This is a genomic window from Flavonifractor sp. AGMB03687 (assembly GCF_017811815.1).
GTDB lineage: Bacteria > Bacillota > Clostridia > Oscillospirales > Oscillospiraceae > Flavonifractor.
Map to the genome: position 1 here is coordinate 111052 of NZ_JADKZI010000008.1, position 55740 is coordinate 166791.

Annotated in this window: 56 protein-coding genes and 3 tRNA genes (1 of these 59 only partly in view); 20 read left to right on the forward strand and 39 right to left on the reverse strand. The window is 62.2% G+C overall.

What is annotated here, in order from left to right; translation table 11 throughout:
* The 6 genes from J9789_RS14645 to J9789_RS14670 form a co-directional block, all read right to left on the reverse strand.
* On the reverse strand, positions 1-682 hold the 5' portion of the coding sequence (locus J9789_RS14645; protein WP_209346423.1) for a putative glycoside hydrolase. 341 nt of this gene lie to the left of the window's left edge; 682 of the gene's 1023 nt are visible here — the first part of the coding sequence; its start codon is at positions 680-682; its stop codon lies beyond the left edge, outside the window.
* A 31-nt stretch (positions 683-713) separates the two neighbouring features.
* Positions 714-1154 (reverse strand): MarR family transcriptional regulator, encoded by a 441-nt coding sequence (locus J9789_RS14650; RefSeq protein WP_209346424.1) that lies wholly within the window; start codon positions 1152-1154, stop codon positions 714-716.
* A gap of 44 nt (positions 1155-1198) precedes the next feature.
* Positions 1199-1813, reverse strand: a complete 615-nt coding sequence (locus J9789_RS14655) for an S-layer homology domain-containing protein (protein WP_209346425.1) — start codon at positions 1811-1813, stop codon at positions 1199-1201.
* Between the two features lie 464 nt (positions 1814-2277).
* Positions 2278-2547: a pro-sigmaK processing inhibitor BofA family protein gene (locus J9789_RS14660; RefSeq protein ID WP_209346426.1), complete on the reverse strand. Its 270-nt coding sequence runs from the start codon at positions 2545-2547 to the stop codon at positions 2278-2280.
* 55 nt (positions 2548-2602) lie between these two features.
* On the reverse strand, positions 2603-2857 hold the full coding sequence (locus J9789_RS14665; RefSeq protein ID WP_209346427.1) for a DUF2508 family protein: 255 nt from the start codon (positions 2855-2857) through the stop codon (positions 2603-2605).
* Between the two features lie 310 nt (positions 2858-3167).
* Entirely contained in the window at positions 3168-5798 is a 2631-nt protein-coding gene (locus J9789_RS14670; protein ID WP_209346428.1) for a cation-translocating P-type ATPase, read from the reverse strand.
* 332 nt (positions 5799-6130) lie between these two features.
* Here J9789_RS14670 and J9789_RS14675 point away from each other — a divergent pair, with 332 nt between their 5' ends.
* The gene (locus tag J9789_RS14675) at positions 6131-6574 is read left to right on the forward strand and encodes a hypothetical protein (RefSeq protein ID WP_209346429.1); all 444 of its coding nucleotides are present in this window, start codon (positions 6131-6133) and stop codon (positions 6572-6574) included.
* A complete protein-coding gene (locus J9789_RS14680) occupies positions 6567-7319 on the forward strand; it encodes a 4Fe-4S binding protein (RefSeq protein ID WP_209346430.1) in 753 nt (250 codons plus the stop codon). Before J9789_RS14675 ends, J9789_RS14680 begins: the two co-directional genes overlap by 8 nt.
* A 63-nt stretch (positions 7320-7382) precedes the next feature.
* Here J9789_RS14680 and J9789_RS14685 read toward each other — a convergent pair whose 3' ends face one another.
* The 5 genes from J9789_RS14685 to J9789_RS14705 form a co-directional block, all read right to left on the reverse strand.
* Positions 7383-8135: an exodeoxyribonuclease III gene (locus J9789_RS14685; protein ID WP_209346431.1), complete on the reverse strand. Its 753-nt coding sequence runs from the start codon at positions 8133-8135 to the stop codon at positions 7383-7385.
* Positions 8132-8371: a permease of phosphate ABC transporter gene (locus J9789_RS14690; protein WP_209346432.1), complete on the reverse strand. Its 240-nt coding sequence runs from the start codon at positions 8369-8371 to the stop codon at positions 8132-8134. The genes J9789_RS14685 and J9789_RS14690 overlap by 4 nt, the downstream gene beginning before the upstream one ends.
* Positions 8368-8823 (reverse strand): methylated-DNA--[protein]-cysteine S-methyltransferase, encoded by a 456-nt coding sequence (locus J9789_RS14695; protein WP_209346433.1) that lies wholly within the window; start codon positions 8821-8823, stop codon positions 8368-8370. Before J9789_RS14695 ends, J9789_RS14690 begins: the two co-directional genes overlap by 4 nt.
* 1 nt (position 8824) lies before the next feature.
* Entirely contained in the window at positions 8825-9424 is a 600-nt protein-coding gene (lexA, locus tag J9789_RS14700; RefSeq protein ID WP_209346434.1) for a transcriptional repressor LexA, read from the reverse strand.
* Between the two features lie 82 nt (positions 9425-9506).
* Positions 9507-10337 (reverse strand): MerR family transcriptional regulator, encoded by an 831-nt coding sequence (locus J9789_RS14705; RefSeq protein WP_209346435.1) that lies wholly within the window; start codon positions 10335-10337, stop codon positions 9507-9509.
* Positions 10338-10430: 93 nt separating this feature from the next.
* Here J9789_RS14705 and J9789_RS14710 point away from each other — a divergent pair, with 93 nt between their 5' ends.
* Entirely contained in the window at positions 10431-11756 is a 1326-nt protein-coding gene (locus tag J9789_RS14710; RefSeq protein ID WP_209346436.1) for an MATE family efflux transporter, read from the forward strand.
* Positions 11757-11962: 206 nt separating this feature from the next.
* Positions 11963-12736: an SDR family oxidoreductase gene (locus tag J9789_RS14715; RefSeq protein WP_209346437.1), complete on the forward strand. Its 774-nt coding sequence runs from the start codon at positions 11963-11965 to the stop codon at positions 12734-12736.
* A gap of 71 nt (positions 12737-12807) precedes the next feature.
* On the opposite strand, the gene J9789_RS14720 is transcribed toward J9789_RS14715, so the two are convergent.
* Both J9789_RS14720 and J9789_RS14725 read right to left on the reverse strand, forming a co-directional pair.
* Complete coding sequence (locus tag J9789_RS14720; protein WP_209346438.1) at positions 12808-14403, reverse strand: MBL fold metallo-hydrolase; 1596 nt, start codon at positions 14401-14403, stop codon at positions 12808-12810.
* Between the two features lie 77 nt (positions 14404-14480).
* Positions 14481-14906: a helix-turn-helix transcriptional regulator gene (locus J9789_RS14725; RefSeq protein ID WP_209346439.1), complete on the reverse strand. Its 426-nt coding sequence runs from the start codon at positions 14904-14906 to the stop codon at positions 14481-14483.
* 100 nt (positions 14907-15006) lie between these two features.
* Between J9789_RS14725 and J9789_RS14730 the strand changes: the two genes are divergently transcribed.
* Genes J9789_RS14730 through J9789_RS14745 form a run of 4 tightly spaced genes read left to right on the forward strand, consistent with a single transcriptional unit; the run spans position 15007 to position 19158 of the window.
* Complete coding sequence (locus J9789_RS14730; protein ID WP_245185301.1) at positions 15007-15720, forward strand: serine/threonine-protein kinase; 714 nt, start codon at positions 15007-15009, stop codon at positions 15718-15720.
* 1 nt (position 15721) lies between these two features.
* Complete coding sequence (locus J9789_RS14735; protein ID WP_209346441.1) at positions 15722-16981, forward strand: zinc ribbon domain-containing protein; 1260 nt, start codon at positions 15722-15724, stop codon at positions 16979-16981.
* A 14-nt stretch (positions 16982-16995) separates the two neighbouring features.
* Positions 16996-17886: a zinc ribbon domain-containing protein gene (locus tag J9789_RS14740; RefSeq protein WP_209346442.1), complete on the forward strand. Its 891-nt coding sequence runs from the start codon at positions 16996-16998 to the stop codon at positions 17884-17886.
* 3 nt (positions 17887-17889) lie between these two features.
* On the forward strand, positions 17890-19158 hold the full coding sequence (locus tag J9789_RS14745; RefSeq protein WP_209346443.1) for a zinc ribbon domain-containing protein: 1269 nt from the start codon (positions 17890-17892) through the stop codon (positions 19156-19158).
* A 93-nt stretch (positions 19159-19251) separates the two neighbouring features.
* Here the strand turns inward: J9789_RS14745 and J9789_RS14750 are convergent.
* From J9789_RS14750 to vanR, 4 genes are all read right to left on the reverse strand, one after another.
* Positions 19252-19327, reverse strand: a tRNA-Val gene (locus J9789_RS14750).
* 4 nt (positions 19328-19331) lie between these two features.
* Positions 19332-19406: transfer RNA gene (locus J9789_RS14755), tRNA-Glu, on the reverse strand.
* Positions 19407-19475: 69 nt separating this feature from the next.
* Positions 19476-19552: transfer RNA gene (locus tag J9789_RS14760), tRNA-Met, on the reverse strand.
* Positions 19553-19654: 102 nt separating this feature from the next.
* A complete protein-coding gene (gene vanR, locus J9789_RS14765; protein WP_209346444.1) occupies positions 19655-20347 on the reverse strand; it encodes a VanR-ABDEGLN family response regulator transcription factor in 693 nt (230 codons plus the stop codon).
* 179 nt (positions 20348-20526) lie between these two features.
* On the opposite strand from vanR, the gene J9789_RS14770 reads away from it, so the two are divergent.
* Genes J9789_RS14770 through J9789_RS14785 form a run of 4 tightly spaced genes read left to right on the forward strand, consistent with a single transcriptional unit; the run spans position 20527 to position 23920 of the window.
* On the forward strand, positions 20527-21012 hold the full coding sequence (locus J9789_RS14770) for a SprT-like domain-containing protein (RefSeq protein ID WP_209346445.1): 486 nt from the start codon (positions 20527-20529) through the stop codon (positions 21010-21012).
* Between the two features lie 6 nt (positions 21013-21018).
* Positions 21019-22083, forward strand: a complete 1065-nt coding sequence (locus J9789_RS14775; RefSeq protein ID WP_209346446.1) for a lysylphosphatidylglycerol synthase transmembrane domain-containing protein — start codon at positions 21019-21021, stop codon at positions 22081-22083.
* On the forward strand, positions 22080-23219 hold the full coding sequence (locus J9789_RS14780; RefSeq protein WP_348633702.1) for a HAMP domain-containing sensor histidine kinase: 1140 nt from the start codon (positions 22080-22082) through the stop codon (positions 23217-23219). The genes J9789_RS14775 and J9789_RS14780 overlap by 4 nt, the downstream gene beginning before the upstream one ends.
* Positions 23216-23920 carry a GNAT family N-acetyltransferase gene (locus J9789_RS14785; protein ID WP_209346447.1) on the forward strand — a complete coding sequence of 235 codons (705 nt, stop codon included), beginning with the start codon at positions 23216-23218 and terminating at the stop codon, positions 23918-23920. Before J9789_RS14780 ends, J9789_RS14785 begins: the two co-directional genes overlap by 4 nt.
* A gap of 57 nt (positions 23921-23977) precedes the next feature.
* On the opposite strand, the gene lepB (J9789_RS14790) is transcribed toward J9789_RS14785, so the two are convergent.
* The 6 genes from lepB (J9789_RS14790) to J9789_RS14815 form a co-directional block, all read right to left on the reverse strand.
* Positions 23978-24541, reverse strand: coding sequence for a signal peptidase I (gene lepB / locus J9789_RS14790; protein ID WP_245185302.1), 564 nt, complete (start codon positions 24539-24541; stop codon positions 23978-23980).
* 115 nt (positions 24542-24656) lie between these two features.
* Entirely contained in the window at positions 24657-25250 is a 594-nt protein-coding gene (gene lepB, locus J9789_RS14795) for a signal peptidase I (protein ID WP_245185303.1), read from the reverse strand.
* 68 nt (positions 25251-25318) lie between these two features.
* Entirely contained in the window at positions 25319-27523 is a 2205-nt protein-coding gene (locus J9789_RS14800) for an AAA family ATPase (protein WP_209346449.1), read from the reverse strand.
* On the reverse strand, positions 27520-28602 hold the full coding sequence (locus J9789_RS14805) for a DNA repair exonuclease (RefSeq protein ID WP_209346450.1): 1083 nt from the start codon (positions 28600-28602) through the stop codon (positions 27520-27522). The genes J9789_RS14800 and J9789_RS14805 overlap by 4 nt, the downstream gene beginning before the upstream one ends.
* Before the next feature lie 44 nt (positions 28603-28646).
* Positions 28647-29429 carry a TIGR00282 family metallophosphoesterase gene (locus J9789_RS14810; protein WP_209346451.1) on the reverse strand — a complete coding sequence of 261 codons (783 nt, stop codon included), beginning with the start codon at positions 29427-29429 and terminating at the stop codon, positions 28647-28649.
* Positions 29430-29550: 121 nt separating this feature from the next.
* The gene (locus tag J9789_RS14815) at positions 29551-30708 is read right to left on the reverse strand and encodes a stage II sporulation protein P (protein WP_209346452.1); all 1158 of its coding nucleotides are present in this window, start codon (positions 30706-30708) and stop codon (positions 29551-29553) included.
* Positions 30709-30904: 196 nt separating this feature from the next.
* Here J9789_RS14815 and J9789_RS14820 point away from each other — a divergent pair, with 196 nt between their 5' ends.
* The 3 genes from J9789_RS14820 to J9789_RS14830 all read left to right on the forward strand — a co-directional run bounded on the left by J9789_RS14820 (position 30905) and on the right by J9789_RS14830 (position 33798).
* Positions 30905-31387: a MarR family winged helix-turn-helix transcriptional regulator gene (locus tag J9789_RS14820; protein ID WP_209346453.1), complete on the forward strand. Its 483-nt coding sequence runs from the start codon at positions 30905-30907 to the stop codon at positions 31385-31387.
* 8 nt (positions 31388-31395) lie between these two features.
* Positions 31396-32265 carry a DegV family protein gene (locus J9789_RS14825; RefSeq protein ID WP_209346454.1) on the forward strand — a complete coding sequence of 290 codons (870 nt, stop codon included), beginning with the start codon at positions 31396-31398 and terminating at the stop codon, positions 32263-32265.
* 204 nt (positions 32266-32469) lie between these two features.
* Positions 32470-33798, forward strand: coding sequence for a trypsin-like peptidase domain-containing protein (locus J9789_RS14830; protein WP_209346455.1), 1329 nt, complete (start codon positions 32470-32472; stop codon positions 33796-33798).
* Between the two features lie 108 nt (positions 33799-33906).
* On the opposite strand, the gene J9789_RS14835 is transcribed toward J9789_RS14830, so the two are convergent.
* The 11 genes from J9789_RS14835 to J9789_RS14885 all read right to left on the reverse strand — a co-directional run bounded on the left by J9789_RS14835 (position 33907) and on the right by J9789_RS14885 (position 46444).
* Positions 33907-35631 (reverse strand): peptide ABC transporter substrate-binding protein, encoded by a 1725-nt coding sequence (locus tag J9789_RS14835; protein WP_209346456.1) that lies wholly within the window; start codon positions 35629-35631, stop codon positions 33907-33909.
* Between the two features lie 254 nt (positions 35632-35885).
* Positions 35886-36920, reverse strand: a complete 1035-nt coding sequence (locus tag J9789_RS14840; RefSeq protein ID WP_209346457.1) for an ABC transporter ATP-binding protein — start codon at positions 36918-36920, stop codon at positions 35886-35888.
* Positions 36913-37986 carry an ABC transporter ATP-binding protein gene (locus J9789_RS14845; protein ID WP_209346458.1) on the reverse strand — a complete coding sequence of 358 codons (1074 nt, stop codon included), beginning with the start codon at positions 37984-37986 and terminating at the stop codon, positions 36913-36915. Before J9789_RS14845 ends, J9789_RS14840 begins: the two co-directional genes overlap by 8 nt.
* A gap of 16 nt (positions 37987-38002) precedes the next feature.
* Positions 38003-39265, reverse strand: coding sequence for an ABC transporter permease (locus tag J9789_RS14850; RefSeq protein ID WP_209346459.1), 1263 nt, complete (start codon positions 39263-39265; stop codon positions 38003-38005).
* A 1-nt stretch (position 39266) separates the two neighbouring features.
* On the reverse strand, positions 39267-40208 hold the full coding sequence (locus J9789_RS14855; RefSeq protein ID WP_209346460.1) for an ABC transporter permease: 942 nt from the start codon (positions 40206-40208) through the stop codon (positions 39267-39269).
* Between the two features lie 430 nt (positions 40209-40638).
* Positions 40639-41517, reverse strand: a complete 879-nt coding sequence (locus J9789_RS14860; protein WP_209346461.1) for a GNAT family N-acetyltransferase — start codon at positions 41515-41517, stop codon at positions 40639-40641.
* A 30-nt stretch (positions 41518-41547) separates the two neighbouring features.
* Positions 41548-42462, reverse strand: coding sequence for a phosphatidylglycerol lysyltransferase domain-containing protein (locus tag J9789_RS14865; RefSeq protein WP_209346462.1), 915 nt, complete (start codon positions 42460-42462; stop codon positions 41548-41550).
* Positions 42463-42595: 133 nt separating this feature from the next.
* A complete protein-coding gene (locus tag J9789_RS14870) occupies positions 42596-43777 on the reverse strand; it encodes a DEAD/DEAH box helicase (protein ID WP_209346463.1) in 1182 nt (393 codons plus the stop codon).
* A gap of 210 nt (positions 43778-43987) precedes the next feature.
* Complete coding sequence (locus J9789_RS14875; protein WP_209346464.1) at positions 43988-44710, reverse strand: amino acid ABC transporter ATP-binding protein; 723 nt, start codon at positions 44708-44710, stop codon at positions 43988-43990.
* Positions 44697-45413 carry an amino acid ABC transporter permease gene (locus J9789_RS14880; protein ID WP_245185318.1) on the reverse strand — a complete coding sequence of 239 codons (717 nt, stop codon included), beginning with the start codon at positions 45411-45413 and terminating at the stop codon, positions 44697-44699. The genes J9789_RS14875 and J9789_RS14880 overlap by 14 nt, the downstream gene beginning before the upstream one ends.
* Before the next feature lie 152 nt (positions 45414-45565).
* Positions 45566-46444, reverse strand: coding sequence for an ABC transporter substrate-binding protein (locus J9789_RS14885; protein ID WP_209346465.1), 879 nt, complete (start codon positions 46442-46444; stop codon positions 45566-45568).
* A gap of 313 nt (positions 46445-46757) precedes the next feature.
* Here J9789_RS14885 and J9789_RS14890 point away from each other — a divergent pair, with 313 nt between their 5' ends.
* Genes J9789_RS14890 through prmA form a run of 3 tightly spaced genes read left to right on the forward strand, consistent with a single transcriptional unit; the run spans position 46758 to position 49152 of the window.
* Complete coding sequence (locus tag J9789_RS14890) at positions 46758-47294, forward strand: DUF1836 domain-containing protein (protein ID WP_209346466.1); 537 nt, start codon at positions 46758-46760, stop codon at positions 47292-47294.
* A 41-nt stretch (positions 47295-47335) separates the two neighbouring features.
* Positions 47336-48208 carry a DegV family protein gene (locus J9789_RS14895; protein WP_209346467.1) on the forward strand — a complete coding sequence of 291 codons (873 nt, stop codon included), beginning with the start codon at positions 47336-47338 and terminating at the stop codon, positions 48206-48208.
* Positions 48208-49152, forward strand: a complete 945-nt coding sequence (gene prmA / locus J9789_RS14900) for a 50S ribosomal protein L11 methyltransferase (RefSeq protein ID WP_209346468.1) — start codon at positions 48208-48210, stop codon at positions 49150-49152. Before J9789_RS14895 ends, prmA begins: the two co-directional genes overlap by 1 nt.
* A gap of 450 nt (positions 49153-49602) precedes the next feature.
* Here the strand turns inward: prmA and J9789_RS14905 are convergent, their stop codons facing one another.
* The gene (locus tag J9789_RS14905; RefSeq protein ID WP_209346469.1) at positions 49603-49782 is read right to left on the reverse strand and encodes a YlcI/YnfO family protein; all 180 of its coding nucleotides are present in this window, start codon (positions 49780-49782) and stop codon (positions 49603-49605) included.
* A 95-nt stretch (positions 49783-49877) separates the two neighbouring features.
* Here J9789_RS14905 and J9789_RS14910 point away from each other — a divergent pair, with 95 nt between their 5' ends.
* Positions 49878-50165 (forward strand): hypothetical protein, encoded by a 288-nt coding sequence (locus J9789_RS14910; protein WP_209346470.1) that lies wholly within the window; start codon positions 49878-49880, stop codon positions 50163-50165.
* A gap of 77 nt (positions 50166-50242) precedes the next feature.
* Here J9789_RS14910 and J9789_RS14915 read toward each other — a convergent pair whose 3' ends face one another.
* Together J9789_RS14915 and J9789_RS14920 are read right to left on the reverse strand one after the other, a co-directional pair.
* Positions 50243-51919, reverse strand: a complete 1677-nt coding sequence (locus J9789_RS14915) for a DAK2 domain-containing protein (RefSeq protein ID WP_209346471.1) — start codon at positions 51917-51919, stop codon at positions 50243-50245.
* A gap of 35 nt (positions 51920-51954) precedes the next feature.
* Positions 51955-52305 (reverse strand): Asp23/Gls24 family envelope stress response protein, encoded by a 351-nt coding sequence (locus tag J9789_RS14920; RefSeq protein ID WP_209346472.1) that lies wholly within the window; start codon positions 52303-52305, stop codon positions 51955-51957.
* Positions 52306-52525: 220 nt separating this feature from the next.
* Between J9789_RS14920 and J9789_RS14925 the strand changes: the two genes are divergently transcribed.
* Positions 52526-52714: a hypothetical protein gene (locus J9789_RS14925; protein ID WP_209346473.1), complete on the forward strand. Its 189-nt coding sequence runs from the start codon at positions 52526-52528 to the stop codon at positions 52712-52714.
* A gap of 42 nt (positions 52715-52756) precedes the next feature.
* On the opposite strand, the gene J9789_RS14930 is transcribed toward J9789_RS14925, so the two are convergent.
* Positions 52757-53869 (reverse strand): metallophosphoesterase, encoded by a 1113-nt coding sequence (locus tag J9789_RS14930; RefSeq protein ID WP_209346474.1) that lies wholly within the window; start codon positions 53867-53869, stop codon positions 52757-52759.
* A 15-nt stretch (positions 53870-53884) separates the two neighbouring features.
* Positions 53885-55642: an ABC transporter ATP-binding protein gene (locus J9789_RS14935; protein ID WP_209346475.1), complete on the reverse strand. Its 1758-nt coding sequence runs from the start codon at positions 55640-55642 to the stop codon at positions 53885-53887.
* Between the last annotated feature and the right edge of the window lie 98 nt (positions 55643-55740).

Below are 55740 nucleotides of genomic sequence, written 5' to 3' on the forward strand. Positions count from 1 at the left end.
CCAGCAGGATCTCGTCAAAGCCCAGTCCGGCCAGCTCGCCGCACACCTGGGCCACATAGGAGCGCACCGACTCCACCGCCGGGCTGCTCCAGCGGATGCTCTCGTCGTCCCGCCAGTTGCCCGAATTGCTGTGGATGCCCAGGGCCCGGTCATTCCAGGGCAGGGCGTTGTCCCGGAAGCAGGAGATCCAGGCCACGGTGTACAGCTCGCCCCCGTTGAGGGTCTGGATGGCCTCGTTGATGCCCGCCTGCTCCGAGGAGGTGCCCAGAGTGGTCTGGGACTGATAGCCCAGAGTGCCGTCGGTCTCCTTCATGGAAAAGATGGCGGCGGTGCCGCCAGCGGCATCCACCTGGCTCTGGGCGGTGCCGTCGGTAATGGCAGTAGCAGCCAGCAGCACGCCCCGGAAGTCGGTCTCCGGCTCAGGGGTGCTGGTGGGGGTGGGAGAGGGGGTGGTGAGCTGGAGGGGCGTGGAGTTCTCCGGCGGAGCGGGCTCCCCATCCTTGTTCTGGAAGAAGGGCAGATCCAGCCGCACGCCGTCGGATGTGTAGTGGATGTAGGGTTCCAGGAACAACAGGGCCGCCACAGACAGCACCAGCAGGCACAGCAGTATCCCGATCAGAATTTTCAGCGCGGTTCGGCCGCGGCTGCGCCCATGATAGGGGTCGTAACCATACCTCCTCACGATCGGACACCTCTTCCCTTCCTTACTAAAATCAGTTTGCCTTCTCTTCCTCTACCTTGCTCAGGGCCTCGTCCAGCTTCTGCAGGGCGGTGGCCACCAGGGTGCGGTCCTCTTCCGTCATATGCTCCATCAGGGTGGAGAAGTAGCTGCGCACATCGGTGGCGGCCTTGTCCCGCAGGGCGGTATACTTCTCGGTGGCGCTGACGTAGATCACCCGCCGGTCGGTCTCGCTGCGCTGGCGCTTGGCCAGGCCCAGCTTCTCCAGCCGGTCCACGATGCCGGACACCGTGCTGTTGGCGCTGCCGGTGCGCTCGGCCAGGGTGCTGATGGGCACCGGTCCGTCCTCCCCCAGCACCGTGAGCACCATAGCCTGGGGGAAGGTCAGATCCATCCGCCCGTAGTGGCTGCGGAACTGCTGGGACACGTGCTGGGTGACCCGGAGGTAGGATACGAAGAGGTTGCCTTTTTCCATGTGGGGGTTTCTCCTTTCTATAGCCCGCGCCGGAAACGGCCCGGTCAACCCATGGCCTGGGTGTTCATCCGCTGTAAAATCACGGCCAGCTGGGCACGGGTGGTGGTGCCCTTGGGGGAGAGCTTGCCGTCGGAGCCCTCCAGCCAGCCCATGCCGATGGCGTGGGCCACGCCCTCCTTGGCCCAGGAGGCCACCTGGTTGGCGTCGCTGTACAGATTCAGGGACCCCTCCGCCATGGACTGGCCCTTGTACTCGTCATAGCGGCTGAGCATCACCGCCAGCTCCTGCCGGGTGACCACGCCGTCGCTGAAGGTACCCTTGTCGGTGCCGTTGATGATCTTGGCCTCGCAGGCCCAGTCGGCGGCAATGCCGTACCAGCTGTCGATGGGCACGTCGGGGAAGTGGCCCCGCCACACCGGGGTGGGCTCCCCCTCCATCCGCCACAGCACCACGGCCACGGTGGAACGGGTGACGGTGGCATTGGGGGAAAACAGGGTGTCGCTGACGCCGTTCATCAGGCCCAGGTCCACCACTTCATTCACCGCCGACTCATACCAGGATCCCTTGGCCACGTCGGCAAACTCCGCCGCGGAGGCGGGCAGCGCCAGTCCGGCGCATAAAGTCAGGGCGCAGATCAGCGCCGCGCATTTGCGTTTCAAATCAGGTCCACTCCTTACTGTTTCTCTATGGGCCGCTGCCGAACCTACACAGCCGGCAGATATTTTTAGCAGGGATTATTATAATGCGTACTGAACAAAGCAGAATACCTTGAAAGCACCTGCTTTCAAGGTCTGTTGGCTTTGTTCAAGTGCAAGGTTTTTGGACGATATCGTCAAAAACCTTGCACCTTTCGTTGGTGCGTTGAGACGCACCAACGGAAATACGCATTGTAACAATGGCTGAATTTCATAAAAACGGCCACTTCAAGCCGTTTTTATAAAATTGCGCGGCTACCGCCGCGCGAATAAACCGCATGGCGGTTAATTCAGCAGACATTATTTTACGATACGTATTTTAAAAAATTGTGAACACAAATGGACCCAATTATAAATTATTCCCCGTTGACCCTCTTTTCTCCATAAAAAAGGAGCGCCGCCCCCCGGGGACGGCGCTCCTCGGCGCTCTATACGGCCAGCATCCACTCCAGGGCCACCAGCAGGCCGAAGCCCGGCGCGCCCAGCACCCCCAGCACCAGGGCGTTGGTCAGGTTGACCCCCAGATGGAGCCCCAGGGCGCCCCCCGCCCAGCTCAGGACGTAGAGCACCCCCAGCCCCACGCCGGTCCGGGCCGCCAGCCGGCCCAGCCAGCTCAGGGGCCTGCGCAGTACCGCCAGAAGCAGCACCAGAAATAATCCCCCCGCCACCCAGGGCAGGGCATTGAGCAGTGGTTCCACCGCCGCCACCTCCTTGTTCCTGTGCCAGAACCTTGGCGGCAGGGCCCATGCCCCCTTATCCGGTGCGGGCGGTCTCCTCCCCGTCCAGCTCCTTCACCTGCCGCAACAGGTAGGTGTAGCGGGACTGAAGGGCGTTGATCTCAAAGACAAAGGATTCAATGAGATCCGGGTCACAGGCATCGTTGAATCCCTGATAGGCCTGGGCGATGAGGGCGCGGGTCTGGGACAGTCCCTCCAGCAGCACGCTGCGGGTCCTATCCCGTTCCCGATCCCGCCGGCGCAGGCTGAAGCGCTTGACGGCTTCCGGCATATGCTTTCCTCCTTGCTCCGGACTCTTACCGGTTTTATCCTATGTCCAGTTTGGGCAGGTATGCCTGTTTTTATACCGGTTTTTTCCTGACATAGCGCACTGGAGGCGGGACATACTAAAAGCGGACCGGATGTCCGATTGGTTCCGCATCTCCTTTTAAGCCGGTGCCGGGTGAGCTCACCCTCTGGCGAAAGGCGAAAGGAGCTTCAACCATTCGATCCCCGATCCTGCAAGGGGCGCGGTGGAAACACCGCGCCCCGGTTTTTCTGCATGAAAAAGGCGCGCCTTGCGGGCGCGCCTTTTTTTGCGATTAGTCCTTGCCCTTTTTCAGGTCGGCGATGATCTTCACGATCTGGATCACCAGGGTGGGCAGGAAGGCCAGACCCACGATCTGCCCCAGATTGGCCAGTCCGAAGGCGGGGGAGACCATGAACAGGCTCTTGAGGCCGGGGGTGAAGAGCACCAGCATCAGCAGCACCACACCGGCGAAGAAGGCGCCGATGGAGGCCTTGTTGGCGGAGAGCTTCAGCTTGAAGATGGACGCGTCGCCCCGGCAGTTGAAGCCGTGGAACAGACGGGCCAGGGTCAGGGTAGCAAAGGCCATGGTGGAGGCCAGCATGGCGTCGCCTCCCTGGTAGCCCAGGTAGAAGGCGATCATGGTGACGATGGCGATGAGCAGGCCCTGGCCGCCGATGCGGGAGAGCAGGGACTTGTTGAGGATGGGCTCCTTGGGATCTCTGGGCTTCTGGTCCAGCAGGCCCTTGCGGGCGGGCTCCACGCCGATGGCAATGGCGGGCAGAGAGTCGGTGAGCAGGTTGATGAACAGCAGGTGCACCGGCTGGAAGGGCACCGGCAGGGCCAGCAGGGAGGCATACAGCACGCAGAAGATGCCGGCGGTATTGCCGGAGAGCAGGAATTGGATGGCGTTTCGGATGTTGGCGTACACGCTGCGGCCGTTGACCACCGCCCGGACGATGGTGGCGAAGTTGTCGTCGGCCAGGATCATGGAGGCGGCGTCCTTAGACACCTCGGTGCCGGTGATGCCCATGGCCACACCGATGTCCGCCTTCTTCAGGGCGGGGGCGTCATTGACGCCGTCGCCGGTCATGGACACGATGTTGCCCTTTCGCTGCCAGGCGTTGACGATGCGGATCTTGTGCTCGGGGGACACCCGGGCGTACACGGAGATTCTGGCCAGGCGTTCATCCAGGTCGGCGTCGGTCATCTGGTCCAGCTCCAGGCCGGACACCGCCTCATCCCCGTCCTGGAAGATGCCCAGCTGGCGGGCGATGGCGGAGGCGGTGACCTTGTGGTCGCCGGTGATCATGATGGTGCGGATGCCGCCCCGCTTGGCGTCGGCCACCGCCTGAATGGCCTCGGGCCGGGGCGGGTCGATCATGGAAATGAGGCCGATGAAGGTGAAGTCGTTCTCGTCCTCCAGGGTGAGGGGCCGGACAGCATCCATCTCCCGGTAGGCAAAGGCCAGCACACGCAGGCCCTCCATGGACAGCTCCATGTTGACCCGGGCGATCTCCTCCTTGCGCTCGGGGGTCATTTCCACCTTGCCCTGCCGGGTGAGCAGCCACTTGGACCGGTCCAGCAGTACGTCGATGGCGCCCTTGGTGAAGAGGGTGGGCACCCCGTCGATGTCGTGGAGAGTGCTCATCAGCTTGCGGTCGGAATCAAAGGCCAGCTCGCCCAGGCGGGGATGCTGAGCCCGGTAGGCCTCCTCGTCCACGCCGAACTTCTCGCCCAGCATGACCAGGGCCACCTCGGTGGGGTCACCGATGGAGGCGCCGGTCTCCTCGTTGTTGGTGGCGTCGCTGGCCAGCAGGGCGGCCTTCAGCAGCAGCCGCTGCACATCGTTGACCAGCTCCAGGTCGTCGCCCTCCAGCAGGGAGCCGTCGGCGTACACCTTCTGGGGGGTCATCTTGTTCTGGGTCAGGGTGCCCGTCTTATCCGAGCAGATGACGGAGACGGAGCCCAGGCTCTCCACCGCCTTCAGGTCCTTGATGATGGCGTTCTGTTTGGCCATCTTCTGGGTGCCCATGGCCAGCACGATGGTGACGATGGAGCTGAGGGCCTCGGGGATGGCGGCCACCGCCAGGGCCACGGCGAACATGAGGGAGTCCAGCACGTCCATGCCGGTGCGGAAGACAGACAGGGCGAACACCACGGCGCAGATGGCCATGATGACGATGGCCAGCTTGGCGGAGAAGCTGTCCAGGCTCTGCTGCAAGGGGGTCTTGCGCTGCTGGGTCTGGTTCATGAGGGCGGCGATCTTGCCCAGCTCGGTGTTCATGCCGGTACCGGTAACCAGCACGGTGGCGCGGCCGTAGGTCACCAGGGAGCCGGAGAACACCATGTTCTTCTGGTCGCCCAGGGCCACCTGGTCGGCGTCAATGACATCGGCGGTCTTATCCACGCCCTCGCTCTCGCCGGTGAGGGAGGACTCATTGACCTTGAGGGAGAAGTTCTCCAGCACACGGCCGTCGGCCACCACCATGTCGCCGGCCTCCAGCAGCACGATGTCGCCGGGGACCACGTCGGCGGAGGGGATCTCCAGCCGCACGCCGCCCCGCAGCACCTTGGCGGAGGGGGAGGACATGGCCTTCAAACTCTCCAGCGATTTTTCCGCCTTCAGGTACTGAACGGTACCCAGGATGGCGTTGAGGATGAGCACGGCGAAGATGACGATGGTGCTCTCCACGTTCTCCGACAGAGCGGAGATGACGGCGGCCACGATGAGGATGATCACCAACAGATCCTTGAACTGCTCGGCAAACACCTGGGCCACCGACTTCTTCTTGCCCTCGGACAGCTTGTTGGGGCCGTACTGCTCCCGGCGGCGGCCGGCCTCCTGGTCGCTGAGGCCTTCCATCTTGGCCTGTTGGGCGTCCAGCGCCTGCTGGACTGACTTTCGGTAATAGGATTCTGTCATAGCATTTCCTTCCCTTCCAGTTTGCGTTCCGGCGAAGGGTAAAGAAAAAAGACCCTTCGCCAACCGCCGGAAATTCCTCGGCAGTTGTCGAAAAGTCTTGTTACCCATGGGGTGCATACCGCCAGGCCGGCAAACCGGACCGTGATGTTGATGGTATGGCTTTAAACTACTCCCTTTTCAACTGCGGCCATCATAGCACAGTTTGACCGGCAAGTCAATCTCATTTTGGTAGCATACCCGAATTTTCCCGCCCTATACCTCCCCGGCGTTGACGCAGGCAGGGCTATCCGTTATAATTTGTGCAGATTACCATTTGGAAAGGGGCCGCCCATATGAAAGGGAGCGTTGTCAAATTCCTCCTCAAGACCGCCTGGGTGCTGGAGCTGGTCATTGCTCTGTTCATCCTGCTGGTCACCGTGGTGCAGATGGTGCTGACCGGAAAGGACTCCCTGAACTATCTCATGATCGGACAGTTCAGCCTCAATGAGTTTTTTGCCAACACCATGAACATCGTCGTGGGTCTGGAGTTTGTGAAGATGCTGATCCTCCACACCCCCCGGGCCGTTACCGACGTGCTGCTCTTCGCCATCGCCCGTCAGCTGGTGGTGAGCCACTCCAGCTCCATGGACACCCTGCTGGGGGTGGCAGCGGTGGTCCTCATTTTCGTCATCAAAAAGTTCCTGCTCTCCAAGGAGGACTCCACTCCGCCGCCGGATATTTTAGGTCGTTTTTTCGGTGGGCGCAGCGAGCAAAAGGAGGAAACACACCATGAATGAACCCCATTGGATTTCCGCTGTTTTCAGTCCCACCGGCGGCACCGCCGCCATCGCCAAGGCCGTGACCGGCGGCGCAAGTCAGGTCATCGACCTGTCCCGTCCTGTTCCGGAGACCCCGGTGGCGGACAATGCCGTCTTGCTGGTCGCCGCGCCGGTGTTCGGCGGGCGCATCCCCGCTGTTGCCCTGGAGCGGCTGGCCGCCCTGAAGGGCTCCGGCCCCGCCGTGGCCCTGGCAGTCTACGGCAACCGGGCCTATGAGGACGCGCTGCTGGAGCTGAAGGACGCCCTCACCGCCGCCGGCTTCCAGGTGGTGGCTGCCGCCGCCTTCGTGGCCCAGCACTCCATCGCCCCCACCATCGCCCAGGGCCGCCCGGACAGCGCCGACCTGGAGCAGGCCGCAGCCTTCGGCCGTGCGGTGCTGGACAAGCTGGCCGGTCCCGAGCCTCTGGCCCCGGTGACTGTGCCGGGCAACACCCCCTACAAGGACTGGAAGGGGGTCCCCTTCCACCCCGCCGCCGGGGAGAGCTGCATCTCCTGCGCCGTGTGCGCCGCCCGCTGCCCAGTGGGCGCCATCCCCACGGGACAGCCCAGCCAGACCGATCCGGAGCGGTGCATCACCTGCATGCGCTGCGTATCCGTGTGCCCCCGGGGCGCCCGCACCATCCCCGCTCCCGCCCTCCAGGCCACCACCGCCATGCTGGAGGAGAAGGCGGGTACCCCCCGTCAGCCCGAGCTGTTTCTTTAAAAATTAGAAAACGCCCTGTATTTTCCCCTCGGAAAATACAGGGCGTTTTTATATTTCAGGTTGTTACGCCAGGTCCAGCTCCACCGGGCAGTGGTCGCTGCCGGTGACGTCGGCGTGGATGATCTGGTCCTTCACCCGGGGCAGCAGGCGCTCCGACACAATGAAGTAGTCGATGCGCCACCCCGCGTTGTTCTTCCGGGCGTTGAAGCGGTAGCTCCACCAGGTGTAGGCCCCGGTCTTGTCCGGGTAGAGAGCCCGGAAGCTGTCGGCAAAGCCGCTGCCCAGCAGGGTAGTCATTTTCTCCCGCTCCTGGTCGGAGAAACCGGCATTGCCCCGGTTGCTCTTGGGGTTCTTCAGGTCGATCTCCTCGTGGGCCACGTTGAGATCGCCGCACAGCACCACCGGCTTCTTCTGGTCCAGGTCCATCAGGTAGGAGCGGAAGTCATCCTCCCACTGCATCCGGTAGTCGATGCGGGCCAGCTCGTTCTGGGCGTTGGGGGTGTAGCAGCACACCAGATAGAAGTCCTCATATTCCGCGGTAATGACCCGGCCCTCAGTGTCGTGCTCCGGGATGCCCAGGCCGTAGGTCACGGTGAGAGGCTCGGTCTTGGTGATGAGGGCGGTACCGGAGTAGCCCTTCTTCTCGGCGCTGTTCCAGTAGATGTGATAGCCGGGCAGGTCCAGCTCGATCTGGTGGGGCTGGAGCTTGGTCTCCTGCAGGCAGAAGGCGTCGGCGTCCATGGCGTTGAAAAAGTCCAGAAAGCCCTTACCCAGGCAGGCTCGCAGGCCGTTGACGTTCCAGGTGATCAGCTTCATGCGTCCGTCTCCTCTCTCCCCCAGCCAATGAGATGGGGGAGGAATTTCAGCATAATGGGCAGATAGGTGGCCACAAACACCACCATCGCCCCAAAGGCGGCCCACTTCCGCACCCGTTTGGGGGCAGCCAGGCCCAACAGCACGCCCACGGAGCACAGGCACAGCTTTACCAGGGCCAGGTCCTTCCAATTCATTTTGGCGATATAGGCGTCGGCGGCAGAAAACAGTCTCTTCATAAGATTCCCTCCAGTCGCAGCAGCCATTCCTTCAGTTCCAGCCCGCCTCCGTAGCCGGTGAGGGTACCGTTGGCCCCCACCACCCGGTGGCAGGGCAATAAAATGGGCAGGGGGTTGCGGTGATTGGCCTGACCCACCGCCCGGCTCCCCTTGGGGCAGCCCACCCGGCGGGCCAGCTCTCCATAGGTGATGGTCTGTCCGTAGGGGATATCCGCCAGGGCGGACCACACCTTCTGCTGAAAGGGGGTGCCCTGGGGCTTCAGCGGCAGGTCGAAGGTCCACCGCTTCCCCGCGAAATACGCCAGCAGTTCTTCCCGGCCCCGGGCCAGCAGAGGGGTCTCTGCTCCCACCGGCTCCGCCGGGGTGTTGGGCAGATACAGGGCGGTGAGGGCCTCCTCCGTCCCCTCCAGGGCCATGGGCCCCACAGGGGTATCAAAGACGATGCGGTCCATCTCAGTACCGCCGCACCACGGCGGTGACCTTGCCCAGGATAGTGCAGCCCTCGCCGTCGATGGGCTCGTAGTCCGGGTTCTCCGGCATGAGCCACACATGGCCGTCCTTGCGGCGGAGGGTCTTTACCGTGGCCTCGTCCTCAAAGAGGGCCACCACGATCTCCCCGTTGTTGGCGTCGCTCTGCTGGTGGACCACCACCAGGTCCCCGGGCAGGATACCGGCGTACTTCATGGACTCCCCCCGGACCTGGAGGGCAAAATACTCACCGGGCCGTCCGCCGGTGTCAAAGGTCAGATAGTCCTCAATACACTCCTGGGCCAGAATGGGAGAGCCGGCGGCCACGCTGCCCACCACAGGCACCTTGTCCTCCGGGGGCGCCGGGGGCTCGGTCTGGGCCACGGTGATGGAGCGGGTCTTGCCCTCCGCCTTGGTGATGAGCCCGGCGGACTCCAGGCCCTTCAGGTGGAAGTGGACGGTGGAGGGGGATTTCAGTCCCACATAGGCCCCGATCTCCCGGACGGAAGGGGGATAGCCGTGCTCGGCCGAAAAGGAAATGATGTAGTCGTAGATCTGCTGCTGCTTGGGCGAGAGCGTTTTCATGGCAGACCCTCCTTATCCAGTCTTATACGACTACAGTATACCATAATCGCCCCCGTATTGCAAACATTTGTTCTAAATTTTGCTAAAAATCCTGGGTTTCAATGGCCACCGACAAACGCAGCAGGTATTGGTCGTACCCCTTGCCCGCCAGCTCGTCCAGCAGCACGTCCTCCCAGAAGTAGGGCCCCAGGGTGAGCCCCTTCTCCTCCGCCCACTCCAGCAGGCGGCGATAGCCCTCCCACACGGTGTAAAAGCTGCCGGCGTGGTAGTAGGTCAGGTAGGACCCCGCCGGGGCGGTGAGCAGCCGCACCCCCCGGATGGGCTTGTCCACCTGGGTGTAGCAGTGGGTATAGCCCTCCCAGTCTCCCTGCCGGGCGGACTCCACCGGCAGGATGGCTCCCAGGGCGTAGGGGCTCTCCACATGGTGGGCCTCGCAGTACTCCATGTGGCGGGCCATGACCTGGGCGTATTTGCCCGCGTCGGCGATACCGGGGGCCTCGGTGGCCACATACCACCGGCGGGGCTGCTCCTCCACACGGACCTGGCCGGGACACACCGCCATGGCCTGGCGGGTCAGCTCCGCCTTTCGTGCAATAAGGGCCCGCAGCCGCCGCAGCCGGTTGAGCTTCTCCGTCAGGGCCGCCCCCTCCCGCTCCAGCAGGTCCAGCAGGTTCTCGGGACTGCGCCGGTCCAGATAGGCCCGGATCTCGGCCAGGGGCATCCCCAGCTCCTTGAGCACCGCAATGACCTGAAAGACCTCGATCTGCACCGGGGCGTAGTAGCGGTAGCCGTTCTCCCCCCGGATGGCGGGGGAGAAAATGCCGATCTCATCGTAGTGAAACAGGGTGTGCTTGGTGACGCCGCACAGGGCAGCAAACTCCCCGGTGGTAAAGCGCATATCGTTTTGAGCCATGGGGCCAACCTCCCTCTTGACTATCGGGTTACCCGATAGCTTATCATGGTCAGTGCTGTTTGTAAATGCTTGATAGAAAAGGAGGCACAGGCTATGAAAAATCGGTTGGATCAGGACTTTACCCTGGGCGGACTGCTCCGCTTTGCCCTGCCCACCACCATTATGATGCTGGTGACCTCCCTGTACACCATTGTGGACGGGGTGCTCACCTCCCGGCTGGTGGGAGAAAACGCCCTGGCCGCCATCAACATCGCCTATCCCGCCGTCAGCATCGTGCTGGCCGTGGGCATCATGCTGGGCACCGGCGGCAGCGCTGTGGTGTCCCACCGGATGGGAACAGGAGATCTGGAGGGGGCACGCCACACCTTCGGCTTCCTGGCCGTGACGGCAGTATGCGCCGGGGTGTTCTTCGCCCTGCTGGCCGCCTTCGGTGCCGAGCCCCTGGCCCGGCTGCTGGGGGCCAGCGACCTGCTGCTGGCGGACGCCGCCTGCTACCTGCGTATCCTGCTGCTCTTCGCCCCCATGGCCATGCTTCAGCTGCTCTTTGAGAGCTTCTTCGTGGCGGCGGGCCGCCCCGGCCTGGGACTGGGGCTCACCATCGCCGCCGGCGTCACCAACGGCGTGCTGGACTGGCTGTACATGGGGCCCCTGCAAATGGGCATCGCGGGCGCTGCTGTGGCCACCGTCACCGGCTACTGCATCCCGGCGGTGTGCGGCGTGATCTTCTTCCTCACCCGGAAGGATGGCCTGCGCTTTGCCCGCCCCCAGCTGGACTGGCGGCTGCTGGGCCGGGCCTGCTTCAACGGCTCCTCCGAGATGGTGACCAATCTGTCCACCGCCGTCACCACCTTCTTCTTCAACATCATCATGCTGGACCTGCTGGGGGAGGCAGGGGTGGCCGCCATCACCATCATCCTCTACGCCCAGTTCCTGCTGGTCTCCCTGTTTTTGGGTTTCTCCATGGGTGTGGCCCCGGTGTTCAGCTTCAACCAGGGAGCGGAGCGGTACGACCGGCTGCGAGCCACCTTCCGCCACTGCGCCCGATTCATCCTGTGCGCCGCCGTGGGCATCCTGGCCGCCGCCCTGGTGCTGGCCCCCGTCATCGTGGGGGTGTTCTCACCGGCGGGCACCCAGGTCCACGCCCTGGCTCTGGAGGGCTTCCACTTCTTCGCCCCCACCTTCCTCTTTGCCGGGGTGAACATCTTCGCCTCCGCCCTCTTTACCGCCCTGTCCGACGGACGGACCTCCGCCCTTATCTCCTTTGCCCGCACCTTCGGCTTCCTCATGGCCGGGCTGCTCCTGCTGCCCCGCATCCTGGGGGTCACCGGTGTGTGGATTGCCGTACCGGTAGCAGAGGCCATCTCCTGCCTGCTGTCCATCGGCTTTCTGTGGCGCTACCGGGCCAAATTCGGATGGTGAACCACTGAGAAAAAAGTAAGGCGTGCCTCGGCGTGCCTTACTTTTTTCTCAGTGGTTACCATTTTGTGTCTGCAAATCCTACAAATCCCTGCACAAATTCCCGTGATATCTCCCAATAGACAGTCCCCCCGTCCAGTGCTACACTAATACTTGTATAGATTATATACTTATTAGTATAATTTCACTGCTGTAAGGAGGTCTAACCGATGAAATCTTATTTTGATCTGACCGGACAGGTTGCTGTGGTAACCGGCTGTTCCACCGGTCTGGGCGTGCAGATGGCCCATGCACTGGCCAATCAGGGCTGCTCCATTGTGGCGCTGGCCCGCCGTCAGGAGAAGATTGACGCCGTGGCCAAGGAGCTCCACGAGACTTACGGCGTGGAGACCCTGGCAGTACGCTGCGATATCACTGACACCCAGATGGTGCAGGAAGCGGTGACGACCATCATGGACCGTTTTGGCCGCATTGATATTCTGATCAACAATGCCGGTACCGGTGCCGCAGCCCCCGCTGAGGATATCACCGACGAGCAGTTCGGCAACGAGCTGAACATTGACCTGTTCGGCACCTTTAAGATGGCCCGGGAGGTGGCCAAGCAGGCCATGATCCCCGCCAAGTACGGCCGCATCATCAACATTGCCTCTATGTACGGTCTGGTGGGCAACAAGATCGCCCCCTGCTCCCCCTATCACGCAGCCAAGGGCGGCGTGGTCAACCTGACCCGGGGCCTGGCCTGCGAGTGGGGCAAATACAACATCACCGTCAACGCCATCTGCCCGGGCTATTTCTGGACCCCTCTGACCAAGGACACCCTGGACACCGACTGGTTCAAGGAGTACGCCAAGGGCGCCATCCCCATGGAGCGCTACGGCAACGAGGGCGAGCTGGACTCCACCGCCATCTTCCTGGCCTCTCCCTCCTCCAGCTACGTCAACGGCGTCATGGTGCCGGTGGACGGCGGCTATACCTGCATGTAAATCCTCTATCAAACCCGATACAACACCAAGCGGGCCGTCCTGCAAAGGACGGCCCGCTTGGTGTTTTGTATTCAGCGGTCCCACTTTTCGATGATGGCCCGCAGCTGGTCGGCAAACTTGCCCAGGTCCTTGTTGGTGCCGCCCTTGTTGTGGGCGATGACCTCCATCAGCTTGCGGCCCACATCCTCCAGCCGCTGGTAGGCGGGGGAGGCGCCGGGCGTGACCGCCGGCTTCTGCTCCGGTGGCAGGCCGGGGGAGAGCATCTTGTTGGCCAGCAGGTCGTAGACCTCCTCATAGTTGGGGGCGTGGGCGGCCAAGCCCCGCTGGCGCAGGGTGTCGGCGTAGATCTCGGTGACCTCCGCGTCGCCGTGGACCACGAAGACCTGCTTGGGGTGGGGATTGTAGCTCTCGATCCACCGCAGCAGGCCGTCCCGGTCGGCATGGGAGGACAGGCCGTGGAAGTTTACGATCTTAGCCCGGACGGCAATCTCCTCGCCGAAGAGCTTCACCGACGTGACCCCGTTGATGAGCCGCCGGCCCAGGCTGCCTTCCGCCTGGAAGCCCACGAAGACCACGGTACACTCCGGCCGCCACAGGTTGTGCTTCAGGTGGTGGCGGATGCGGCCGGCGTCGCACATGCCGGAGGCGGAAATGATGATGCGGGGGGTCTTGTCCTCATTGAGGGCCCGGGACTCCTCGCTGGACTCGGTAATGGTGAGACCGGGGAACTGGAAGAGGGCGCCCCCCTTCAGGGCGGCGATGGCCTCCTCGTCCAGATAGCCGTGGAGGTCGCCGGAGAAGATGCGGGTGGCCTCGCCCGCCAGGGGGGAGTCCACCACCACCTGGAAGTTGGGCACGCTCTTCACCAGACCTTTTTCCTTCATTTCCCGCATGAAGTACAACAGCTCCTGGGTGCGGCCCACCGCGAAGGAGGGAATGATGACGTTGCCTCCCTTGCCCAGGGTCTCGTCAATGATGGCGGCCAGGTCCCCGGTGTAGTCCGGCTTCTGGCTCATGTCGTGGAGCCGGTCGCCGTAGGTGGACTCGGTGAGGACGTAATCGGCCTCCTTGATGTACTGAGGGTCCCGGATGATGGGCTGATCCCGGTTGCCGATGTCGCCGGAGAAGACCACCTTGCGGGTCTGGTCCCCCTCGGTGAGCCACATCTCTACGCTGGCCGAGCCCAGCAGATGGCCTGCATCCACAAAGCGGATGCGCACCCCGTCCTCGATCTGGAGGCGGGTGCCGTACTCGCAGGTGACGATGTGCTTGATGGCCTCCTCCGCGTCAGCCACGGTGTACAGGGGCTCCACCGGCTCGGCGCCGGAGCGCTTACCCTTCTGGTTCTGCCACTGGGCGTCGCTCTCCTGAATGTGGGCGGAGTCCCGCAGCATGATGGACAGCAGCTGCCCCGTGAGACGGGTACAGTAGATGTTGCCTTCAAAACCCTGCTTCACCAGCAGGGGTATGCGGCCGGAGTGGTCGATGTGGGCGTGGGTGACTACCACCGCGTCGATGTACCCGGCGTTGAAATCCAGCTCCTGGTTGTCCCGCTCGTCCCTGCCCTGCTGCAGGCCGCAGTCCACCAGAATCTTCTTCCCGCCGCACTCCACACAGTGACAGCTGCCGGTAACGGCACGGGCTGCGCCGAAAAAAGTCAGTTTCATGGGGCACCTCCTTGTGCAATTTTTACAAGGTCATTGTACTCCCAAAACTGTCCGGTGTAAATAGTCGGATGGCCCCCTCAGGACAGGGTCTTCTCATTTTCGGCAAAGAGCTTGTCGTTGATCTCCTCCAGGCTCATGCCGTGGACGATGCCGTAGCTGATAATGGCGTCCCGTCGGATCTTGGGGTAGAGGGGGGCGTAGCTGGCCTGCTTGAGCAGCTGCTGGGTCTGCTCCAGGGTGGTCTCCAGTCCCACGCACAGGCAGATGAGCCGGTCCCGGGAGGGATTGCGCCGCCCGGCAAAGACCTGGTGGAGGTAGACCTCGCTCATCCCCGCCTTGCGGGCCAGGGCCGCCTTGGAATAGGGGCAGTCTTTATAGCACTCCGTCAGCAGTTCGGCAATGCTCTGGCTGGCGAAAAAATCCTGGTTGTCGCTGAGATAGGAGTCCAGATCGGGCTCGCTCATCAGGGCCTGGCTCAGGTCACCGGTGGTCTTCATTTCCATACTTTCCACTCCCCTTTACATTCAAATGGAAATCGTATATACTAAATGTACAATATTTCGTGTCCTAATACAATATGCTCTTTGCATAGTGTACAAGGCCTTGGAGGGGATCGGTATCTTTACCTGGCTGTTAAACGCGCTGGAGACGGAGTATGACCAGCTCCGGGTCCTGAAGCAAAGTCCGCGGGGCAGTGTCTGCCTCATTCGCCACAGGGCCACTGGCAAGCGCTTCATTCTGCGCCGTTTTCACGGCAATCCGGAAGTCTATCGCAAGCTGCTGGACTACAGCTGCCCCCATCTGCCCACCGTATACGAGGTGGCATTCCAGGACGGCCAGGTGCTGGCACTGGAGGAATATATCGAGGGCGACACGTTGGGCTTCCTGTTACGGGAAGCTCTTTTTTCATCGGAGGAAACCCGGAAGATCGTCCGGCAGGTGTGCAAAGCCCTGTGGGTGCTCCACTCCATCGGGGCGGTCCACCGGGATGTGAAGCCGGAGAACATCATCCTCCGGGGGGACCAGGCGGTACTCATCGACTTTGACGCCGCCCGCTTCCACAAGCCGGAGCACGACAACGACACCCAGATCCTGGGCACCACCGGCTTTGCCGCCCCGGAGCAGTACGGCCTGTCCCAGTCGGACATCCGCACCGACATCTACTCCCTGGGGGTGCTCATCAACGTGATGCTCACCGGAGAGCATCCCTCCAAAAAGCTGGCCCCGGGCAAAATGGGCCGCATCGTGGACCGGTGCACCCACGTCAATCCCCAGCACCGCTATAAAAACGTCCTGCGGCTGATGGAGGTCCTGTAGCATGACCAAGCCCTGCCCCGCCTGCGGCGCATCTCTCCCGGAGGGGGCCTCCTTCTGCCCCTACTGCACGGAAAACCTCCGGCCCCGGCAGGCGGTGGAGGTGCCTGCCCGCTGGTGGATCAAATGGCTGAAGCGGCTAGTAACGCTGCTAGTGCTGACTGCTCTGGCCGCGTCGGCCTTTTTGCTGTATGACGCGCTTACCCCCGATACATACGACGCCTGGGGGGAGCTGACCTACCACCTGAACGGCAACGACTACCACCTGGCGGTCACCTTCCGCAACGACGGCACCCCGGAGCCGGAATACACCGTGCAGACCATCGAGGACTGGAACTATGACCGGGCCGCCAAGATTTTTGTCACCCACGGAGACACGGGAAAAGACGCGAGGCAGATCTTCCGGCAGCAGATCCAGGAGATCCAGGTCCAGGTCTTCCAGCCCTCGGAGAACCCCTCCTTTATCACCTGGAAGCAGCCCAGCTATCAGGGTAATTCCGCCGCCGAGGGGATGGCCCTCTCAGCGTTCTATTTCACCGGCCAGACCCGGGGGGAAGCAGAGATCCGGTGGACCCTGAATATGAAGAACGGGGACACCATCCTTCTACGGCACAAGCTGGTGATCCAGCCGGTGGGGGTGGTGGACTACACCCCGGCGGACTACGATATGGACACCATTGAGGACCTTCAGGCTCTGGTCGATCAGATCCAGGCAGAGGTCCCCCTGCCCACGGTGGTACGGCTCAGTCTCCCCCCTGTCCACTATGAAGGAGGCCTCACCATCACCGGGCGGCCCATCAACTTGTACGGCACCGTGGATGAGCAGAACCGGCGCACCGCCTTTCTGGGCCCGGTGACAGTGGACGTGGACCGGGGCCCCCAGTGCTTTATTGAGAACATCGACTTCCGGGGCAGCGGCTCGGGCACCGGCCTCACCGTGGAGGCCGACGGCCGGGTGCAGGACTGCCTTTTCACCGGCTGGGACACCGGCCTGCTGGTGGGCGGGGACGATTGGGCCGACCCGGTGGGGTGCTGGTTTGAGAACAACAGCGTGGGCTTCCGTTTCGACAGCAGCGGAGATTACTGGAATTACACCGATTTTACCGACAATACCTTCCGGAACAACACGGTTGCGGTGGATCTTTTGCGGGTACCCGGCCTTAAGACCATTGATTTTACGGGCTGTCTGTTTGACGGCAACAAGGCCACCATTCTCAACCCCACCGGTCACTCCATTAACACCGGAAACGCCACCTTTACCTGAAAGGAATGATCCATATGGAACACAAATGCCCTCACTGCGGCGCAGTTCTGCCGGAGGAGGCCTCCTTCTGCCCCCACTGCGCCCAGAGCCTCCGCACCCGGGAGGCGGCCGCCGTTCCCGCCCACCTGTGGCGGAAGGGCCTGAAATGGGTGCTGGCGCTGGTCATCGTGGCAGCCGTCTGCGCCTTTCTGTTTTGGCCCTCCAAAACCACGCCGGTGGTCTTTCAGGAGGATGAAAACGGCATGGTGAAGGTCACCCCCGAGTATCTGGAGGAGTTCTTTCCCACCCTGACCTGCGTTGACTTCCGCACCACAACCCAGACCAGTGACAACATCGACGACTATCTGGTGAACAGCTTCCAGATGGCCCAGCTGGTGTCCTCCCGGGGCACAGAAAGCGCCGTGGGGGATTATGGGATGTACAACGCAGGCAACGACTCCAACAACCGGGTGGCTCTGCTGCTCTTTGACGGCAACACCCACCTGATGGGCTATTTCATCGGCTCCCCCACCAGTCTGGGAGACGGCAAGTGGCAGATGGACGTGGTAAGCTGCGACTATGACTTCACCGAACTCTACGAAAAGGAGCTGGCCGCCTTTGAAGGAAGCTGGGAGGACGATTTCTCCACCTACATTCCGTCGGAGGAGATCGCCTCCTCCGGGGCGGTGTGGTTCCTGAAGGGGTACAACACCGCCCAGGGCCCGGTGCTTCGGGAAGACGACGCCCAGATCTACGCTCTGTGGCACACCCTCCATGGCCCGGAGTTGGAGCGCCAGTGCCGGGAGATCGAGCGGCTGGCAGAGTTCCTGCCCAATGAGGGCCGGTGGATGTGCTACCTGCTGCTGGACCGGGACTACAACCTGCTGGGCTACACCATGCTGGACTACCAGGGAAACGGAGGATAAGAGATGGAACACAAATGCCCCCACTGCGGCGCACCTTTGCCGGAGGAATCCTCCTTCTGCCCCCACTGCGCCACCGACATTCACCCCCGGAAACAGGCGAAAACCGCCACTCCTCTGCTGAAAAAGCAGCTGCTGGGGCTGCTGGTTCTGGTGGTGGCCGCCGCCATTGGCGGGGCAATCTGGTACTTTAACCGACCCTATGAGCCCCAGGAGTTTGACGCCCTTGGCGAGGTATACTACGAGAGCGGGGACAAGATCTATCAGCTGCTGGTAGCCTGGCCCAACGACCGCTGCGCCCCTGCCCCCGACATTTATCACCAGGGCGCTCCCGATGAGCAGTACCGCTGGCCCTCCCGTTGGTACGTCAACGACGCCACCACCGGCGCCGACGCCTGGGCCGAGTTTGAATCTCTGGTGGAGGGGGTCACCGTGGAGGTGGTCCAGGACCAGAACGCCTCCGCCCCCCTCACCGCCGGGGAGCCCGGCCACGATGCGGACTATTCCCCCGATGCCGCCATGGTGTGTTCCCTGGACTTCACCGGCAATTCCGGCAATCCCCAGGTGGTCTGGACCATCCAAATGAAAAACGGGGACGTGATCCGGGTCCGCCAGAACATCCACATCACCCCCATCATCACCCACGAGTATCACTGGCAGGACTACCCCATGGACACCGTGGAGGACCTCCAGGCCCTGCTGGACCAGACCGCCCGGGAGCTTCCCTCCTCCGATCTGGTGTACCTCTACCTGCCGCCGGTGACCTATGAGGGGGATCTGACGCTGAACCGCTCCTACGAATTCTACGGCTGCACCGACGAGGGGGCAGGCCGCACCGTCCTCAAGGGCTCGGTGACCATGGACAGCGGCAACTATAACTGGATCAACTACTTCTACGACATGGACTTTGTGGGGGACGGCACCGACATCGGCATCATCGCCCCCGTGAAGGCCTGGGCCATCGGCTGCTCCTTCACCGGCTACAAGACCGGCTTCCAGTCCCAGGGGGAGGCCTGGATCAACGTGACCCAGTGTACCTTCACCGGCAATGAGGTGGGCTTCCACTTCAACTCCATCGGCCAGTCCGCCTTGGACACCCGCTATCACAACAATACCTTTACCAACAACGGCACCGCCGTGCTGCTGGAGAATGTGCCCACCGACATTACCCTGGACTTTGAGGGCACGGTGTTCTCGGGCAACGGCATCGACGTGGACAACCGGTGCGACCATCCCATTGACCTGTCCAAGGCCACACTCCAGACGGAAGGATAAATAGAGGGCGCGCCGCAAATGCGGCGCGCCCCTAATTTTGTTATCTTAGATTTACAAAACAAAAAAGCACATCCTTTCGGATGTGCTTTTTCATGGTGGAGACGACAGAACTCGAATCTGTGACCCCTTGCGTGTGAAGCAAGTGCTCTACCGGCTGAGCTACGCCTCCATATTGGTGACCCGTACGAGACTCGAACTCGTGTTACCGCCGTGAAAGGGCGGTGTCTTAACCACTTGACCAACGGGCCATGTTGCCCAAGCGGGCCGAACGCTCGGAAAAGGGACCCCAAAAGACGGCACGTGCCGTCTTTTGGGTCTGGTAGCGGCACCTGGATTTGAACCGGGGACACTACGGGTATGAACCGTATGCTCTAGCCAACTGAGCTATGCCGCCATCTGTGCCCGGACGAACAGGGCAAGAGATAGTATATCCGAAGTGTCCCCATTTGTCAACGCTTTTTTCGCAATTTTTTCAAAAATTTTTGACAGGCCTGTCTCAGTCGATTTTATAGCCTACGCCCCAAACCGTTTTGATAAACCGGGGATTGCGGGAGGGCTCGCCCATCTTCTCCCGCAGGCGGCGGATATGGACCATGACGGTGTTGTTCCGGTCCAGGTACTTCTCCCCCCACACGCTCTCAAAGAGCCGCTCGGCCGAGATAACCTGTCCCCGGTTCTCCGCCAGCATCCACAGGATGTCGAACTCGATGGGGGTCAGATTCAGCTCCTTGTCGTACAGGGTACACTCGTGGGTGGCCCGGTTGATGACCAGACCGTTGAAGTCCAGGATATCCTTGCTGTCCCCCTTGTCCGCCTCGTTGTAGCGGGTATAGCGGCGCAGCTGAGCCTTTACCCGGGCCATCAGCTCCAGGGGGTTGAAGGGCTTGGTGATATAGTCGTCCGCCCCGATGGTAAGCCCGGTGATCTTGTCCATGTCGTCGGCCTTGGCGGTGAGCATGAGCACCGGGAAATGGTGGTCCTTGCGGATCTCCCCGCACAGGGTGAAGCCGCTGATGTCAGGCAGCATCACATCCAGAATGGCCAGGTCCAGCGCCCGGCTGTTCACCACCGCCAGGGCTTGGGTGCCGGTGTTGCACTTGTAGACGGTGCAGCCCTCACTCTGCAAATAGACCTCCACCAGATCAGCGATCTCGGGCTCGTCGTCCACCACCAGAATGTTGGCCTCCATAGCCATCCCCTCCTTTTGCCACGATTATACCGGTCCCGTCGTATTTTCGTCAAGCGGGCGGAAAAAATGTAATAAAAACATAAGATGGCCGCCCACCCCATCCGGTGGTGACTTTTGGGCCCGTTGGTGATACAATACTTCTACTGTTAATCATTCGGTGTGAGAAAGAGGGCTGTTCCATGCACGACGCAGACGCATTGCTGGCCCGGGTGATCGCCCAGGCCAGGGCGCTGGACATCCCGGTCTCCTCCCATATCCTGCCCCAGGTGCGGATCAACCGCCGGGCAGTGACCCGGTTCGGCTGCTGCATCCACCAGCGGGACGGCAGCTGCCTCATCGAGCTGTCCGCCCGCCTGCTGGAGGCCTCCGAGCAGGCCTGCCTCCAGACCCTGGCCCATGAGGTGCTCCACACCTGCCCCGGCTGCCGCAACCACGGCCCCCGGTGGAAGGGATACGCCGCCCGGATGAACGCCGCCTACGGCTACGAGATCGCCCGGACCGACACCTGCCAGAGGCTGGGGGTGGAGGACACCCGCACCATCCGCCATCTAGTGGTGTGCACCCAGTGCGGGCGGCAGTTCCCCCGCACCCGGCTCTCCACCCTGGTGGCCCACCCGGAGCACTACCGCTGCGCCTGCGGCGGCACCCTGCGCCGGGCGTATTAGAATGGAGTGACTGTTACGAAGAAGCATAGCAAGGCCGCCCTGTTCAACCGTATTTTCTCCATTGCGGGCCTGAGCATCGGCGGCGTGATCCTGATCTACCTGCTGGTCTATGTGAAGCGCACCATGGACCTGCGGGCCCTGGTGGCCCAGGTGCAGCCCGGCTGGCTGCTGCTGGCCGCCCTGTGCATCCCCTTCAGCGAGAGCGTAGACGCCCTGCTGTTCTACGCCATGGGCCGCTCCGCGGGCTGTCCCATGAAGCTGACCGGCTGCTTTGACGCGGCCTATATCGGGGAGTTTTACTACAAGCTGGGACCTGCCGGGGCCCCGGTACAGCTCAAGCTGATGTACGACGCCGGCATGTCCGCCACCTACACCGCTTCCATCTACACCTGGAAGGCGGTGGCCAACACCATGGTGTACACCGTCTACGCCGTGGCCGCCCTGCTCTATGAGGTGTTCTGGCGGCAGGAGAGCCTGGGGGCCGCCGTGGCGGGGGCCGGGGTGCTCATCGCCCTCTACCTCTTCCTGTGCGGTCTGGCGGTGTTCACCGCCATCCGCCCCGCCCCCATTCAGCGGCTCATCCGCCGCATCCTCACCTTCCTGTCCCGCCACTGGAAGGTGATGGCCAAGGAAGGCATGGTGGATAAGGGCATGAACAAGGTGGACGAGTTCTGCCATCAGCTGCGGGCCTTTCAGGGCAACAAGAAGATGCTGGTATGGCTGTACGCCGGGATGTTCGTGGAGCTTACCGCCCTGTTTGCCATCCCCTACTTCCTCTACCGGGGCCTGGGGCTCACCGGGGTCTCCTTCTGGGAGCTGGTAATGGTCCAGTGCCTGGTGATGGTGCTCTCCCGCATCATCATGCTGCCCGGCAACGCCGGAGGGGCCGAGGGCAGCTTTTATCTGTTCATGAGCCCCATTTTCGGGGAACATCTGGCGGTGGGCCTGGTGCTGTGGCGTTTTGCCTCCTTCCTGGAGGTGCTGCTGCTGGGCGGGGCCTGGTCGGTGGGCCGGTTTGCCAAGCGCTCTGCCGCCCGCCATCACCCCCACGGAAAGGAGGAGACTGCGTGAAGGGGAAGTACACCCGACTGAAGCTGAAAATGCTGCTGATGGTGGTGCTGGGCACCATCATTGCCGGAGCGGTGGGCATCTTCCTGCTGGAGGTGGTCATCGACGGCGTGCTCCAGGACCCCTTTGCCCGGTTCTTCCTGTGGGCCTCCCAGACCCTCTTTGGTCAGACCCAGGAGGAAGCCCTGAACCTCTATCAAATCTATATCCGAAACAACAAGTCGGAGATCCTCACCGTGTGCATCATGGTACTCATGCTCGTCGCCTTTTACCTGGCTCTGGGGCGGTTCACCCACTGGCTGGAGGACATCCGGGCGGCCACCCGCCGCCTGGTGGAGGAGCAGGACGACCCGGTGGTGCTGCCCCGGGAGCTCTCCCCCATCCAGGACGACCTGAACGCCATCCGGGTCCAGCTGGCGACCCGGGAGCGCTCCTCCAAGGAGGCCGAGCAGCGCAAGGGGGATCTGGTGGCCTTCCTGGCCCACGACCTCAAGACCCCCCTCACCTCGGTGGTGGGCTACCTCACTCTCCTCCATGACGACCCCGGCCTGGACCCGGAACGGCGGGCCAAGTTCACCGGCATTGCCCTGGACAAGGCCCTGCGGCTGGAGGAGCTGCTGGGCGAGTTCTTCGACATCACCAAAATGGACCTGGACAGCGGGGCGGGGGAGAAGGTGCCCATCCAGCTATCCATGCTGCTGGAGCAGCTGGCCGACGAGTTCTATCCCCTCTTTGCCGACAAAAACCTGACCTGCGCCCCCAACATTCAGCCCCATCTGGTGGTGCGGGGCGACCCGGACAAGCTGGCCCGGGTATTCGACAACGTGCTGCGCAACGCGGTGAGCTACTCCATCCCCGGCGGCACCGTGGACGTGCTGGCCAAGGCGGTGGGCAGCCGGGCGGAGATCACCATCCAGGACGAGGGCCTGGAGATCCCCGAGGGGGAGCTGGCCAACATCTTTGAGAAATTCTACCGGCTGGACGCCGCCCGCTCCACCCGCACCGGCGGGGCGGGGCTGGGTCTGGCCATTGCCAAGGAGATCGTGGAGCTCCACGGCGGCACCATCCGCTGTGAGAACAACGGCAAGCTGACCAGCTTCATCATCTCCCTGCCGCTGTACCGAGGAGGAAAGGTATGACACTGGAAGAGACCGCCCTTGCCCGGCTGACGGGCAACCGGCTTTTGTACATCGACATGCTGGAGGTGCTCCGCCGTGGGACCGCTGAGGTCCGCCGGGCGGGCCCCGACGGCGTGCTGCTCTACGATCCCCCCAGTGAGGTGTGGTTTCTGGACGCCGAGACCCCCGCTGTGCTGGAGGAAATGCTCCCCCTGATGGAGGGGTGCACCATCCTGACCGGCCACCAGATGTGGTATAAGGACCGTCTGGCCGCCCACTTCGGCTTTCAAACGGAGCAGATCTGCCACCAGGCGGCCTGGATGAACAATCAAATGCCTACCGTTCCCGCCTTTGACGGAGAGATCCGCCGGCTGGACCAGAGCTGGGCGGAGTGGGCGGAGGAACACTACAGCCACTCCTTCGGGGGCGTGGACTATATGCGGGATGCCATTGACCGGGGGATGCTGGGGGCCTTCGTGGCGGGAAAACCCGCCGGGTTTATTGCCACCCACATTGAGGGGTCCATGGGCATGCTGGAGGTGCTACCCCAGTACCGCCGCAAGGGCATCGGCGAGGTTTTGCTGCTGTCCATGACCGCCTTCTGCCTGGAGCAGGGCGTGTACCCCTACGGCCAGGTATGGTGGGACAACGAGCCCTCCCTGGCCCTCCAGCGCAAGGTGGGAATGACCCTGTCGGAGGAGCTGATCTTCTGGCTGTTCTGACCGGTTTCCCGACGTAAGAAGCACAAAAAGGCCGCAGACAGTTGTCTGCGGCCTTTTTCATGCCTCGCCGTTGGAGATGGCGCCGAAATCCTGGAAGGGGAAGAAGACCCACAGGGCCCGGCCCAGCACATACCGCTCATCCACCGCGCCCAAGGTCACGTTGCGGCTGTCAGAGGAGTGGTTGCGGTTGTCGCCCATGACGAAGATGGAGCCCTCGGGCACCAAGATATCCGTGATGGACTCCTCCGGGGGCTGCATCATGGCCTCCTTGATGTAGGGCTCGTCCAGCACTTCGCCGTCCACGGTAACGGTACCGGCGTCGTAGTCGATGACCACGTGCTGACCACCGGTGGCGATCACCCGCTTGACGATGGGCCCGTCGGCGTCCTCAAACTCCTTGGTGAGCACCACCACGTCCCCCTGCTTGGGGGTATAGCCCACGCTCTGGAGCAGCAGCAGGTCTCCGTGGTAGAGGGTGGGCTCCATGGAGATGCCGTCCACCACGATGATGCGCCCCACAAAGGTAAAAATGAGAATCAGGACCGTCAGCACCATCACCAGGGCCTGCAGCCAGAAATAGAGGTCGCTTTTCCAGGTGTTCTGCTTGGTTTCCTCCGTCAATGCCATCAGCTCCATTTGCTCAAATCATGCAACATTATACCGTGCTTTCCCCGCCGCCGCAAGGGATTTGGAGGCAAAAAAGAACGCAGGCCCAACTGGGTCTGCGTTCTTGCGTTTACATCTCCGCGCCGTGGGCGATGGCCCCAAAGTTCTGGAAGGGCAGGAGCACCCACAGGGCCCGGCCCAGCACATACCGCTCGTCCACCGTGCCCAAAGTCACATTGCGGCTGTCGGAGGAGTGGTTGCGGTTATCGCCCATGACGAAGATGGAGCCCTCGGGCACCACCACGTCGTGGATGCTGTCCATGCCGGGGTCCACCATGAACTCGTTGATATAGGGCTCTTCCAGCACCTCGCCGTCCACGGTGACGGTACCGGCGTCGTAGTCGATGACCACGTGCTGGCCGCCGGTGGCGATGACCCGCTTGACGATGGGTCCGTCGGCGGCGTCAAACTCCTTGGTGAGCACCACCACATCCCCCTGCTTGGGCGTGTAGCCGATGCTCTGGAGCAGCAGCAGGTCGCCGTCGTGGAGGGTGGGATACATGGAGGAACCCACCACGCCGATGATGCGCCCCACAAAGGTGAAGATGAGAATCAGGGCCACCAGCACCATCACCAGGGCCTGTAACCAGAAATAGAGGTCCACCTTCAGGGCGTCCTTCCCCTCCAGCTCCTTTTCCTGGGTCTTTTCGTTTGCCAATGCCATCAGCTCCATACGCTTGGAATATGCAACATTATAGTCCGATTTTCCCCCGATTGCAAGGGAAATGGGAATCAGCGTCCCCGCTGCCAGGCGCTTTCCCGGCTGTGGCAGGTGAAGAGCAGGATCTGCCGCTCCTCCCCCAGCTGGCTCAGGCAGTCCAGGGCCTGGGCCATGCGGCTGTCGTCAAAATTGGCCAGGGCATCGTCCAGCACCAGGGGGCAGGGCTCCTCCTGGGGCAGCACCAGCTGGCACACCGCCAGCCGCACCGCCAGGTAGAGCTGGTCCGCCGTTCCCTGGGACAGAGCCAGGGCACGCCGGGGCTGGAGGCCTCCCGCCTCCTCGGCCAGAGCCTCAAACTGCCGGGTGAGGGACACCTTGTCGTACTTGCCGCCGGTGAGCTTGGCCAGGTAGTCCCCGGCCAGATGGTTGAGGGCGGGGGAGAACCGGGCCTGGAGCCCGGCATGGGCGGCGTCCAGGGCCTTGAGGGCGATCTCCAGGGCGGCATACTCGGTCTGCCGCCGGTCCAGCTCCTCCCGGGCCGCCTCCCGCCGTACGGCCAGCTCCGCCAGGTCTCCCGTGCTCTTCAGCTCGCCCAGCGCCATAGCCAGGCCGCTGCGCAGCCGGGACAGCTCGCCCTCCGCCGCGTTGAGCTTGGCCGCCGTCTCGGCGGGGTCGAACCGGGGCTCCACCCCGGGGTCGGCCGCCACCGGCTCGGGCCGGGGCAGGCTGGCGGCCAGCTTCTCCGCCCCCTCCAGCTTCACCTGTGCGGTGGCCAGCCGCTCCTCCAGCTGGAGGGCGCGGGAGATGGCGGCGGACACGCCGAAGGTGTCCTTCACCGTGGGAGCAAAGGGGTGGACCAGCTCCAGCAGAGCCTTGCGGGTATTCTCATCCTGGGCCAGCAGGGCGTCCAGCTCCTTCTGGGCGCTCTCCCGTCCCTTGACGGCCTGATCGGCCACGGCGCAGGCCTCCCGGTAGGCGCTGGCCCGGGCCAGGATGTCCTCTGGGCTCTCGGCCTCGTAGCGCTCCAGCAGCTCCTGGGCCAGAGCACCGGCCTTCTTCTTCCGCATGGCGGCGGCCGCAAACAGACCCACGCCTGCCACGGCCAGCACGCCGCAGGCCGCCCAGCCCATCCAGGGGGCGGGCAGCAGCCCGGTAAAGCTGACCACCAGGGATCCGGCGGCCAGCACCAGGCAGGCGGCTCCCGCCCCGTACAGTCCGCCGCAGCGGGGGGCCTCCCCCGCCGCCTGGGCGTCGTCGTTGGCCTGCTCCCAGGCCTGGTCGGGAGTCATCTCAGGGAACAGGGGGTCCACCGCGTCGGCGGCGGCCTGGGCCTCGGCGGCTTTGGCCTCCTCCAGCTTGACCTCCGCCTGCTTGCGGCTGGTATGCAGGGCGTTGAGCTGGTTCAGCTCCCCCTGGGCCTGTTGCAGGGTGGCCTTGTCGGGGGGCGTACCGTAGCGGTTGAGCTCCACTTCGATGGCGTCCACCTGGCCTTTGGCCTCTTCCAGGGCGCTCTGGGCCTCCTCCCACCGCTGACGGCGGGCGGCCATGGCCCGGGCCAGGTGGGCGTCCCGCTCGGCCTGGAGGCGCTTGTGCTCGGTCTGGAGCTTCTCCAGTTCCCGCTTGGCCTCCTGGGCCAGCCGGAAGGCCTTGGCCTGGCGGCCCTCCACCTCGTCATTCTGGGTCAGTTCCTCCTCCAGCTTGGGGATGAGGCCGGTCTTGTTGTGCTTGCGGCGGTTGAGCCAGTCCCGCAGGCGGCGCTCCACCTGGGAGTAGGACACGTCCTCCTCCCCGCTGGAGGCCAGGGCGGCAATGCGGGCCTCCAGGGCGGGGGCGCCGTCGATGGCCGCCCCTCCCTGGCCCACAAAGGCCGACCGCTCAAAGACCTCCCTAGGTGCGCCGATGAGGGTCTCCCCCACGTTGTCGGCGGTGAGATAGCCCACCGGCTCCCCGGTGTCGGTATACACCGCCTCGAACTTGCCAAAGGGGGTGTTGCCCTTGGGGCCCCGGCGGAGGGTGATCTTCTCCCCCTTCCACTCCAGCTCCAGCACGCCCTCCATGGCGGCACCGCTCCAGGGCTGGTAGCGGTTTTTTTCGGCGATGTAGCCCTGCTTGTCCCGCTCCTTGGTGTTGATGCCGTAGAGCATGGCCCGCAGGAAGGCCGACCAGGTGGACTTGCCCCCCTCGTTGGGGGCCTCGATGATATTCAGGCCCTCCTTCAGCGTCAGTTCCTGGTGGTCCAGGCCGCCGAAGGTGGCTCTCATTCGAATAATTTTCATGGGCAGGGATCCTCCCCGTTTTCCAGCGCCGCCAGGGCAAAGCGGGCGGCCAGCTCGGCCTCCGGCCCGCCCCGGGCCTTCAGCTCCCGCAGCACCAGGCCGGTGAGGGAGTCCTCCCCCGCCCGGGCCCACAGGTCCCGCAGCTCTCTGGTCTGGTCCCGGAGGGTGACGCTGTAGTAGTATGGCTGGGCCTGGGCGGTGAGGGCCGCCAGGTCGGGCGGCCCAAAGGACCGCTGGCCCGTCAGCAGGATGCGGCAGCAGTCACCGCAGGGCTGGGCGGGCAGAACGGCCTCCAGGGCCTCGGCAGCGGTGTCCGCCCCGGTGACGTCGGCCTCCACGATCTCATACCGCCGACCGGCCAGGGGGACAAACTGAGCGGTGACGTCGGCGGGGTCGTCCCCTACGGTGACAGCCAGCACACCCTTGTCCCCCGTCTCGTCAAAGCCCCGGCCTTCGGGGCAGCCTGGGTAGGCCCACCAGGTGTCCCCCGCCTTCTGCAATCCGGAGCAGGCGTGGATGTGGCCCAGGGCCAGGTAGGTCAGGCCGCTGGCGGCAATGTCTGCGGGGTCGATGGGGCCGTAGCGGCCCTTGCCCTCCACGTCGCCGTGGAGAACCATCAGGTGGACCTGTCCGTCCCGGGGGGCGGTAAAGCCCATCAGGGGGGAGCGGTCGGCCTGGGGGGTGGTGAAGGCCGCGCCGTGGACGGTGCAGCCCAGCTCCGGCAGTTCCACCGACTCCACCCCCACGGTGGAAAAGATGTGTACATTGTCCGGCCACACCGTGTTGGCATACACCGAACGGGGGCCGTAGCAGTCATGGTTGCCCGGGGCGATGAACACCGGGGCGTGGATCTGGCCCAGGGTGCGGGCCAGGGCCTCCACCGTCTCCTGGTAGGTCTGGCTGGAGTCCAGCAGGTCGCCGGACAGCAGCACCAGGTCGGCCTGCCGCTCCTCGGCCAGGTCGGCCAGCCGGTCCAGCAGGGCCCGCTGCTCCTCCCGGCGCTGCCGGGCCTTGTCGGGCGGCAGGGAGGCAAAGGGGGCGTCCAGATGAAAGTCCGCCCCATGAAGAATGGTCAGCATGGTTTTGTGTTCCTTTCCGACAGGATTCCAAAAAGGGAGGGCGATCAGTCCCGCAGGTCCACCCGCTCCACCCCCACGCACTTCCGCGTATCGGTGTCGATGGAGAAGAGGACGCTCTCCAGCTTGCAGGGGCCCTCCGCCTGCTCAAACCGCCGGGGCAGTCCCCCCAGGAAGCGGTTGATAGCCTGGTCGGGGCGTACCCCCAGTACGCTGCGGGCGGGGCCGGTCATGCCCAGATCGGTGATGAAGCCCAGGCCCTTGGGAAGCACCTGGCCGTCGGCGGTGGGCACGTGGGTATGGGTGCCCCACAGGGCCTGGACCCGGCCGTCCAGGTAATAGCCCATGGCCCCCTTCTCGCTGGTGGCCTCGGCATGGAAGTCCACCAGCACCACGTCCGTCCCCTCCATCCGCTTCAATACCTTGTCAGCGGTGGTGAAGGGGTTTTCAAAGTTGCTGTCCATCTCGCACCGGCCGATGAGGTTGACCACCCCGATGCGCAGCCCCTTGGGGCCGTCGTACACCCCCCAGCCCCGGCCGGGCACCCGGTTGGTGTAGTTGGCGGGCCGCAGGGTGTAGCGGTCGTCCTCCAGGAAGTCGGCGATCTGGATGCGGTTCCAGGTATGGTTGCCCAGGGTGATCACGTCGGCCCCGGCGTCAAAGATATCTCTGGCCTGCCGGGGCAGGATGCCCACCCCGGAGGCGTTCTCTCCGTTGACCACGGTGAAGTGGACGTCCCGGAGCTTCTTCAGGCTGCGGAGGTGACGGTTCAGGTAGTCCACGCCGCTCTCGCCCACCACGTCGCCTACCGCCAGCACGTTTAAAATCATAGTTTGCCTCCCTCTGTCTGTTTACACATTGCTCTTATTATATGTGATTTTGCCAAAAAGGGCAATTCCTCTTTGCCGCCGGGACACGCAAAAAAGCACGCCTTTCGGCGTGCTTTTTTCCTTACCCTTTCAGCCCCAGCAGCACCTGACCGGCGGACCGGGCAAAAAGCCGTGCCCCTGCCAGGGCCTCCTGGAGGGTGTTGCCGTGGGTGCCCACCTCCACCAGCAGGGAACCGGTGGACAGCTCCTGGTTGTAGCTGGAGGCCCGGAAGGCCATGGGCCGGGCCAGGGTGGGGTAGAGGGTGTTCATGCTGCTCTGGAGCTTACAGGCCAGAGTCAGGTTTTCCATCCAGTGGGGATTGCTGCCGTCCTGGCCGTGGCCGATGACCAGCATCACCTGGGCGGTGTCCACCCCGTCGATGCGGGTCACCGCCTTGTACACTGTGCCGTCCTCCCCCACCAGGGCGTCCCGGTGGACATCCAGCACGATTTTGATGGAGGGATACTGCTCCAGATACTGCTCCACCGTGGTTTTGGAGCGGGTATAGGCCCCGTTGTACTGGGGGTAGTCGTGGAGGGTGCGGTCGTGGACCACGCTCAGGCCCATCTCGGTGAACACCCGCTCCATCTCATCCCCCACCCGCAGCATGTTGTCCTCCTCCTCCAGGGTGCGGGACTGGTCGCTGGCGGTATATACGTCGGTACCGTCGGGGGTGTAGGCCTCGGTGGCGTGGGTATGGACGATGAGGATCTGGGGTCCATCCGACGGCAGGGTGATGTTCACCGCCGCCTCGGCGGCCGCGGCCAGATCCACGCTCTCCCCGGTGCGGTTATAGAGGTACAGCCCTCCGGCCACGTCGTAGCCCTGGGGGCTGGTGGGGATCAGGGTGCGGGCGATGATGTCCGACGGCGCGGCGGTGACCTCCGGCTCCTCCCCCAGGTCGTCGTGGTCCTGGGCGGGCTGCCCGGCAGGCAGCTGGAGGTCCTCCTGGGCGGTCTTGCCCAGATAACCGGCCACCGCGTCCTGGCTGCCGGAGAGCAGCCGGGACTGGCCCACCGCCAGCCGGTCCCAGCCGTCCAGCGTCCCCAGCAGCCCGGTGCTGCCGGTGCCTCCCAGTTCCGCCGCCAGGGCGGTGGCCACAAAGGCCCCGTTCTCCCCCAGACTCTCCAGGGCCCCCGACGCCCCGCCGCACAGGATCAGCAGCCACACCGCCAGGGTGGCCAGGAATAACGCTCCGCACCGGCGGAACAGCCGCTTCCAAACAATCCGACCTTTCATGTCGCACCATCCTCATCTGTATTCCCGGACAGACCCGGGTCCCTACTACCCTATGCGAAGGTGTCCGGCGGTATGACTTGTCCCATCCGCATATTCCGGCCAGAAATAGTTTGATGGTCAAAATATTTTCTTGACTTTTTCCCCTGATTCGGTATAATGCAGTTGCTGACGCAGGTCATGCGGGAAGGAGGCGTCCGTGGAACAGACAAGCGAAATACTCCATCAATTTCTCTCCGACGTCTTTGGGGACATCCTGAAGCGGGAGGAGGACAGCCTGGCCGCCGGGGACCTGTCCCTGCGGGAGGTCCAGCTTATCGACGCGGTATGCCGTACGGTGGATCAGGGCGGGGACAACCGCTCCACCGCCATTGCCGCCGCCCGCCGTGTGGCGGCAGGCACCCTGACCTGTGCGGTGGACCTGCTGGTCAAAAAGGGCTATCTGGTCCGGCTGCGGGACGGCAAGGACCGGCGGGTGGTGCGGCTGATGCCCACCCAGCAGGGCCGGGATGCCAGTGAGCGGCACCGGGCCTTTCACCGCCGGATGACGGACAGCGTGTTGTCCGTGCTCACCGATCAGGAGGTATCCGCCCTGATGCGGGGGATGGAGAAACTCACCGATTTCTTCCGGGGCGGATTGCAGGCCCCGGCCAATTCAACCATAACAGTGCAGACAAAGTGAGGTTATTTATGAGTAAGATCGCCATTGCCACTGACAGCAACAGCGGCATCACCCAGGCGCAGGGCAAGGAACTGGGCATCTTTGTGCTGCCCATGCCCTTCTACATCAACGACGAGCTCTTCCTGGAGGACATCACCCTGTCCCAGGAGCAGTTTTATCAGCGGCTGGAGGAGGGCGCTGACGTGAAGACCACCCAGCCCTCCCCCGGCGACGTCACCGACCTGTGGGACAAGATCCTCCAGGACTACGACCAGATCGTGTACATTCCCATGTCCAGCGGCCTGAGCAGCTCCTGCGAGACTGCCATGATGCTCTCCCAGGACTACGAGGGCAAGGTGTTCGTGGTCAACAACCAGCGCATCTCGGTGACCCAGCGCCAGGCGGTGCTGGACGCCCAGGCCATGGCCCAGGCAGGCAAGTCCGCCCAGGAGATCCACGACTATCTGGAGCGCACCAAGTTTGACTCCGACATCTACATCACCGTGGACACCCTGAAGTACCTGAAGAAGGGCGGCCGCTGCACCCCCGCCGCCGCCGCGCTGGGTGCAGTGCTGGGTATCAAGCCGGTGCTGCGCATCAAGGGTGAGAAGCTGGATTCCTTCGCCAAGGTCCGGGGCTGGAAGGCCGCCAAGAAGTCCATGATCGACGCCATCCACAACACCATGGACACTGAGTTTGCCGGTCTGTCCGGTCCGGAGCAGCTCCACATCGCCGCCGCCTACACCGGCGAGCGCTCCGGCGCGGAGGAGTGGCTGAAGGAGCTGGAGGAGACCTTCCCCGGCTATCCCATCCACATGGACCCCCTGTCCCTGTCGGTGGCCTGCCACATCGGCCCCGGCGCACTGGCGGTCACCGTCACCAAAGCGCTGGAACAATAACGATTCTACAGAAAAGCGGGCACGCAAGTGCCCGCTTTTGTTCTCTTTCCGCTCCATTCGGCCTGTTTATCCCCAATTCTGTCGATGTTGGGAATTATTTAAAAATCATGCATACTTTCTTCACATTTCATCCACAATTACCGGTTATGCTAAGACACGTTCAAAGGAAACAACAAAACCCGTTGTCAAAGGAGAGACCCGTTTATGTATTACAGTGATTACAACCGGCCCCCCGAGGATCGGGAGCCCATCATAGAGACCGATCAGTTCCACGTCCATGACGAAGAGCCCCCCAAGCCCAAGAAGAAGGGCGGCTTCGGCAAGATCATTGCGGTTGGCCTGTGCTGCGCCATCATCGGCGGCGCGGTGGGCGGCGGCGGTGTCTGGGCCGCCAGCCGGCTGGGCAACACCGCTACCATTTACGAGGGCAGCCGTCCCTCCGCCGTGTCCCTGGCCAACGTGGACGGCAAGACGGTCCTCTCCGCCGAAGAGGTATACGCCTCCAACCTGGAGTCGGTAGTGGGCGTCAACGGCAACGTGACCACCAACGTGTGGGGCCAGACGGTGAAGAACGCCGTGTCCGGTTCCGGCTTCGTCATCAGCTCCAACGACACCTCCAGCTACATCCTCACCAACTACCACGTCATTGACGGCGTCACCGACATCACCGTCTTCTTCTCCGACGGCAAGAGCTACGACGCCACCCTGGTGGGCGGCGAGGAGGAGAACGACATCGCCGTACTGAAGATCGAGCAGGGCGGCCTGCGGCCGGTGGTGCTGGGCGACTCCGATGCCATCAACGTGGGTGAAAACGTGTACGCCATCGGTAACCCCCTGGGTGAGCTGACCTTCACCTTCACCGGCGGCTATGTGTCCTCCAAGGACCGGGCTGTCACCATGAGCGACGGCACCGTCATCAACATGATCCAGACCGACACCGCCATCAACTCCGGCAACTCCGGCGGCCCCCTGTTTGACAAGTACGGCCAGGTGGTGGGCATCGTGTCCGCCAAGCTGTCCTCCAGCGGCTCCAGCTCGGAGGCCTCCGTGGAGGGTCTGGGCTTCGCCATTCCCATCAACGACGTGAAGGACATGGTCACCTCCATCATGGAGAACGGCTACGTCACCGGCAAGCCCAATGTGGGCGTGCTCATCAGCGCTGTGGATGAAAGCGTCCAGCGCTACGGCGTGCCCGCCGGCGTGGAGATCATGGCCATCCTGGACGGCTCCTGTGCGCAGAAGGCCGGCCTGCAGGAGGGCGACATCATCACCGCCGTGGGCGACACTCAGGTCACCAGCGAGACCCAGCTCCAGAGCGCGGTAAAGGACTATAAGGCGGGAGACACCGTTGCCTTTACCATCTACCGGGACGGCAACACCTCCACCGTCAATGTGACCCTGGACGAGGACAACCAGGAGCGTCAGGACGCCATGGATCAGCTGAGCGAGGAGTACACCCAGCAGCAGCAGTCCCAATCTCAGTCCCAGCAGGGCGGCAATTACTACTACAACTTCCCCTTCGGCGGTTGGTAAGCAAAATGAATACAGAAAGGGCGCGCTGCCTGAGCAGCGCGCCCTTTGTTATACCTGAATAGAAACCGGGCGGAGCCGTTTGGCTCCGCCCGGTTGGGTTGTGCTGAATCAGCCCTGGGTGCAGTGGTCGAAGAAGAAGTAGCCCAGAGGAGTGTAGTACATGCCCTGGATACCATCGGCCAGCATGTACTTCTGAGTGTAGAAGTACAGGGGGCACAGAGCATAGTCCTGACCCATGATGATGTCCTCAGCCTCGTGCATGAGCTTCATGCGGGCAGCAGGATCGGTCTCGGCCTTGGCCTCAGCGATCTTGGCGTCATACTCGGGGTTGGCGTACTGAGCATCGTTGTTGCCGCCGCCGGTGAGCCACATATCCAGGAAGGACATGGGATCGTTGTAGTCGGCAATCCAGCCGTTACGGGCGATGGAGTAATCGCCGTCCTTACGGGTCTGCAGGAAGGTGGCCCACTCCTGGTTGTTCAGGGTGACGGTCACGCCCAGCTGGGTCTGCCACATGTTCTGCAGGGCCTCGCCAACAGCCTTGTGAGCCTCGCCGGTGTTGTACAGGTACTCAACAACAGGGAAGCCCTCGCCGTTGGGATAGCCAGCCTCAGCCAGCAGCTGGCGGGCCTCCTCACAGTTGGCCTCATAGGCCTCCTGGTAAGGATCATAGTAGTCGCCGCCCACGGTGCGGAAGTCGTCGCCGGTGGCGCCTTCAGCGTCGTACACGCCGGCGGGCACGAAACCGCCAGCCTCGACCTGACCGGTCTGGGTGATCTCGTCAACAATGTACTTACGGTCAACAGCCAGAGTGAAGGCCTTGCGGACGCGAGGATCGTCGAAGGGAGCCTTCTGGGTCTGGTAGCAGACATAGTAGGTGCCGATGTAGTCCACGATCTTCAGATCGCCGGAGGTCATCAGGCCAGCGATCTCGTCGGTGGGCAGATCCTCGATGAAGTCCAGCTCGCCGGACTTAAAGCCGTTGAGCATGGCGTTCTGGTCGTCCATCAGCTTGAAGGTGATCTTCTGGGGGCCCAGGGAGGCCACATCATAGTAGTACTCATTGGGCTCCATGACGATCTGAGAGTTGGTCTCACGAACGGTCATCTTGTAAGCGCCGTTGGAGATGTAGGTCTCGGGAGAGTAGGTCCACTGAGCGTTGCTCACCACGTCCTCACGCACGGGGAAGGTGGAGGGGAAGGCGCAGATCTCCAGGAAGTAGGGCAGGTCGGTGGTCAGAGTGACCTCGAAGGTCTTGTCGTCCACAGCCTTGACACCCAGCTCGCTGGGATCCTTCTCGCCGTTGATGATGGCATTGGCGTTGACCACGCAGTCGATCATGTAGCTGTAGTCAGCAGCGGTCTCGGGGCTGACCAGGCGCTGCCAGGTGAACACGAAGTCCTGAGCGGTGACGGGCTTGCCGTCGGACCACATGGCATCGTCGCGCAGCTTAAAGGTATAGGTAACAGTGCCGTCCTCGTTGGGAGTCTTCTCATAAGACTCAGCCTGACCGGGAGCCAGCTCAGCGTTGTTGCAGGTACCGTCGGTGCCGGCAGTCTCGGTGCCGGAATCCTTCCAGCGCATCAGACCCTCGAACATGTGGCTGAGCATGATGGCGCCGTCGACCGCGCTGTTCAGAGCGGGGTCAATGGACTGGGGCTCGGAAGCAATGTTCAGGGTCAGCTCAAAGGGCTCACCCTCATTGCCGCCAGTCTGGCTGTTCTGAGCGCCAGGGGTGTTGTCGGTGTTCTGATTGCCGCCGCCGCAGCCGGCCAGCAGACCGAACACGAGGGCCCCGGACAGAAGCAGAGAGACAAGCTTTCTCTTTTTCATGATTGGACCTCCATCTTTCTCATTTTTGTATCGGATCGCCGAAACGGCGGGATACACCAGAATGGGAATCAAAACCTTGGTGCCCATATGCTTTGGGCACCGAAATCCCTTCGCCTTTCACACAGTAAAGTAACACAGACACATTATACCACAGATAACACATGTGTGTAAAGCAAATGTTTCAGAATTGTTACAGGTTTGTGGACGGATTTTGAAAAAAGGCGGCACAGGGCCGCCTTCTTCCAATATGTTCTTTAACCGAGCAGGTGACAAGCGGCATAATGGCCCGGAGCGTGCTCCTTGAACTGGGGCACCTCCTGCTTGCACTTCTCAGTGGCATAGGGGCACCGGGTGTGGAACCGGCAGCCGGAGGGGGGATTCATGGGGGAGGGGATGTCACCCTGGAGGACAATACGCTGCCGGGTGCGGCTGACCTCAGGATCAGGCACGGGCACAGCAGACAGCAGGGTCTTGGTGTAGGGGTGGATGGGGTTCTTGTTGAGCTCATAGCTCTCGGCCAGCTCTACCAGAGTACCCAGATACATCACGCCGATACGGTTGGAGATGTGACGCACCACGGACAGGTCATGGGCAATGAACAGGTAGGTCAGGCCCAGATCCTGCTGCATGTCCTCCAGCATGTTGACCACCTGAGACTGGATGGACACGTCCAGAGCGGAGATGGGCTCGTCGCACACGATGAACTCGGGGCGCACCGCCAGGGCGCGGGCGATACCCACGCGCTGCTGCTGACCGCCGGAGAACTCGTGGGGGTAGCGGTTGGCGTGCTCGGTGTTCAGACCCACCCGGGCCAGAAGCTCCTTGATACGGTCGGTGCGGTCCTTCTTGCTGGGGCACAGCTTATGGATATCCAGAGCCTCGCCGATGATCTCGCCCACGGTCATACGGGGGTCCAGAGAGGCGGAGGGGTCCTGGAAGATGATCTGCATCTTGCGGCGGTAGGGCAGCATGTTGGCCGCGGTGGGCTTGGGGGTCTTCACGTGGACCAGCTGGCCGTTCTCATTTCTCTGCCAGGGATCCTCACCCTCGAAGATAGGCTGGCCGTCGTAGATGATCTTGCCGGACGTAGGGGGATGCAGCTGGAGGATGGTACGGCCCAGGGTAGTCTTACCGCAGCCGGACTCGCCCACCAGGCCCAGGGTCTCGCCTCGCTTGATGAAGAGGGACACGTCCTCCACGGCCTGGACGCCGGGGCCTTTCACGCCCTTGACGCCAAAGTATTTCTTCAGGTGGTCTACCTGAACGAGGATATCATTCTTCTCACTCATGGTCGCCCGCCTCCTTGTTCTCGGTCTCTGCCGCGGGCTTGGCGTCCGCCTGGCCGGCCTTCTCCTTCTGGATCTGCTCCTGTACCCGCAGCCAGCAGGCGGAGCGGTGGCCCTCGCCCAGCTCCACATAGGGGGGCATCTTCTGCAGGCAGATCTTCATGGCATACTCACAGCGGGGGGCGAAGGGGCAGCCCTCGGGGGGATTGAGCATATCCACGGGGGTACCCTCGATGGGGATCAGGCGCTCGTAGCTCTCGGCGTCCACACGGGGCATGGACCGCAGCAGGCCCATGGTGTAGGGGTGGCCGGGCTTGTAGAAGATATCGTCCACAGGGCCCTGCTCCACCATCTTGCCGGCGTACATGACGGAGACCTTGTCGCAGATCTCGGCCACCACACCCAGATTGTGGGTGATGAAGATGATGCCCATGTGGGTCTTCTTCTGCAGCTCCTTCATGAGCTCCAGGATCTGAGCCTGGATGGTCACGTCCAGAGCGGTGGTAGGCTCGTCGGCGATAAGCAGTTGGGGGTGGCAGATCAGGCCCATGGCGATCATAACACGCTGACGCATACCGCCGGACAGCTCATGGGGATACTGCTTCATGCGCTTTTCCACGTTGTTGATGCCGACCAGTTCCAGCATCTCCATGGCGCGCTTGGCGGCCTCTTCCTTGGAGACCTTCTTGTCGTGAGCCTTCAGAGCCTCTATCAGCTGGTTGCCGATGGTGTAAACGGGGTTGAGGCAGGTCATGGGGTTCTGGAAGATCATGGCGATCTTGTTGCCGCGCAGGTCGATCATCTCGTCCTTGCTCTTGGCCAGCATGTCCTCGCCCTCGAAGGTGATGGAGCCGCCCACCACCTTACCGGGGGACTGGAGCAGGCCGATGATGGAGTAGGCCTCCACGCTCTTACCGGAGCCGGACTCGCCCACGATGCCCATGACTTCGTCATAGTTCAGGTCGTAGCTGATGCCGCCGACAGCCTTGACCTCGCCGGCGGGGGTGAAGAAGGAGACGTGGAGATCCTTGACTTCCAGCAGCTTGCCGCTCTTTTCGTTGTTTTCCATGGTGTCTCCTCCTTTCTTACTTCTTCAGCCGGGGATCCAGGGCGTCCCGCAGGCCGTCACCAAACAGGTTCAGGCACAGGATCATAACGCTCAGGATGGCGGCAGGGATAAACAAGCGGTAGGGATAGGTCTGCAGACCGCTCAGGCCGTCGGAACACATGGAGCCCAGGCTGGTCATGGGGGCGGAAACGCCCATGCCCAGGAAGGACAGGAAGGACTCCGTGAAGATGGCGGAGGGGATCTGCAGGAAGGTGGTGGTCACGATCTGGCCCACACAGTTGGGCAGCAGATGGCGCTTGATGATGCGCCCACCCTTGGCGCCCAGAGCGCGGGCGGCGGTAACGTACTCCTGCTGCTTGAGCTGGAGGATCTGGCCGCGGATGATGCGGCTCATGGTCACCCAGTACAGCAGGCCGAAGGCGATGAAGATTGCGATCAGGTTGGGGCCCAGAATCGTAACGAAATTCTGCAGGGGGCCGTCACCCGAGTTCTGGAAGTCCTCCAGGATGGGCTTCAGGGTAGCGCCCAGCAGCAGGATAATGAGCACCTCGGGCACGGAGTAGATGATCTCCACGATACGCTGCATGATAGCGTCCACTTTGCCGCCGAAGTAGCCGGAAATGGAGCCGTAGATGGCGCCGATGACCAGCACGATCAGGGCACAGCAGATACCAACGATCATGGACACGCGGGCGCCGATCATGGTACGGACCATGATGTCACGGCCATGCATGTCACAGCCGAACACATGGGGGAAGACAAACTCGCCGTTGGCCTTGCGCTGCAGCTCCTCATCGGTATAACCGAAGAGGTGGGGCTTCAGTTCCTCGCCTCCGCCAGACTTGATCTGGGCACGGAGTCTGGCCTCATCCAGCTTAGTGAACTCCTTGCCGGCAGCCTCAGCCTCGGCACGGGCCGCTTCCACCGCGGCATCAGGATCCTGGGCAGCACGGTCCTCCAGAGAGTAGTGCCAGGGATGCAGGTTGTTGGCACCCCGGATCTGCTCGTCGTAGCCGTAGGGCACCAGCATGGGGCCCACAAAGGCAAACAGGCCAATGAGGATAACGATAACCATGGCCACCATGGCTACCTTGTTGTGGCGCAGACGCCGCCAAGCATCTTTCCAGTAGGACACGCTCTTGCGATCCTGAATAAAGCTCTCTTTCTCCTGAGTGGTAGCTGCCTCAAAAGCATTCTCGGGCAGATTGTTCCAGTCCAGGATGTCCTCAACATCGGGCTGCAGGGAGCCAAGGACTTTCTTATGTTTACGATCAGCCAACTCAGTTCCCTCCCTTGCTCAGATTGATACGAGGATCCACCAGCTTGTACAGCAGGTCGGCCAGCAGGTTCATCACAATGACGAAGGCCGCCAGGAAGATGGTGGTACCCATGATGATGGGGTAGTCACGAGCCTGGATAGACATCACGAAGTAGCGGCCCAGGCCGGGAATGGAGAACACCTTCTCCACCACGAAGCCGCCGCACAGGGTAAACGCGATCTGGGGGCCCAGATAGGTAATGACGGGGATCAGGGCGTTGCGCAGGGCATGCTTGAAGATAATCTTCTTGTTCTTCAGACCCTTGGCCCGAGCCGTCTTGATGTACTCCTGGTTGATGGAGTCCAGCATAGCGGTACGGGTCTGGCGGGACAGATAGCACATGGGGTAGAATCCCAGGGCCAGGCAGGGCAGCACATAGCTCTTCCAGCTGCCGTCAAAGCCGGTTGGGAAGAGCTTGAATCCCTCGATGCCGCCGGTGAAGACATGCAGAAGGATGGTTGCTACTACGAAGCCCGGCATAGAAATACCGATGGTACAGATGACCCGCAGCAGGCTGTCCACCCAAGTACCTCGCTTATAGGCTGCCAAACAGCCCAATGGGACGCCCACCAGTATGGCCCACGAAATGGCAATAATGCCGATTCTGGCAGACAGGGGGAACATGGTGGTAATGATATCAAGTACAGGACGATCCTTCTGCATCTTGATGGAATTACCAAAATCACCGTGGGCAATGTTGCCCAGATACTTACCCAGCTGAACGATGACCGGCTGATCCAGGCCATACTTCTCATTCAGGGCGTCAATGGTAGCCTGAGAGGGGGTCTTCTCAGACAGCCAGGGATTGCCCGGAATGGCGTTCATGAGCAAAAAGGTTAGGCAGGTCACGATAAACAGCGTGATGACTGCCATCACCGCTCTTTTTAAAACATATTTTGCCATTTCTTCACTTCCTATACCATTCTCTGTGCATTCTCGTAAATTGCCCCACAATAAACGTCTGTTTATTTTATCGTAAATACCACCTTCCGTCAAGAGTTCTATGGCCTGAATTTGATGGAATAGCCGTCAAATCTTGCAGATGTCCTCCACAAGAAGACACTTTTCTGCATAATTGTCCATTCTTTCTTTCGGCGCCAGATGCTTTTTCCCCTTGTACCGCCTGCTTTTCAGAACTCTTTCTCGCTAAAGTGATAAAATTCGCTAATATTTATTCATGGATGGAGGCGTTATATTCATTTTAACGGAAATCCTGCAAAACGGCGGCTTTGAATCCCACCCCACCGTTCGATTGCAAAATCACTCCAGGCGCAAAAAAGGGCGGACAGACGCAGAAAACCGCGTCCGTCCGCCCCATTCTGTCTGCGGTCGGTCAGTCAAAGCCCAGGCCCATATAGCCCTGGGTCTCCTCGCCCCACAGGGCGCCCTTTTCCTGGTCATACCATTTGACCATACCGAAGGGCTGCAGGTAGCTGCCCTGCATGCCGTCCCACTGGGCGGGGGTACGCACGAAGCACCGCTGGCCAGGCATTTTGGCCGCCAGGGCGGCCAGGCCCCGGGGCATATGCTCCGGCGGCAGCAGCAGCTCCTTGAAGAGCACGCTCTTCTTGTCCAGATATTCCGCGGCGGCGCAGCCCCGGAAATCGCCCACCATAACGCGGTACAGTCCGCCGCCGGACAGCTTGCCCATGCCCTCCTGGTAGCGGATCAGATCCTCTCCGTAGAGCACCGAGGGGATGCCCTCCAGGGCGTTGCGGCGGATCTCGTTGTACTCCTCCGGGCCGATGGGCTCCACCTTGTCCTCCGGATGGGCGGCGGTGGTCATGCTGCGCAGCAGCTCCACCTTCCGGGTGAAGAAGCCGGGCAGGAAGCCCACCATGGAGAAGAATTTGAACAGGCTGGCCTCGGCGGGCACCACGGTGACGCAGTCCGCCCCCCGCTGCTTGAGGAACTCGTCCACATAGAGCAGCAGCTGACGGCCGTAGCCCTTGCTGCGGACGGCGGGGTCGGTGGCCAGGGCGTAGATATACCAGGCGGAGGCGGTGCCGCCGCCGGGCAGGGTGATGGTCTGGGGCAGCAGGGCCAGCATGGAGGCCAGCTTGCCGTCCTCCAGCAGGAGGAGCATATCCTCCGGCCGCCAGCAGCACTGGTAGAACCAGTCGATATAGCGGGGATCGTCGCCAAAGGCGGCCTGCCACAGGTCCTTCTGGGCCTGGGCCTCATCAGGTCGGGATGGACGGATCTCTACCATGGAAACACTCCTCTCATTTCTTGTCCACAGTCATGCTTTCATAATGGCAGCGTACTTCTCCACCAGCAGGTCAGGGTAGTAGGACAGCTTGGCCTTCCGCAAGCCCTCCACGCCCATGTCGTCCTCCCGGTTGAGGTATTTCACCTGGGGGTGGCGCTGGCGCACCCACCGGGCAAACTCCCGGTTGATCATGGCGTACGCTCCCTGGAGCTCGCCGTAGGCCTTCTCAAAGTGAACGTCGTAGGTGTCGGCGGACAGCATGTCCCCCATGGTGAAGGCCACCACCTCGCCGTACACCCGGATCAGTCCGCCCTCCAGGCCCAGCTCCTGATAGTGCTCCATGGCGGTGCGCAGGGCGATGCCCTCATCGCCCAGATCCCGCTCCTCGGCCTCGCCCTCCCGCTGGAGGGAGCGGCGATACCACTCCCGGTCCATCTCCAGACATTCAGGCAGGCTTTCCGGGGTGATCTCCTCATAGGTCCAGGTGGGGTTGTTCTCCATAAAGCGGTTGATGTGGTTGCGCTTGGCGTGGAGCTTCTTGCCTCCCAGGTCGGCCAGCCGGTCGATCTCATAGAGGTAGTCGTAGCCGTCCCGGTCGGCCACGTAGTCAAACTGGCCGGGGAAGAACTCCTCCAGCTCGGCCATCTGGCCCCGGGTCAGGCACACCAGCCGCAGGGGCTGGCCCCGGCTGTCGGCTTCCGCCTTCAGCGCCTGGATGGCGGCAGCAATGTCGCCCGCTCCGGCGGGGTACAGATAGCTGCATCCCATCCGGCCGCAGAGATGGGTGAACAAAAAGCCGTTCCCCTGGGCGATCTCCACGTTGTAAGTCTTTTTCCAGACATAGATGTTGGTAAAGTTATAGTCGCAGCCCCGGTAGTTGCCCCGGGCCAGCAGTCCGTCCACCCAGGCCTTGTCCGAAGGGGTGGGCGTTTTGAATTCGATCATGGGGTTTTTCTCTCCTAACCATTTCCCAGTATGCCGACATGATAGCACGGCCTTTTCAAATTGGCAAGGGAAATCGGGCGAACGAGGCCGGAAGAACCAAAACGGACGGCCAAAAGGCCGCCCGTTTTCCCGATTAGTTCTCTTCCACCAGCATGAGGCAGCCGTCCTGGTCGTACTTGAGCCGCTGGACCTCCGCCTTGGTGTTGCGGATGATGTCGTCCATGCGCACGCTCTCGGTGACGGTGGCCACGAAGGTGTAGGCCACGCCGTGACGCTTGGCCCGGCCGGTACGGCCGATGCGGTGGGTGTAGTTCTCCATCTCGTCGGGCACGTCATAGTTGAACACGGCATCCACGTCGTCGATGTCCAGGCCTCGGGCGGCCACGTCGGTGGCCACCAGCACCTTGATCTCGCCCTTCTTGAACTTGTCCAGGGTCTTTTCCCGCACCCGCTGCTGGATGTCACCGTGGATGGCCTGGCAGGAGATGCCCCGCATCTGGAGCAGACCGGCCAGCCGGTCGGTCATGTTCTTGGTGTTGCAGAAGGCGATGGCCCGCTCGTACTCCCCGTGGGTGATGAGGGCCACAATGGTGTCCAGCTTCTTCTCCCTGCCGTCCAGGTCGATGCGGTACTGGGTGATGTCGGGCTTGGACTCCTCCACCGGGCGGACGGTGATCTCCACGGGGTCACGCTGGTACACCCAGGAGATATCCATGACCTCTCGGCTGATGGTGGCGGAGAACATGCCCAGATTCTTCCGGTGCTTCAGCTGGTCCAGGATACGGGTCACGTCCCGGACGAAGCCCATATCCAGCATGCGGTCGGCCTCGTCCAGCACCACCGTCTCCACCTTGTCCAGCTTGACGGTGCGCCGCTTCATGTGGTCCATGAGCCGGCCGGGGGTAGCCACCACGATCTGGGGGCGTTTCTTCAGGGTGTTGATCTGCTTGTCAATGGGGGCGCCGCCGTACAGACACACGGTGCGCACGCCCTCCTTAAATTCGCACAGGTCCCGCAGCTCCTCCTGGATCTGCACCGCCAGCTCCCGGGTGGGGGCCAGCACCAGGGCCTGGACCTCCTCACGCTCGGGGTCGATGTGCTCCACCATCGGGATGCCGAAGGCAAAGGTCTTGCCGGTGCCGGTAGGGGCCTTGGCAATGACGTCCTTCCACTGCATGAAGTAGGGGATGGCTCCGGCCTGCACCGGGGTGGCCTGCACGTAGCCCTTCTTCTCAATGGCCTTCATGACCGCGGGGGACAGGCCCAGGTCAGCATAGTTGACGATCTCGTTGACCTGCTCGCCGTTGATTTCCATGGGTACAAAACTTCCTTTCCGTTTCAATCTGCCTGATTTAAGGTCCCCACAGGCATCGAAACTCGCTTTCGTACCCAACGCCCTCTTTCCCCGGGGCGCGACCTCAAATCGTACCGGAAAAGTGTATCATACTCCCCGAAAAATTGCAATCCTTTCCCCAAAGAGGCCAAAAAAGCCCCGGTCCGCCGTCTGGCGGGCCGGGGCTTCGGGTTACAGGACCTTGGACAGGAACTCGATGGTACGGGGCTCCTTGGGGTTGGCAAAGAAGGCGTGGGGCTCGTTCTGCTCCAGGATGTGGCCGCCGTCCATGAACAGGACCCGGCTGCCCACCTCACGGGCAAAGCCCATCTCGTGGGTGACCACCACCATGGTCATGCCCTCGTCAGCCAGCTGCTTCATGACCTCCAGCACCTCGCCCACCATTTCGGGGTCCAGGGCGGAGGTGGGCTCGTCGAACAGCATCACCTTGGGCTTCATGGCCAGAGCGCGGACGATGGCAATACGCTGCTTCTGGCCGCCGGACAGCTGGGCGGGGTAGGCGTCGGCCTTCTCCTCCAGGCCCACCCGCTTGAGCAGGGTGGAGGCCAGATCGTCGGCCTCGGCCTGGCTCATCAGCTTGGTGCGCACAGGGGCCAGAGTGATATTCTTCCGGATGGTCATGTTGGGGAAGAGGTTGAAGTGCTGGAATACCATGCCCATCTGACGGCGGACCAGGTCGATGTTGGTCTTGGGGTTGGTGATCTCGGTGCCCTCAAAGGTGATGGTGCCGGCAGTGGGGGTCTCCAGCAGGTTGAGGCAGCGCAGGAAGGTGGACTTGCCCGAGCCGGAGGGGCCGATCACGACCACCTTCTCGCCGGGATAGATGTGCTCGGAGATATCGTCCAGCACCAGGTGCTTTCCAAAGGACTTGGACAGATGTTTAACGTCGATCACTTTGACGCAGCCTCCTTTCCAGAATCCCCAGCAGCCAGGTGAAGAGCATCACCATCAGCAGATAGATAATGGCAATGCCGAGGTAGGGATACATGACATCATAGGTTTTGCTGCCGATGGACTTGGCAGCGTAGACCAGCTCCTTGCCGCCGATGGCGGAGATCAGGGCTGTATCCTTGAACAGGGTGATAAACTCATTGCCCAGGGCAGGCAGAATGTTCTTGAACGCCTGGGGAATGACGATAAAGCGCATGGTATCCAGGTAGTTGAGGCCCAGGGAACGGCCGGCCTCGCTCTGGCCCATATCCACGCTCATCAGGCCGCCGCGGACGATCTCGGCCACATAGGCACCCGAGTTGATGCCCAGAGTAAGGGTACCCACCAGGGTGTACTCCCGGCTGCTCTTAAAGATGATAAAGCCCATGATGAGCAGCTGCACCATCATAGGAGTACCGCGGATGACGGTAACATAGATCTTACAAATCGCGTTGAGCAGAGCCAGAATGGGATTGTGGCGGCCCAGGCGCTGCTGGTCATGGGTGGTGCGGATCACAGCCACCAGCACACCCAGCACAATGCCCAGGATCAGCGCCATGGCGGTGATCCACAGGGTGGTCAGGACGCCGTCCACATAGAGCTGCCAGCGCCCCTCCTCAAAGAATGCTTTATAGATGCCCACAAAGGCGTCCTGCCACCAGGGCAGGTCTACGCCGTCTTTCAACTGCTGCCCCAGGGTCTCATAGAGTTGCACCCAGTTCAAAGAGATTCTCCTTTCTTACTTGCTTCCGAATACGACCCGAAAAAGGACGGCCCGAAGGCCGCCCTTTTCAGTTGCATACAGATCTGTCGTTTGCCTTAGCCCTCAGCGGGGATGTACTTGTCGATGATGGACTGCACAGTGCCATCCTCGATCAGCTCGCTCAGAGCGTTGTTCACAGCGTCCTTCAGAGCGGTGTTGCCCTTGGCAAAGCCGATGGCGTAGTTCTCGTTGGCAAACTCGGTGTCCAGGATCTTCAGGCCGGGGTTGGCTTTAACATACTCCTGAGCGGGAGCGTTGTCAATAACAACACAGTCCACCTGGCCGTTCAGCAGAGCCTGGATGGCGGCGGCGCCGTCATCGTAGGGGATCACGGCATCCTCGCCGTAGCCGCCGTTCTCGGGGGTGTCGGAGCAGTAGATGTAGCCGGTGGTGCCCATCTGGCAGCCGATCAGCTTGCCGTCCAGATCCTCAATAGTGGTAATCTCGGAATCCTCAGGCACAATAACCACCTGAATGCCGTTGGCGTAGGTGTCGGAGAAGTCCATAACCTCCAGACGGTCGTCGGTCACAGTGACGCCGGCCATGACGATGTCGCTCTTGCCGGTCTGCACAGCCTGCAGGGAGGCGTCGAAGCCCATGTTGTCCACGACCAGCTCCAGGCCAAGCTTCTGAGCGATGGCGTAGGCGATCTCCACGTCGATGCCCTCGTAGCCGGTGCCCTCGTAGCCCTCGCCGTCACCCACCATCTCATAGGGGGGGAACTGGGCGTTGGTGCTCATGATCAGCTTGCCCTCTTCCACGGTGGTGAACTCGCCGGTGGCAGCGGGAGTCTCGCTGTTCTCAGCGGCGGGAGTCTCGCTGTTGCCAACGGGGGTCTCGGCATTGCCGGTGGTGCCGCCGCCGCAGGCGGTCAGCAGAGACAGGGACATAACTGCGGTCAGGCCCATAAGAGCCAGTTTCTTGAAGTTCTTCATGATGTATTCTCTCCTATTCATTGCGTTTGACGCGTTCCTCTTGGTGTTCCTTGATTCGGTGAATCCTATTATACACCATATGCAAATAAATGCAATATTTATTCATTCGTCAAACCCCACAAAAAACGTGAAAGTTTTGCCCCGGTCTCTCTCCGCCCCACTGTTGCAGGGGGCGGGAGTCACATAATGCTGTTATGTGGGAAAAGGGGCCTGTTTTCAGCGTTTGAAGGGGTTTACTTCGGGGAAAACAATGTGGTATAATGACGGCGATATGTTCACATATGGTTTTGAAAACCAGAAAGGAGGCACCCTTTTGGAAGAGATCCGCGCATTGAAAGAGCGGCTGGAGGGCGAACGGCCGGTGGATTGGGAGGGTTTCCCGGATATCGGACTGTATATGGATCAGCTGATCAGCTATATGCCCCGCCAGCTCATCCACTACGGGGAGGGGGAGGCCCTCACCTCCGCCATGGTGAATAATTATATTAAAGATGGTGCCATGCCCCGGGCGGAAGGGAAGCGGTACTCCCGCACCCATCTGGCCTATCTCACCGCCCTGTGTGCTCTGAAGCAGGTGCTGTCGGTGAAGGACGCCGGTCTGCTGCTGGCCTCGGCGGCCCAGGGCAGAGAGCCCCGGGAGCTGTACGAGCAGTTCCGCATGGAGCTGGACCGGGCCCTGGACGTAACCGCCGGGTCCCTGGACCCCACCGCCGGGGAGGAGGACCTGCCCGGTCTGGCCCTGGCCCTGGCCCTGCGCAGCTACGCCGACAAGCTGGCCTGCCAGCGCATCCTGGAGCTGCTGCGGGCCAAGCAGCCCCCCAACGAAAAGGAAAAGAAGAAAAAAGACTGAATACCGCTGAGATTTTAACAACGATGGAGGTTCTCTGAACAATGGGAGACTATGTGATTTTGACCGACTCCTCCGCCGACCTGTCGGCAGAGATGGTGGCAGAGCTGGGGGTCGAGGTGATCCCCCTGTCCTTCACCATGGAGGATAAGATCTACTACAACTACCCGGACAACCGGGACATTGACCCGGCGGACTTCTACGCCCGCCTGCGGGGCGGGGCCATGGCCACCACCTCCGCCGTCAACGTGGCCACCTACACTGACGCCATCGAGCCCATGCTGAAGGAGGGCAAGGACGTGCTGGTGCTGGCCTTCTCCTCCGGCCTGTCCACCACCTGCAATTCGGCCCAGATCGCCGCCGGGGAGCTGATGGAGCAGTACCCCGACCGGAAGGTGGCTGTGGTGGATACCCTGTGCGCCTCCCTGGGCCAGGGTCTGCTGGTGTGGTACGCCGCCAAGCTGAAGCAGCAGGGCAAGAGCCTGGAGGAGGTCCGGACCTGGACCGAGGAGCACAAGCTGAACCTGTGCCACTGGTTCACCGTGGACGACCTCCACTTCCTCAAGCGGGGCGGCCGCATCTCCGCCGCCACCGCCGTGCTGGGTACCATGCTGTCCATCAAGCCGGTGATGCACGTAGACAACGAGGGTCACCTCATCAAGGTGGGCACCGCCCGGGGACGCAACGCCTCCCTGAAGGCTCTGGTGGACCACATGGAGGAGACCGTGCTGGACCTGAAGGACCAGGTCATCTTCATCAGCCACGGCGACTGCCTGGCCGACGCCCAGAAGGTGGCCGACGACGTGAAGAGCCGCTTCGGCGTGGAGACCGTGATCATCAACTACGTGGGCCCCGTCATCGGTGCCCACTCCGGTCCCGGCACCGTGGCCCTGTTCTTCCTGGGGAGTGAGCGCTGATGGAGGATATCAAGTGGCTGGAAGTGGTGCTGGACACCACCGAGGAGGAACTGGACGGCCTGTGCGCCCGGCTCACTGCCAACGGCGTCACCGGCTTCGCCATTGAGGACGAGGAGGATTTCAAGACCTTCCTGGAGCAGAACCGTCAGTACTGGGACTATGTGGACGAGGACCTGATGGAGCGCATGAAGGGCGTTTGCCGGGTCAAGTTCTACGTCTCTGACGACGACCACGGTCAGGCCCAGCTGAAGCAGTGGCTGGAGGGCATCGACAAGCCCTACACCACCTCCTCCCTGGGGGACAACGACTGGGCCCACTCCTGGCAGAAGTATTATAAGCCCATGACTGTGGGCGAGAAGCTGTGGATTGTCCCCGAGTGGGAGAAGGGCCAGACCCCGCCGGAGGGACGCACCCCGGTGTACCTCAACCCCGGCCTCACCTTCGGCACCGGCAACCACGCCTCCACCCAGCTGTGCCTAATGGGCCTGGAGGAGTATGTGGTGCCCGGTCAGCCGGTGCTGGACCTGGGCTGCGGCAGCGGCATCCTGTCCATCGCCGCTATGGTGCTGGGGGCCTCCACCGCTGTGGCGGTGGACATCGACCCCAAGGCGGTGGATGTGGCCTATGAAAACGCCGGTCTCAACGGCATCGGCAAGGACCGGTACACCGTCCGGGCCGGTGACGTGCTCACCGACCAGGCGCTGGTGAAGGAGCTGGGGCAGCAGCGCTATCCCCTGGTGCTGGCTAACATCGTGGCCGACGTCATCATGCCTCTGTCCGCCAAGGCAGGGGATTGGATGACCGAGGACGGCGTGTTCCTGTGCTCCGGCATCATCGACACCCGGGCCGACGAGGTCCAGGCCGCTCTGGAGCGCAACGGCCTGCACATCATCCGCCGCCGGGAGCAGAACGGCTGGGTCTCCCTGGCCGCAAAGCGGGCATAATGTGAATGAAAAAGGACGTACCGCACAGCGGTACGTCCTTTTTTGCGTGTATTTGTTCTCCCCGTGTGATCTGTAGGGGCCGATGCCCTCATCGGCCCGCTGTACCGAGCCTCCGGCGGGCCCCTTTCCAGCGGCGGAAAGGGGCGAAAGGCCGCCGGGGCTGCGGCCCCGGTCCCCGGAGTCCATGGCGGCGGTGGGGTTTTCGGGAGAGATCTATTTTGACAGCGCTTGCCCGCCGGTTCGGCCTATTGGAACTCGTTTCCCCGGCAGCCGAGCGAATGTTACCCCGCATATCCTGCCAGCAGCTGCGTTTCCCTCTCCCCTGACTATGCCGCCATCGGCGCGGTAGCCCTTGCACACCTTGGCAGCAATCGCAGGCCCGGACAGGCACAGTAGGGGCGGCCTTTGCGGCCGCCCGTCCATTACCGCATGGCCAGCAAAAAAGTACCTCTATTGGTCGCTCTCCTCCTTCAGGTTTTCCAGCGCCACCCGGGTAGCCTCGATCACGAACTGGGAGAAGTTGCAGTCCGTACCCTGGATGGCCTTCTCCACCTCCTCCAGGATCTGATTGGGGAAGCGGATCGTCTTGGAGGTCGTACCGGGAACGGCGGGCAGTTTGAATTTAGCCATATGATCACCATGTCTTACATTTTGTCATTTACAATGTAATGCATGCTGTGCTATAAGTATGTAAGACAAATTGTAAGACGTATGAAGATGATACTATGGACTGGGAGACCGCCTATCAACAGTGCCCGCCCTTTGGGGTGGGAAAGGGCCCTTACACCGGGGAGACCTGCCGGGTGATGGAGACATTTCGACGGGACCTCACGGCGCTCCGTCAGGGGCTGACCGGAGAAACAAGTGACCTGCTGGAGCGATATCTGGAAAGCGCAGAGCAGTACCTGCGTAGCTGCTGCCGCTACTATTATTACCGGGGCATGCTCCACGGAACCAGTGAAGCACTGGAGATCTGGACGGCAGAGTACTGCTCCGGAGAGGAAAACGGATAGGCAACCAGGCAGGACCCATCCGGCTTTATGCAAAAACAGCGCCGCCCTTTTGAGGCGGCGCCGTTTACTGGTTTGAGTCACTCGGCGGAGATCATATAGTAGTACACGGGCTGACCGCCGGAGAGCAGGGTGATCTCGGCATTGGGACAGCACTCGGTGAAGAGCTCCAGAGCCTTCTGGGCCTGTTCCTCGGTGACGTCCTCGCCGTAGAAGATGTTGATGAACTCGGCACCCTGCTGGGCGTCGGCCTGGGCCAGACGGCGCAGCAGCGCATCCAGATCGGTATCGGTACCGAAGAGCTGGTGCTCGGTGAGAGCCAGGTAGTCGCCCTGCTTGATGGCAAAGCCGTCAAAGTCGGAGTCCCGGGCGGCATAGGTGATCTCGGAGGTGTGGACGTTGCCGATGGCCTCAGTCATGGCGGCCACGTTGTCCTCCTGGGAGGCCTCCAGGTCCATGACCATCAGAGCGGAGATGCCCTGGGGCACGGTCTTGGTGGGCAGCACCACAACCTGCTTGCCCTCGGCCAGCGGGATACACTGCTGGGCGGCCATGATGATGTTGCCGTTGTTGGGCAGCACAAAGACGATCTCCGCCGGGGTGGCATCGATCACCTTCATGATATCGTCGGTAGAGGGGTTCATGGTCTGTCCGCCGCTGATGACGCCGTCGGCGCCCAGATCGCGGAACACGGCGGCCAGGCCCTCGCCGGCGGCCACCGCCACCACGCCGTACTTCTTCTCGGGAGCGGCGATCTTCCGGCCGCCCTCTTCGTGGTGGTCGTCCTCCTCCAGATCGTCGGTGCTCTGGATGTGGCGCCCGGCGGCCAGATCCTCCGCCTGGGTGCGCATGTTCTCGATCTTGGCCAGCTCCAGAGTGCCGTACTTCTGGGCCTCAGTCAGGGCTGCGCCGGGGATATCGGTATGGACGTGGACCTTGAAGCAGTCGTCGTCCTCGCCGATGACCAGGCTGTCGCCGATGCTGTTCAGGTAGGCCTCAAAGCTCTCCAGGCCCTTGTTGGTGGTCTTGCGGACGATAAATACCGTGTCAAAGGTGAAGGTGATCTCCTCGGCGGCAATGGCGGCATAGTCGGTCTTGTTCTCCGACTTGCCGCTCTCCTCTCCGCCCTCGGGCAGAGGCAGGCCCCGCAGGGAGTCCAGCATACCCTGGAGAATGACCAGGAAGCCCTTGCCGCCGGCGTCCACCACGCCGGCCTTCTTGAGGACGGGGTTCATCTCGGTGGTGTGCTCCAGGGCCACCAGGCCCTCGGCAATGGCGGCCTCCAGCACGGCCTCAGGGTCGTTGGGAGTCTTGCGGGCGGCGTCGGCAGCCCGGGCAGCGGCCAGACGGGACACGGTAAGGATGGTGCCCTCGGCGGGCTTCATAACGGCCTTGTAGGCGGCGGCCACACCAAAGTCCAGGGCAATGGCCAGATCCCGGCCGTCGATCTCGTCCTTGTCCTTCACGCCCTTGGAAAAGCCGCGGAACAGCAGGGACAGAATGACGCCCGAATTGCCGCGGGCGCCCCGCAGCAGAGCGGAGGCGGTGGTACCCGCCGCCTCTCCCACGGTGCGGGGCTGCTTCTTGCGCAGCTCCGTGGCAGCGGTGGAGATGGTCAGGCTCATATTGGTACCGGTGTCGCCGTCAGGCACGGGGAATACGTTCAGCTCGTTGATCTGCTGTTTCTCAAGATTGATGGAGGCTGCCGCATGAATGATAGACTGGGCAAAGGACGCTCCGTCAATGCGCTCTCTCATGTCTGTGTTCCTTCCTTTCAATGGGCGGGCCGGCTTCAGCCGATGACCATGGAGTCAATGCAAACATCCACATTGCGCACCTCGGCGCCCGTGGTACGCTGCACGATATAGCGGACCTCGCTCATGATGGAGCGGCTCACCGCCATCAGGTTCACACCGTTGTCCACGATGATGTGCAGCTCGATGGAGACCGTGGAATCCTCGTTATAGGTGACCTTGACGCCCTTACCCATGGATTCCCGGCGCAGCAGGTGGACCAGGCCGTCGGTCTTGGAGCGCACAGCCATGCCCTTCACGCCGTAGCAGTTGGTGGCGGCGGCGCCGGTGATATTGGTAAACACTTCGCTGCTGACGGTGATCTCGCCCCGTTCAGTTTGCAGCTTCATTGTCTGATCCCTTCCTTTCGTGGGGTGTCTTACTGGCATCCCCGTCAAAGCGGGGGAAAAGGTTCCATTGATTTGTCCCTTTATTGTATTCCATTTCACGCCAAATTACAAGGGAAAAAGTTTCTGCAAAGTGGGAATGTACACTTGTAATTTCCCCCAAAACCGTGTACACTGTACCCATCGGTATTTTGTTTTTACCACAAAAGGAGGCTGTCGGACGATGAAAAAGTTTTTCTGCTGGATGGTGAAGATCCTGGCCGTGCTGGCGATGCTGGGCGCGGTGATCTATGCCGCCGTGGCTTACTGGGATAAGATCATGGAGCTGGTGTGCAAGGTGAAGAGCCTGATCTCCGGCAAGGACTGCGACTGCTGCATGGAAGATGTGGACTTCGCCGATTGGGAAGAGTAAGAAATGCGTAAAAAGGCCGCTGCCAACAGGCAGCGGCCTTTTTTACTTCTGAGGCGGGCGGCACAAACGGCCAAAGTACCAGCCGGTGACCCCGTTCTTCTTCACCAGGGCCCGATCGGCCAACCGGCGGACGATGGACAGGATATCCCCTGGCTCCACCGCCGGACGGTAATCGGTGGATTCCTTGCACAGGGTGTCCTCCCCGGAGCGGTAGAGGTAGTCGGTGAGCACATCCACCTCCCGGCCGCTCTCCAGGTGGCGGCAGCGGCACAGGGCCCCGCCCCGGCGGAGCACCTCCACCTGGCTGTGACCCCAGCGGACGTTGACCGACTCCGGTGTCTCTTCCTGGGCATCCAGGGCCATGGCGGTGGGCAGGCCGTCGCAGGCGAACCAGGTAAAACCTTCCCCCGGCTTTTCAGGAAGCACCAGGGCGTTGAGCTGGGCATCCCGCTGGAGGGCACAGCCTCCGTCGATGGACACAATGTGCTGCTCCTCACACACCAGGGGGTGGGTGGTGGGCACGTAAGGGTTGTAGAGGGTCACCGGGGTGTGGCCCACGATGCACCACCGACGGAACTTGACGCCCCAGTCCAGGAAGCTGTCGTTTTTCATGCACTCCCAGGCGGTCATATCCTCCAGCCGGTCCTCGTCCCACACCCCGCCGTGGACAAAGAGGTAATCCGGCGTGACCAGGATCTCCGGCATGGAGGCCAGAAAGCGCAGTTCCGGGCCGAAGCGGTCCAGAATCACCTGCCGCAGGGCGGGCAGGTCGTCGGGGGAGCGGGTCTCAAAGCCCGCCTCCTGACCCATCTGCACCAGAGTGCACCGGTTGCGCCACACGTTGAGGTAGTGGTGGAAGAACTCAGGCCGCACCTGGGGAGACTCTACAAACTCGGTAACCAGGTCGTCGCAGTTGCCCCGGACGCAGTACACCGTCCGACGGGTAGACAGGTCCATGACATAGCGCAGCACCGACAGGCTGTCCAGGCCCTTTTCCACCAGGTCCCCCAGCAGCACCAGGATGTCGTCGGGGCCATAGCCCGCCTTGTCCAGCGCCCCCTGGAACAGGGGCAGGCTGCCGTGGATGTCGCTGATCACCAGCACCCGCCGTCCGGCAGGGAACTCCAGCCGCTCTATCCGGGCCTTTCGTGCCATGGTGACCACCTCGCTTTATACGGAAACTGATTTCTGAGCTTGATACAACTTGGCGTATTCGCCGCCCTTGGCCATCAGCTCCTCATGGGTGCCCTCCTCGGCGATGCCGCAGCCGTCAATGACCACGATGCGACCGGCGGAGCGGATGGTGGACAGCCGGTGGGCGATGATGAGGGTAGTACGGCCCTGAGCCAGGGCGTCAAAGGCGGACTGGATGCGGGACTCGGTGACGGTATCCAGGGCGGAGGTGGCCTCATCCAGGATGAGGATGGGGGGATTCTTCAGGAAGATGCGGGCGATGGACACCCGCTGCTTCTGGCCGCCGGAGAGCATGACGCCCCGCTCGCCCACCTGAGTCTGGAAGCCGTCGGGCATCTCCAGAATGTCGTCATAAATCTCCGCCCGCTTGGCGGCCTCGATGATCTCCGCCTCGGTGGCGTCGGGCCGGCCGTAGCGGATGTTGTCGTAGATGGTACCAGCGAAGAGGAACACGTCCTGCTGGACAATACCGATCTGCTCCCGCAGGTCGTGCTGCTTGAGCTCCCGCACGTCCTGGCCGTCCACCAGCACCCGGCCGCCGGTGACGTCGTAGAACCGGGGGATCAGCTGGCACAGGGTGGACTTGCCCCCGCCGGAGGGGCCCACCACCGCCACCGTCTCGCCGGGGCTGACGTGGAGGGTGATGTGCTCCAGCACGGGCTCAGAGGAGGACTCGTACCGGAAGGTCACGTCGTCCACCAGGATGTCGCCCTTCACGTTGGCGAGGGGGCGGGCGTCGGGGGCATCCTGGATGTCGGGCTCCACCCGCATCAGCTCGGTGAAGCGCTTGAAGCCGGCCATGCCCTGCATGAACTGCTCCACGAAGGCGGACAGCTTGCGGATGGGGGTAATAAAGGTAGTGACATACAGGGCGAAGGTGGTCAGGTCGATGAAGTCCATCTCCCCCTTCATGATGAGGAAGCCGCCGAAGGCAATGACCAGCACCGACAGGATGCCCATGAAGAACTCCATGCCCGACTGGTAGAAGGCCATGGTCTTGTAGTAGCCCCGCTTGGCACCCCGGAACTGGTCGTTGGCGGCGTTGAACTTGGCGCTCTCGGCATCCTCGTTGGCAAAGGCCTTGGCGGTGCGCATGCCGGAGATGGAGGACTCCACCTCGCCGTTGATGCCGGCCAGCTTGGCCTTGACCTCAATGGAGGCGCGCATCATCTTTTTCCGGGTCAGGGCGGTAAAGATGATGAAGATGGGGATGACGGCAAAGACCACAAGGGCCAGCTGCCACTGGATGGTGAGCATGATGCCGAAGGCGCCCAGGATGGTCACGGAGGAGATGAACAGGTCCTCCGGGCCGTGGTGGGCCAGCTCGGTGATCTCAAAGAGGTCGCCGGTGACCCGGCTCATGAGCTGGCCGGTGCGGTTCTTGTCGTAGAAGGAGAAGGACAGGTCCTGCATGTGGGCAAACAGATCCCGGCGGATATCCGCCTCCATCCGCACGCCCAGCAGGTGGCCCCAGTAGGTGACGATGAAGTAGAACACGCCCTTGAGCACATAGGCCAGGGCCAGCAGCACCATCACGGTGAAGAAGGTGGCGAACAGCTTGTTGGGCAGCAGGGTCTGCATGGCCTCCCGGGACACCATGGGGAAGAGCAGGTCCACGATACAGATGCACAGGGCGCACACCATATCCAGCAGGAACAGCTTCCAGTGGGGTCTGTAATAGGAGGCAAAGATCCGCAGATAGCCCCGGTTTTTAAAGTCTTTTTTCTTGGTCATAGCGGTCTCCTCTCAAAAAAATCCGTTACCTGATAGTATAATCTGCCGCCGCCGGCTTTGTCAACCGAGGGCGGGTCCGTCCGGCCCCCGGACAGCAA

Bases quoted from the DNA above. Each gene is read 5' to 3' on its own strand.
- J9789_RS14735 (WP_209346441.1), top strand. From the start codon at position 15,722: ATGACCAAGCCCTGCCCCGCCTGCGGCGCATCTCTCCCGGAGGGGGCC.
- J9789_RS14745 (WP_209346443.1), top strand. From the start codon at position 17,890: ATGGAACACAAATGCCCCCACTGCGGCGCACCTTTGCCGGAGGAATCC.
- J9789_RS14840 (WP_209346457.1), bottom strand. From the start codon at position 36,920: ATGAGTGAGAAGAATGATATCCTCGTTCAGGTAGACCACCTGAAGAAA.
- J9789_RS14785 (WP_209346447.1), top strand. From the start codon at position 23,216: ATGACACTGGAAGAGACCGCCCTTGCCCGGCTGACGGGCAACCGGCTT.
- J9789_RS14895 (WP_209346467.1), top strand. From the start codon at position 47,336: ATGGGAGACTATGTGATTTTGACCGACTCCTCCGCCGACCTGTCGGCA.
- J9789_RS14830 (WP_209346455.1), top strand. From the start codon at position 32,470: ATGTATTACAGTGATTACAACCGGCCCCCCGAGGATCGGGAGCCCATC.
- J9789_RS14910 (WP_209346470.1), top strand. From the start codon at position 49,878: ATGGACTGGGAGACCGCCTATCAACAGTGCCCGCCCTTTGGGGTGGGA.
- J9789_RS14715 (WP_209346437.1), top strand. From the start codon at position 11,963: ATGAAATCTTATTTTGATCTGACCGGACAGGTTGCTGTGGTAACCGGC.
- J9789_RS14710 (WP_209346436.1), top strand. From the start codon at position 10,431: ATGAAAAATCGGTTGGATCAGGACTTTACCCTGGGCGGACTGCTCCGC.
- lepB (WP_245185303.1), bottom strand. From the start codon at position 25,250: ATGGCATTGGCAAACGAAAAGACCCAGGAAAAGGAGCTGGAGGGGAAG.
- J9789_RS14835 (WP_209346456.1), bottom strand. From the start codon at position 35,631: ATGAAAAAGAGAAAGCTTGTCTCTCTGCTTCTGTCCGGGGCCCTCGTG.
- vanR (WP_209346444.1), bottom strand. From the start codon at position 20,347: ATGGAGGCCAACATTCTGGTGGTGGACGACGAGCCCGAGATCGCTGAT.
- J9789_RS14845 (WP_209346458.1), bottom strand. From the start codon at position 37,986: ATGGAAAACAACGAAAAGAGCGGCAAGCTGCTGGAAGTCAAGGATCTC.
- J9789_RS14705 (WP_209346435.1), bottom strand. From the start codon at position 10,337: ATGGCTCAAAACGATATGCGCTTTACCACCGGGGAGTTTGCTGCCCTG.
- J9789_RS14800 (WP_209346449.1), bottom strand. From the start codon at position 27,523: ATGAAAATTATTCGAATGAGAGCCACCTTCGGCGGCCTGGACCACCAG.
- J9789_RS14650 (WP_209346424.1), bottom strand. From the start codon at position 1,154: ATGGAAAAAGGCAACCTCTTCGTATCCTACCTCCGGGTCACCCAGCAC.
- J9789_RS14740 (WP_209346442.1), top strand. From the start codon at position 16,996: ATGGAACACAAATGCCCTCACTGCGGCGCAGTTCTGCCGGAGGAGGCC.
- J9789_RS14690 (WP_209346432.1), bottom strand. From the start codon at position 8,371: ATGAAGAGACTGTTTTCTGCCGCCGACGCCTATATCGCCAAAATGAAT.
- J9789_RS14935 (WP_209346475.1), bottom strand. From the start codon at position 55,642: ATGACCAAGAAAAAAGACTTTAAAAACCGGGGCTATCTGCGGATCTTT.
- J9789_RS14810 (WP_209346451.1), bottom strand. From the start codon at position 29,429: ATGATTTTAAACGTGCTGGCGGTAGGCGACGTGGTGGGCGAGAGCGGC.
- J9789_RS14855 (WP_209346460.1), bottom strand. From the start codon at position 40,208: ATGGCAAAATATGTTTTAAAAAGAGCGGTGATGGCAGTCATCACGCTG.
- J9789_RS14925 (WP_209346473.1), top strand. From the start codon at position 52,526: ATGAAAAAGTTTTTCTGCTGGATGGTGAAGATCCTGGCCGTGCTGGCG.
- J9789_RS14930 (WP_209346474.1), bottom strand. From the start codon at position 53,869: ATGGCACGAAAGGCCCGGATAGAGCGGCTGGAGTTCCCTGCCGGACGG.
- J9789_RS14720 (WP_209346438.1), bottom strand. From the start codon at position 14,403: ATGAAACTGACTTTTTTCGGCGCAGCCCGTGCCGTTACCGGCAGCTGT.
- J9789_RS14870 (WP_209346463.1), bottom strand. From the start codon at position 43,777: ATGGAAATCAACGGCGAGCAGGTCAACGAGATCGTCAACTATGCTGAC.
- J9789_RS14725 (WP_209346439.1), bottom strand. From the start codon at position 14,906: ATGGAAATGAAGACCACCGGTGACCTGAGCCAGGCCCTGATGAGCGAG.
- J9789_RS14915 (WP_209346471.1), bottom strand. From the start codon at position 51,919: ATGAGAGAGCGCATTGACGGAGCGTCCTTTGCCCAGTCTATCATTCAT.
- J9789_RS14685 (WP_209346431.1), bottom strand. From the start codon at position 8,135: ATGAAGCTGATCACCTGGAACGTCAACGGCCTGCGAGCCTGCCTGGGT.
- J9789_RS14885 (WP_209346465.1), bottom strand. From the start codon at position 46,444: ATGAAGAACTTCAAGAAACTGGCTCTTATGGGCCTGACCGCAGTTATG.
- J9789_RS14905 (WP_209346469.1), bottom strand. From the start codon at position 49,782: ATGGCTAAATTCAAACTGCCCGCCGTTCCCGGTACGACCTCCAAGACG.
- J9789_RS14805 (WP_209346450.1), bottom strand. From the start codon at position 28,602: ATGCTGACCATTCTTCATGGGGCGGACTTTCATCTGGACGCCCCCTTT.
- J9789_RS14670 (WP_209346428.1), bottom strand. From the start codon at position 5,798: ATGACAGAATCCTATTACCGAAAGTCAGTCCAGCAGGCGCTGGACGCC.
- J9789_RS14815 (WP_209346452.1), bottom strand. From the start codon at position 30,708: ATGAAAGGTCGGATTGTTTGGAAGCGGCTGTTCCGCCGGTGCGGAGCG.
- J9789_RS14825 (WP_209346454.1), top strand. From the start codon at position 31,396: ATGAGTAAGATCGCCATTGCCACTGACAGCAACAGCGGCATCACCCAG.
- prmA (WP_209346468.1), top strand. From the start codon at position 48,208: ATGGAGGATATCAAGTGGCTGGAAGTGGTGCTGGACACCACCGAGGAG.
- J9789_RS14665 (WP_209346427.1), bottom strand. From the start codon at position 2,857: ATGCCGGAAGCCGTCAAGCGCTTCAGCCTGCGCCGGCGGGATCGGGAA.
- J9789_RS14920 (WP_209346472.1), bottom strand. From the start codon at position 52,305: ATGAAGCTGCAAACTGAACGGGGCGAGATCACCGTCAGCAGCGAAGTG.
- J9789_RS14770 (WP_209346445.1), top strand. From the start codon at position 20,527: ATGCACGACGCAGACGCATTGCTGGCCCGGGTGATCGCCCAGGCCAGG.
- J9789_RS14865 (WP_209346462.1), bottom strand. From the start codon at position 42,462: ATGATCGAATTCAAAACGCCCACCCCTTCGGACAAGGCCTGGGTGGAC.
- lexA (WP_209346434.1), bottom strand. From the start codon at position 9,424: ATGAAAACGCTCTCGCCCAAGCAGCAGCAGATCTACGACTACATCATT.
- J9789_RS14675 (WP_209346429.1), top strand. From the start codon at position 6,131: ATGAAAGGGAGCGTTGTCAAATTCCTCCTCAAGACCGCCTGGGTGCTG.
- J9789_RS14860 (WP_209346461.1), bottom strand. From the start codon at position 41,517: ATGGTAGAGATCCGTCCATCCCGACCTGATGAGGCCCAGGCCCAGAAG.
- J9789_RS14695 (WP_209346433.1), bottom strand. From the start codon at position 8,823: ATGGACCGCATCGTCTTTGATACCCCTGTGGGGCCCATGGCCCTGGAG.
- J9789_RS14680 (WP_209346430.1), top strand. From the start codon at position 6,567: ATGAATGAACCCCATTGGATTTCCGCTGTTTTCAGTCCCACCGGCGGC.